The sequence below is a fragment of the Actinomadura sp. BRA 177 genome (genome assembly GCF_013372625.1).
In the GTDB taxonomy this organism is placed as follows: Bacteria; Actinomycetota; Actinomycetes; order Streptosporangiales; family Streptosporangiaceae; genus Spirillospora.
Genome location: NZ_JABXFD010000245.1, coordinates 1 through 41,049 on the forward strand (window position 1 = coordinate 1; position 41,049 = coordinate 41,049).

Annotated in this window: 31 protein-coding genes; 17 read left to right on the top strand and 14 right to left on the bottom strand. The window is 72.0% G+C overall.

Translation table 11 applies throughout. The features are described 5' to 3' along the window. The first annotated feature begins 326 nt into the window (after window positions 1–326). Window positions 327–578 carry a transposase gene (locus HUX53_RS09890; RefSeq protein ID WP_255205098.1) on the top strand — a complete coding sequence of 84 codons (252 nt, stop codon included), beginning with the start codon at window positions 327–329 and terminating at the stop codon, window positions 576–578. 135 nt (window positions 579–713) lie between these two features. Here the strand turns inward: HUX53_RS09890 and HUX53_RS09895 are convergent, their stop codons facing one another. Both HUX53_RS09895 and HUX53_RS09900 read right to left on the bottom strand, forming a co-directional pair. Continuing rightward, complete coding sequence (locus HUX53_RS09895) at window positions 714–1,562, bottom strand: hypothetical protein (protein ID WP_176402859.1); 849 nt, start codon at window positions 1,560–1,562, stop codon at window positions 714–716. 6 nt (window positions 1,563–1,568) lie between these two features. After that, a complete protein-coding gene (locus HUX53_RS09900) occupies window positions 1,569–3,143 on the bottom strand; it encodes a hypothetical protein (protein ID WP_176402860.1) in 1,575 nt (524 codons plus the stop codon). Between the two features lie 187 nt (window positions 3,144–3,330). Between HUX53_RS09900 and HUX53_RS09905 the strand changes: the two genes are divergently transcribed. From HUX53_RS09905 to HUX53_RS09945, 9 genes are all read left to right on the top strand, one after another. Beyond that, window positions 3,331–6,492, top strand: coding sequence for a CHAT domain-containing protein (locus HUX53_RS09905; protein ID WP_255205103.1), 3,162 nt, complete (start codon window positions 3,331–3,333; stop codon window positions 6,490–6,492). Between the two features lie 64 nt (window positions 6,493–6,556). Then, on the top strand, window positions 6,557–8,980 hold the full coding sequence (locus HUX53_RS09910; RefSeq protein ID WP_176402862.1) for a tetratricopeptide repeat protein: 2,424 nt from the start codon (window positions 6,557–6,559) through the stop codon (window positions 8,978–8,980). Window positions 8,981–9,098: 118 nt separating this feature from the next. After that, entirely contained in the window at window positions 9,099–9,686 is a 588-nt protein-coding gene (locus tag HUX53_RS09915) for a thioredoxin family protein (protein WP_176402863.1), read from the top strand. Window positions 9,687–9,740: 54 nt separating this feature from the next. Next, window positions 9,741–11,330, top strand: a complete 1,590-nt coding sequence (locus tag HUX53_RS09920) for a hypothetical protein (protein WP_176402864.1) — start codon at window positions 9,741–9,743, stop codon at window positions 11,328–11,330. Further along, window positions 11,327–14,533 carry a WD40 repeat domain-containing protein gene (locus HUX53_RS09925; protein ID WP_176402865.1) on the top strand — a complete coding sequence of 1,069 codons (3,207 nt, stop codon included), beginning with the start codon at window positions 11,327–11,329 and terminating at the stop codon, window positions 14,531–14,533. The genes HUX53_RS09920 and HUX53_RS09925 overlap by 4 nt, the downstream gene beginning before the upstream one ends. Window positions 14,534–14,544: 11 nt before the next feature. Then, complete coding sequence (locus tag HUX53_RS09930) at window positions 14,545–15,432, top strand: TIGR01459 family HAD-type hydrolase (RefSeq protein WP_176402866.1); 888 nt, start codon at window positions 14,545–14,547, stop codon at window positions 15,430–15,432. 13 nt (window positions 15,433–15,445) lie between these two features. Further along, window positions 15,446–16,588, top strand: a complete 1,143-nt coding sequence (locus HUX53_RS09935) for a hypothetical protein (protein WP_176402867.1) — start codon at window positions 15,446–15,448, stop codon at window positions 16,586–16,588. Beyond that, window positions 16,581–17,552, top strand: coding sequence for a phosphotransferase (locus tag HUX53_RS09940; protein WP_176402868.1), 972 nt, complete (start codon window positions 16,581–16,583; stop codon window positions 17,550–17,552). The genes HUX53_RS09935 and HUX53_RS09940 overlap by 8 nt, the downstream gene beginning before the upstream one ends. Further along, window positions 17,549–18,643, top strand: coding sequence for an aminotransferase class I/II-fold pyridoxal phosphate-dependent enzyme (locus HUX53_RS09945; RefSeq protein WP_176402869.1), 1,095 nt, complete (start codon window positions 17,549–17,551; stop codon window positions 18,641–18,643). The genes HUX53_RS09940 and HUX53_RS09945 overlap by 4 nt, the downstream gene beginning before the upstream one ends. A gap of 17 nt (window positions 18,644–18,660) precedes the next feature. Here HUX53_RS09945 and HUX53_RS09950 read toward each other — a convergent pair whose 3' ends face one another. Both HUX53_RS09950 and HUX53_RS09955 read right to left on the bottom strand, forming a co-directional pair. Further along, the gene (locus HUX53_RS09950) at window positions 18,661–18,804 is read right to left on the bottom strand and encodes a hypothetical protein (protein WP_176402870.1); all 144 of its coding nucleotides are present in this window, start codon (window positions 18,802–18,804) and stop codon (window positions 18,661–18,663) included. A 410-nt stretch (window positions 18,805–19,214) separates the two neighbouring features. Then, window positions 19,215–20,387, bottom strand: a complete 1,173-nt coding sequence (locus HUX53_RS09955) for a helicase-related protein (protein WP_255205100.1) — start codon at window positions 20,385–20,387, stop codon at window positions 19,215–19,217. A 287-nt stretch (window positions 20,388–20,674) separates the two neighbouring features. On the opposite strand from HUX53_RS09955, the gene HUX53_RS09960 reads away from it, so the two are divergent. Then, window positions 20,675–21,439, top strand: coding sequence for a nuclease-related domain-containing protein (locus HUX53_RS09960; protein ID WP_255205101.1), 765 nt, complete (start codon window positions 20,675–20,677; stop codon window positions 21,437–21,439). A 26-nt stretch (window positions 21,440–21,465) separates the two neighbouring features. Here the strand turns inward: HUX53_RS09960 and HUX53_RS09965 are convergent, their stop codons facing one another. Both HUX53_RS09965 and HUX53_RS09970 read right to left on the bottom strand, forming a co-directional pair. Then, window positions 21,466–21,873 (bottom strand): hypothetical protein, encoded by a 408-nt coding sequence (locus HUX53_RS09965; protein WP_176402884.1) that lies wholly within the window; start codon window positions 21,871–21,873, stop codon window positions 21,466–21,468. A 124-nt stretch (window positions 21,874–21,997) separates the two neighbouring features. Continuing rightward, window positions 21,998–22,363, bottom strand: a complete 366-nt coding sequence (locus tag HUX53_RS09970; RefSeq protein WP_176402871.1) for a hypothetical protein — start codon at window positions 22,361–22,363, stop codon at window positions 21,998–22,000. 80 nt (window positions 22,364–22,443) lie between these two features. Between HUX53_RS09970 and HUX53_RS09975 the strand changes: the two genes are divergently transcribed. Further along, window positions 22,444–23,175 carry a histidine phosphatase family protein gene (locus HUX53_RS09975; protein WP_176402872.1) on the top strand — a complete coding sequence of 244 codons (732 nt, stop codon included), beginning with the start codon at window positions 22,444–22,446 and terminating at the stop codon, window positions 23,173–23,175. 43 nt (window positions 23,176–23,218) lie between these two features. Here HUX53_RS09975 and HUX53_RS09980 read toward each other — a convergent pair whose 3' ends face one another. Then, window positions 23,219–24,637 carry a GAF domain-containing protein gene (locus tag HUX53_RS09980; protein WP_176402873.1) on the bottom strand — a complete coding sequence of 473 codons (1,419 nt, stop codon included), beginning with the start codon at window positions 24,635–24,637 and terminating at the stop codon, window positions 23,219–23,221. A gap of 548 nt (window positions 24,638–25,185) precedes the next feature. On the opposite strand from HUX53_RS09980, the gene HUX53_RS09985 reads away from it, so the two are divergent. The 3 genes from HUX53_RS09985 to HUX53_RS09995 all read left to right on the top strand — a co-directional run bounded on the left by HUX53_RS09985 (window position 25,186) and on the right by HUX53_RS09995 (window position 28,130). Beyond that, on the top strand, window positions 25,186–25,749 hold the full coding sequence (locus HUX53_RS09985) for a hypothetical protein (RefSeq protein ID WP_176402874.1): 564 nt from the start codon (window positions 25,186–25,188) through the stop codon (window positions 25,747–25,749). A gap of 29 nt (window positions 25,750–25,778) precedes the next feature. Beyond that, window positions 25,779–26,837: a low specificity L-threonine aldolase gene (locus tag HUX53_RS09990; RefSeq protein WP_176402875.1), complete on the top strand. Its 1,059-nt coding sequence runs from the start codon at window positions 25,779–25,781 to the stop codon at window positions 26,835–26,837. A 99-nt stretch (window positions 26,838–26,936) separates the two neighbouring features. After that, window positions 26,937–28,130, top strand: coding sequence for a beta-ketoacyl synthase N-terminal-like domain-containing protein (locus HUX53_RS09995; RefSeq protein WP_176402876.1), 1,194 nt, complete (start codon window positions 26,937–26,939; stop codon window positions 28,128–28,130). Window positions 28,131–28,294: 164 nt separating this feature from the next. Here the strand turns inward: HUX53_RS09995 and HUX53_RS10000 are convergent, their stop codons facing one another. Continuing rightward, on the bottom strand, window positions 28,295–29,140 hold the full coding sequence (locus tag HUX53_RS10000) for a DUF4190 domain-containing protein (protein WP_176402877.1): 846 nt from the start codon (window positions 29,138–29,140) through the stop codon (window positions 28,295–28,297). Window positions 29,141–29,257: 117 nt separating this feature from the next. Here HUX53_RS10000 and HUX53_RS10005 point away from each other — a divergent pair, with 117 nt between their 5' ends. Next, a complete protein-coding gene (locus HUX53_RS10005) occupies window positions 29,258–30,157 on the top strand; it encodes an oxygenase MpaB family protein (RefSeq protein WP_176402878.1) in 900 nt (299 codons plus the stop codon). A 3-nt stretch (window positions 30,158–30,160) separates the two neighbouring features. On the opposite strand, the gene cqsA is transcribed toward HUX53_RS10005, so the two are convergent. Beyond that, window positions 30,161–31,312, bottom strand: coding sequence for an alpha-hydroxyketone-type quorum-sensing autoinducer synthase (gene cqsA, locus HUX53_RS10010; RefSeq protein WP_176402879.1), 1,152 nt, complete (start codon window positions 31,310–31,312; stop codon window positions 30,161–30,163). A gap of 438 nt (window positions 31,313–31,750) precedes the next feature. Between cqsA and HUX53_RS10015 the strand changes: the two genes are divergently transcribed. Beyond that, on the top strand, window positions 31,751–32,779 hold the full coding sequence (locus HUX53_RS10015; RefSeq protein ID WP_176402880.1) for a lysylphosphatidylglycerol synthase domain-containing protein: 1,029 nt from the start codon (window positions 31,751–31,753) through the stop codon (window positions 32,777–32,779). On the opposite strand, the gene HUX53_RS10020 is transcribed toward HUX53_RS10015, so the two are convergent. From HUX53_RS10020 to HUX53_RS10040, 5 genes are all read right to left on the bottom strand, one after another. Further along, window positions 32,721–33,584 (bottom strand): amidohydrolase family protein, encoded by an 864-nt coding sequence (locus HUX53_RS10020; RefSeq protein ID WP_176402881.1) that lies wholly within the window; start codon window positions 33,582–33,584, stop codon window positions 32,721–32,723. The two genes, HUX53_RS10015 and HUX53_RS10020, sit on opposite strands and share 59 nt — an antisense overlap. Further along, window positions 33,574–34,146 (bottom strand): TetR/AcrR family transcriptional regulator, encoded by a 573-nt coding sequence (locus tag HUX53_RS10025; RefSeq protein ID WP_309237140.1) that lies wholly within the window; start codon window positions 34,144–34,146, stop codon window positions 33,574–33,576. The genes HUX53_RS10020 and HUX53_RS10025 overlap by 11 nt, the downstream gene beginning before the upstream one ends. Window positions 34,147–34,253: 107 nt before the next feature. Continuing rightward, a complete protein-coding gene (locus HUX53_RS10030; protein ID WP_309237141.1) occupies window positions 34,254–35,030 on the bottom strand; it encodes an SGNH/GDSL hydrolase family protein in 777 nt (258 codons plus the stop codon). Window positions 35,031–35,261: 231 nt separating this feature from the next. Next, window positions 35,262–37,517, bottom strand: a complete 2,256-nt coding sequence (locus HUX53_RS10035) for an MBL fold metallo-hydrolase (protein WP_176402882.1) — start codon at window positions 37,515–37,517, stop codon at window positions 35,262–35,264. Beyond that, window positions 37,514–41,049: hypothetical protein (locus HUX53_RS10040; RefSeq protein WP_217919291.1), on the bottom strand; the 3,536-nt coding region annotated here is incomplete at its 5' end. The genes HUX53_RS10040 and HUX53_RS10035, both read right to left, overlap by 4 nt.

A 41,049-nucleotide genomic window follows, 5' to 3' on the forward strand; every position in this document is an offset into this window, starting at 1 on the left:
TCGCCAACGACGACCTCGACCGTTACTGGGCCTACCACCTGCGCCGAGAGCACGAACGCACCCATGACCAGCATGAATACGCACTCACCGCCTGACCGGCACGCTCACTGAAAACGAGCTACACCCATCACGGCTTCACCCCGTGAATGGACACGCCAGATCGCCCAGCCGAACATCCGAAAAGTGCGGTCATGGACCTTCAGGACGCCGGCTGCCGGGCACGGTTCCTGATCCGGGACCGGGACGGCAAGTTCCCGACCTGTTGGCCGCGATCCTGGCCGGTACCGGCGTCCAGACGGTGCTGACCGGGGGTGCGGATGCCGAGGATGAACGCAGTGATGGAGCGATGGGTGCAGACATGCCGCCGTGAGTTCCTGAACCGCACGTTGATGTGGAACCAGCGGCACCTGCTCCACGCCCTCCGCCAGTTCGAGACCTTCTACAACGAGCATTGCCCGCATCAGGGCATCGCCAACGCCCGCCCGTTGAAGCCGCTGCCTTCACCGATCAACGAAACAGACCAGATCGCCCACCTGAGCATCCGAAGAAGGTCAACGTCTGTGCGGAATCCTCAATGAGTACGAGCATGCCGCTTGACCTGCGCGGACGAAATTTTCGGTAGGGACAGTGCTCGGCTCGCCGAGATGGTCGGGCTGTAAGCCTGGCTCCTCGGGTGGTGGGGTTCCGGTCGGCGCGAGACTCCCGGAATGTTCTCATGTCCCCTTGCGGAAGCGTGCGGTCGCGGCGCGGCCGGGATCCGTGCGGTCCAGGTTCAGCCGGGCGTACAAGTCGGGCAGGAAGACGTCCACGATCGACTCCGCCGTCGTGGCGACGGACGCGATGGCGCTGCGGCCGAGCAGCATCGCCGCCAGGGCGGTTCCGGCGGCGATGATCAGCGCGGGCCACCACCACAGGCCCACGACCGCGTAGAGGAATCCCCAGGCGCCCGTCGCGGTCGCCCGGTGCCAGGCCGCGGAGGCGGCCCGGTACTCGGCCTGCGCGGGGTCCGGGAGGAGTAGCCAGAGACGGGGCCAGGCCGAGAAGAGGTCCAGTCCGTACTGCTGCCCGACCCTGGTCTCCACGGCGGCGATGCGGTCACCCGCCTGCGTCGGCCGGCACGGCGGCGCCAGCGAGATCCGGTTGCGTTCGAGTGAGTAGCGGGCGTAGCCGTCCTCGTTCCCGACGCGCCGGGCCTCGGCCGCCTCGGTGTTCAGCGCCGACCACGCCCTTCTGCGCCGCGCTGTCAGCCGAGACGCGAGGCGGTCCGGCCAGTGGACCCCGAGCCAAAGCGACCCGAGCCGGTCGCCAAGGAGAGCGGCGCCGGCGTGCGCCGCGAAGACCGCGGACAGCGCCACCGCGACGGCGGTGACCGCCGCTAGGAAGCCCTTCGCCTGCACGCGTGCGTGCGCGTCTCCGATGATCTCCAGGACGTGCTCGGCGTCGAGCGCCCGGGCGTGCCCGGCGATGACGCCAAAAGCGGCGACGGCCAGCCACACGCAGGCAGGCCACAGCGCCGGAAGTGCCGCAGCCGAAGGCCGGTCCAGGCCGGGTTCCTGGAGCACGCGGGGTTACTCCGATCGCAGCGGCATGGGCGCGGAGCGCAGTGCGCACCGGGGGACGGGGCCGCTCGGCATGCGCGGTTCCCTTCGGGGGCAGTGGCCGCCGTCGCATCCGTGGAACTCACCGGACAGCGGCCGTCCCTGCCCCAGGCCAGGGACGTCGATCCGCAGGATGTCGCTCCCGCCGAGCTTGCGAACGAAATGGGCGAAACCGTCTTCGCGGTCCTCGCCGAGCTGAGCCGAGGTGACCAGCGCGTCGAGCTCCCCGGCCAGCCCCGCCTCGGCCGCGAGCCGGCGCAGTGTCGGGCGGTACTCGCAGAGCTGCGCGATCCAGATGCGGCTGGGCTCGCTGACGGCGGGGTCGTGCGCCGCGGGCGCCGTCCGCGCCGGGACCGCCGCCGGGGTGCGCGGCAGGCTCTCCCGCAGGGCGTGCCCGGCCAGGCGCAGGAACCAGCGTCGCGCGACGGCGTTCGTCGACCGGCGTCCGATGAAGACCAGCGCGTTGCCCGCGAGGGACAGGCGGGTCTGGTCGTCCCACGCGTCGGGCAGTGCGCGTTTCAGGAGCCAGTCGTGTCCGGCCGCGCGGATCTCGGTCAGGAAGACCCGGATCCATCCGGGCAGCTGGCCCGCACCGCGTCCGCTGTCCCCATCGACCAGGACGCGAATGAGGGCGGTGCGCTGGACGGGGGAGAGGCCGGTCAGCGTCCGCGCGATGACGTACAGCATGAGGTGGGTGGCGTCCCGGGCGAGCGGCGCCCGGGCGGAGTACTTGGCCAGGTCCACGAGCCAGTAGCCGTCAGGGGCTGGCGACGGCTCCAGGCGCAGCAGGATGTTCTCGGTGTGCAGATCCCCGTGTGTCTTGCCGCACAGGGCGTTGACCACGGAGTCCGCGCCGACGGGCTTGTCCGCGGCAGGATCCTCGGCCAGCAGGGCGAGCGGGTTCGGCAGCGACGCCTCGTCTTCGTCGAAGTAGAGGTAAGCGTCGACGGCCGTCGCCATGAGGTCGCGCAGCCTCCCGGGCCGGTGGAGCCGAGGGCCGACGTGCTGCCGGACGTACTCGGCCGCGGTCATGGGAGCCTGACGGGGAATGACCGCCCAGTCGCGCAAGGTCGAGTGGACGACCGTCCGGCATGCCCGCGCGAACGCCTCGGTGTCGGCGTCGGTGGCGTCGGTGCCGGTCGCGGCGTCGAGTAGCCGGGTCAGCACCCCGTAGGTGCGCATGCTGCCGCCGGCGACCTCCTGGAAGACGATCCAGCGGCCGTCCCCGACGGCGATCGGCTGGTGAACGGCGGTGGCCAGGTGCTCGCGGGCGAAGTCGGGCGAATCGGCCCGGGCCTTCTTTTGCTGGGTGTACTCCGGGCACTCGAAATCCCCCTCTTCGTCGATCTTGAGAACGAGTTGCCGGGCGCCCTCGAACTCGTTCTCCTCGTCCACGACGGCGACGACGGCCCCGGACTTTCCGTTGTTCATCCAGCGGTCCAGCCGGAAGGCCGATCCCTCCATCCTGGCCCAGCCCGACAACGCCGCCTTCGCGGCGCGGTCGAGCCCGGAGGCGAGCGCATCGTCCAGGAAACCGTGCGACACAGAGACCTCCCCCGTCACCCTCCCGGCCCGGAACCGGAGCTGCCATTGTCCCATCGCCGAGAACGGATCTGCGCACGATCGGAACATTTCGATTCCGGCCGGTGGGGACGAAACGGTCGGGTAATGTTCCGCGAGCACGAACCGGCGAGCGGCCGGTGAATCGGCATCGCGGTGGGCGATCGTGACAATGGACGACTTCGACGAAGTGGAACGGCTCACCGTGTCCGCCTACACCGATGCGGACCCGAGTCTCGCCGACGAGTTGCGCGTCCGGGTACGCGCCCGTCCGGCACCGGTCTCGGCCCGCGGGTGCTCCGTGCTGGGCAACGCGCTCATGGTCGTCTACCGGCTGCTCCACGACCCGGCGGCCCTATCGGAGGCCCTGCCGCTCCTGCGGCGGGCCCACCGGCTCGAACCGTCGGCTTCCCGCGCGGCCAACCTCTCCGCCGCGTTGCAGGAGCTCGCCGACTTCCCTGGCAACCGGGCCCGCTCGTCGCGCGGCTCGCTGCGTGCCGAGGCACGCGCTCTGCTCGTCGAGGCGCTGGCAGAGGTGACCCCGGACGATCCGCGCTGGTCCGGCCGGTCCCTCTCGCTGCTCTCCCTGATGATCGACGAGGCCGCTCACACTGACACCACCGACATCGGCGACTGCATCGACCTCGGTGAACGCGTCCTGGAGGCCGCGCGCGCCCACGGCGGGGAGACGGCGGAGGCGGCGAATCTGCTGGGGTCGGCCTACCGCGTCGCCGCGGACCAGGGCCACCCGCGCGGTGACCTCGACCGGGCCGTGGCGCTGCTGTACGACGCGCTTGAAGGCACGCCGGAGGGCCATCCCGACCGGCCGATCCGGGCCTCGAACCTCGGTACCGCCCTGATGGAGCGGTTCGACGCCACGGGACGCGATGTCATTGACCTGTCGGAGGCCGTCACACTGACCCGCCAGGCGCATAACGCCCTTCCGCCCACATACCCGGGTCGTTTCCAGGCGGCCAACAATCTGCTCAACGCGCTGCTGCTGCGGTGGGCGTACACCGGCGGAGAGGCCGACGCAGCCGAGGCGTTCCGGCTCGGCGACGAGGCGCGCCGCGACGTCGCGGAGGGGGATGAGCTGTATCCCGTCGTGATGTCCAACGCCGGCCTGGCGGCGCGCGCCCATTTCATCGCGACCGGACGGGACGAGTACCTCGGCGCCGCCGTCGAGTGGCACATGGCCGCGGTCCGCGACTCGAGCCCCGACGACCCGGGACGGGCCGGGCGGTTCGCCGGCCTCGCACTCGTCCTCGGCGACCTGTACCACCACACCGGGGACCCCGACGTCCTCACCGCGGCCCTGCGAACGGGGAGGGCGGCGATCCCCGACGCGCACGCCCCCGCCTACGAGGCCGCCGGGCTGCTGTCCAATCTGGCGAACCTCCACCATGACGGCTATCTGCGCAGCGGGCGGCTCGCCGACCTGGAGGAGGCCGCGCGCCTGCACAGGGCGGGCCTGCGCACGCTGCCGGACGCGCACCCGCTGGCCGCCTCGCTGCTCAACAACGCCGGAATCACGCTGACCGACCGGTACGAGCGGTTCGGCGACGCCGCCGACCTCCTCCAGGCGCTGGAGGCCTTCGACCGGTCGGTCGGCGCCTCGCGTCCCCGATCACCGGACCTGCCCGCGCGTAAGATCAACTTCGCCTCGGCGTGCCACCGGCTGTTCGAGATTTCCACCGACGGAGAACCGCTCGACCTCGCGCTCCGCCTCGCGAAGGAGGCGCGCGAGGAGGCGCGGGACGAGCGGACGCGGGCGGTCGCCGAGGGCACGTACGCGGACGTTCTGATCACCCGCCTGCTGCGGCTGAACGATCGCGAGGCCGCGGCGGCGCTGGCCGCACTGCCACCGCTCGCCGCATCGGGACCGCCCTCGGCCCGCCCCGGCCGACTGCTGCGCGAGGGCACCGTCCGGCGGATCCTCGGCGCACCCGGCTCGGAGGAGCGGCTGCTCCAGGCCTGCGAGGAGGGGCTGGAGCACCGGCCGGCGGTCACGCTGACCGCGGCGAGGCAACTGGCCATGCACGCGCTGGAAGCATCCGCCGAGGGCGACCGCACCGCGAGCGCCCAAACCGCGGGTGAGCTGGCCGAGACGGCTCTCGCGCACGGCTCGGCCGCGCTCGATCTGCTGGCCGAGCAGCCGACCGTGCGGCAGGAACTGGCCTGGCGACAGGAGGCGCGGGGACTGGCCGCCGCCGTGGCGCAGACCCGCCTCCTCGCGGGCGACGCGGCCGGAGCGCTGCGCGCCCACGAGACCGGCCACGGAGTGATTCTCGGGCGGCGCCTCGCCATGCCGGCGCCGCAGGGCACCGCGACGCAGGACACCGGTGCCGACGCAGACCCGGGGGCGACCGTCGTCGCGCTGTGGTCGACGCCGCACGGCGGCGGAGCCGCGGTCGCCAGGCCGGGCGAGTCTCCGGTCCCGCTTCTCCTGCCGGAGTTCACCGACGACCTGGTGACCTCCTGGACGTACAAGCTCAGGGCTGCGGCGCCGTTGGGCGGTGCGGCGCTGGCGTCCGTCCTGGAGGGCCTGCTGCCCCAGCTCGCCGCGCTGGTGACCGAACCGGTCAGCCGGCTCCTGGGCGAAGGGGAGCCGGTCGTGATCTCGGCGGCGGGACTCGCGGCCCTGCTTCCCTATGCGGCGGGGAACACCTGCGATGGGCTGCGGTTTGTCCAGCGGCATCCGGTGCGGTGCGCGACCACCCGGCAGGTGGCCCGCTGGGCGGAGGCGACCGCGGCGCGGCGTCGCCCCGACCGCGCCCGTGCGTGGTCGTTCGCGGCCCCGCTGCCGTCGAGCCGTCCCGAACTGCTGGCCGCGGCCGAGGAGGGGGAGCGGTTCGCCGATGCCCCGCGCCGGCTCGTCGGTGAGGCAGCGACGGTGGAGGCCGCGGCCGCCGCTCTGCCCGAGGCGACCCTGCTGCACTTCGCCTGCCACGCCGGGCTGGGGACGACCGATCCGCTGGCGAACCATCTGCTCCTCGCCGGGGACGCGCCGTGGTACGGCGACGCGATCGCCGATGCCCGGACGGAGTCGGTGCGGCTGGTCGTCCTGTCCGCCTGCGGCACCGCCGACGTCGGACACGAGCACGCGCTGGAGGGGCTCGGCCTCGCCGGCGCCTTCCACCTGGCCGGCGTGCCCGGGGTCGTCGCGTCCCTGTGGCCCACCGGAGACCGCGTCGGAGCCGAGCTGATGACACGACTCGCCGGTGAGCTGGATGACGGCCGGGAACCGGTGGACGCGCTGCGCGCCGCCATGCTCGCCGAGGCGGACGGAAGCTCGGTGGCGGCGTGGGCGCCGTACGTGCTGCTGGGCGCCTGACCGGCTGCGGACATGCGCCCGCGTCTCGGGCCGGAGCGTGCCGCGACCTCCTTACATTGGTCAGGTGTTAGAGGGAACGACGGGGCGGTTCTTCCTCACCAAGAACGACTTCGCGGCGGAACTGGCGCGCTTGAAACGCCGCGCCGGGCTCTCCGTCCGCGAACTGTCCGACGCGACCAGCATTCCCTCGGCGACCCTCGGCGGGTACCTCGCGGGCCGGCATCTCCCGCCGCTCAGATCGCCCAACCTCGACGCGTTCCTGGACGTGTGCGGAGCGTCCCGGGAGGAGCGGGACGCATTGACCGCGAGCCTGAACTTCCTGCGCCGGGGGAGTCTCCAGCCCGTCGGCGGCACGGGCACGGCCGAACCCGACCCGGGCCCCGTCCTGTCCCTTCGCCCGCCGCTCGGACGGCTGGCTGTGGGCCCGCGGATCCGCGGGCGCGAGGCTCTGCTGGCGTCGCTGGGCCGGCGGCTCGGGCAGCGGCTGGCCGGGGGCGGCGGGGTCCCGGTCCACGTCCTGTACGGGCTCGGCGGCTCGGGCAAGACCACGGTCGCGCTTCGTGTCGCGGCCGCGTTCGACCGCGGCCGGCGCGTCTGGTGGGTCAACGGGACCGACCCGGCGGCGCTCGGCCGGGGCATGGCCGAGATCGCCTACGAACTCGGTGGCAGCCGCCGCCTGCGCACCGGGCCCGACCAGGTGTGGCGGCTGCTGGAGGCGGCGCGCGGACCGTGGCTGCTCATCATCGACGGCGTCGAGGACCCGCAGGCGGTGCTGTGCCCGGACGGCGGCGCGATCACCGACGGCGTCGGCTGGCTGCGCCCGGTGACGCGGGCGGCCGGCGCCGTCCTAGTGACCACGAGCGACGGCAGCGCCGCGTCGTGGGCCGGCCCGGCGCCCTGGCTGCGGATGCGCCGGGTCGGGCCGCTCGGACGAGGCGACGGCGCGCTCGTCCTGACCGAACTCGGGGGACGCGCCGCGGGCTCCCGGGCCGCCGCGGAGGCGCTCTCCGAGCGGCTGGGCGGGCTGCCGCTGGCCCTGCGTCTGATCGGACGCCTCATCGCCCAGGCCCGCGCGTTGCCCGAGGCCTTCAGCGTCCCGTGCCGTACCTTCGACGCGTGCGGCGCCGAGTTCGACGTCGGCCGGCACGAGGACGTCTTCGCCGAGGCACGGGCCGCGGCGCCGGACGGCCGCCGAACCCCGGGGAAGATCGCCCGCTGGGCCTGGGAGCGCTCCGTGGACCTCCTTTCCGCCCACGGCGACCCCGAGACGTGCGCGCTCCTGTTCACCCTGACGTGCTTCACCTCCGCTCCGATCCCGCACGCCGTGCTGCGCTCCGATCTGCTGTCGGCCTCGCCGCTCTTCCCCGCCATGACCGAGCACCGCGTGTGGCGGGCGCTGACCACGCTGGCCGACTTCGGGCTGATCGAGCGGTTCGAAGAGCCGCACTTGCTCATCACTCTGCACCCGCTGGTGATCGACGCCTGCCGGCGCGACTCCCGGTTCCTGGACCGGCTCGATGACCACGTTCTGCTGGCCGCCGGCCTGCTCGCCGCCGCCGCGGCCGCGCAGGGCGCCCCCGGATCGGGCGACCCGCGCGACCCGGCGTCCTGGCCCACCTGGGCCCTCATCGTCGACCACTGCCTCGGGCCCGTGGAGGCCGCCGCCGGGCATCCCGTGCTGGCCAAGGTTCTGCACCCCGCCCGCAGGGCCGTCGAGTACCTGCGGGCATCCGGGGACCTGGCGCGCGCCGAGGTGACGGCCCGCACCGCCGTCTGCCTCGCCCTGACCGCGCTCGGCGACGACCACCCGGGCGTCCTCGGCCTCGCCCATGAGCACCACCGCATCCAGTACGGACTCGGCCGGCTCGCCGAGGCCGCCGAGGGATTCGACGCCGTGATCGAGATGCGCGGCCGCGTCCTCGGCCCGCGTCACCCGGACACGCTGATGAGCCGGCACTACCGAGCGAGGGTCGCCCGCGATATGGGCGACGGGGAACGCGCCGAGGAGGTGTTCGCCCAGGTGCTGGCCCTACGCGAGCAGGTGCTCGGCGAGGGCCACCGCGACACCCTGACGAGCCGGAACAACCTCGCCACCGTCCTCGCCGAGCGCGGCCGGCTGGACGAGGCTGAGGAGATGCTGCGCGACGTCCTGCACCGCAGGGAGCGCGCGCTCGGTGCGGAGCATCCCGCAACGCTTGTCACACTCCAGCACCTCGCCCGCCTCCGCCTGGACCGGGGCGAGGAGGCCGCGGCCGTCGCCGAGATCGACCGGCTGGCGGTGCTGACCCGGCGGGTGCTCGGCGCGGAGCACCCGCGCACACTCGCGGCCCGGCACCTGCACGCCGTCGCACTCCGGGCCGCAGGCCGGCCGCAGGAGGCGGACGATCTGCTGCGTGACGTCCTCGACGTGCGCAGCCGGGTGCTCGGCGACGACCACCCCGCCACGGGTGCGACCCGCAAAGAGTTGCGGCGGACGCCCGGCCGATGAGGCATGTACGGACCTTGTACGGGATCGCGGCATAGGACGCGTGAGATCCGCGCGTCTTGCTTTCCTGAGGAGCCGGACCAGCGCCGTACAGCCCCTGATATCGGAAACGGGTGCGATCATGCCGATCCCCTCGCGGAGGGTCCCCCTGGGAACCAGACTGCCCTGGTTCTCGGTCACCGACCTGCAAGAGCGTCCACTCGACACCAGCACGCTCCAGGTGGGCCGCCCTACCCTGGTGGCGTTCCTGTGCAACCACTCGCCCTACGTGCAGCACATCGAAAGGCATCTGGGCCCCGTGGTCAGCCAGTTGCACACGTCGGCCGCCGTGACGGTCGTGGGGATATCGCCCAATGACGTCACCGCCTATCCCACCGACGACCTGGCGATGATGCGCGCCCAGGCGAAGCGGGCCGGATTCGCCTTCCCGTACTGCCTCGACGCGACCCAGCAGGCGGCGAAGGCGTTCGGTGCAACGTGCACACCGGAGTTCTTCCTCTATGACATCGACTGGCGGCTGGTCTACCACGGCCAGTACGACGGAAGCAGGCCGGGGAACGACCTTCCGGTCACGGGTGACGACCTGCTGAGCGCGATCGCCGCGACCTGTGAGGACGACGTCGTCTCGGCCGAGCAGCGCGGGAGCTTCGGGTGCAGCGTCAAATGGCGTCCGGGCAACGAGCCCAGCTATGTGTTCGCCCTCTCCTGATCTGAGCGGCCCGGGAATGAGCCGCCGTGGACAGACCTCTGGGAAAGGCGGGGCGTGGAAAAGCACATTGACGTTCTCAGCTACCTGATGACCGCGATCGTCTTCTCCGCGGGATTCGTCACCACCCGCGCCCACTCGGCCTACCAGGCGATGCAGAGCGAGGTGCGGGCACAGTCGTGGCGAGTGCGGAGCGCGCTGCAGCAGGGCGCCCCCATCGGGCCGGCCGACCTGGCCGAGACGATCGCGGTGCTGCGACGCTCCGACGACCGGGTGCTCGACCTCTCCCGCTTGATCAACGCCGGTCTGTTCCTCGCGAGCGGGGTGATCTTCTGGTCCGGGCTGACCCTGCTCGAGCGGAGGGTGCCGAGCCCGCACAACTCGCTGCTGATGATCCTGGTGGTCTTCCTGGGCGTCGCCAGCGTGGTGGTCATCTCCGAGTTGGACCTGCGCAAGGTCGCACGCGGCCGGCGCGCGATGGCGACCGAGAGCCTCGCCGGCTGGTTCAGCGAACTCGCCGACGCGCTGGTCGGCGGACGCATGAACCAGTTCCTGGCACGCCTCGACGGACTCGCGCAGATCTTCCCCGACTGGACGCTGCTCGGCGAACTCCGCGCCTACAACGACCTGGAGGCCGGGCACCCGGAGATAGGCCTCCGCCGGATCGAGGGCATCCTCCGGTCCGGTGGTCATCTCTATCTCACGCCCGTGATCGGGACGGCTTGCGCGATCGCGGCGGGCGACCGGCCCGCCGCGCTCCACCTTCTGGAACGTCTTGCCGACCGGCGCGAAACCGGACGGGAACGAGCGTCCATGCACCAAGGGCTCGCCATCGCCTGGGCGCACCTCGACGCCCTCACCGACGGCCCGGTGGCGGGCGTAACACGTGCGTCGGCGACGGTTGCGCCCTCCGGCTGGAAAATGGCCAGGGCCAGAACCGGAATCCGCGCCAAGGCCCAGGCGGCCGGCAGGGCCGACAAGCCGAGGGACCCGGCGCGCGCTCTCGACATCAGGGCGTCCGATCTCCCGCAGACGGCCGCCCTGCTCGATATCGCGAATCGCTGGCATCGCTCCGAGGACCTGGCGAGCCTGCTGGCCTTGGCTTCGGGTCAGCCGATCGAGTTCGCCCTGCGCCTGGCCTTCACTCCGGGCGAGGTGTCTCCGGACGCCGTCCGCGGCCGACTTCGACTGCACGACAGTGCTTCCCTGGAGACCCTAGGCATCATCTGCCTCGCGCAGGGACGGAGGCGGGACGCCCTGAGATTCCTGGAGCGCTCGATCAGGATCATGCCGGGCAACCACCGCACCCACTGGGCGATGGCGCTGGTGTGCCAGCGGCTCGGCTGGCACACCGCGGCCGACTCCTCGCTGCAGAAGATGGACACGCTGCTCGGCCAGACCCCGCTGCTCCGCGTGACCAGGATGGCCTTCTCCGCGCCCGATCGGCTCCCTCAGCCCGGCCAGCTCCGGGAGTACTTCGCCGAGGGGATCGATACCCTCACCCGCCTGCAGCTGGCCTTGCTGGGGATCGAGCCGCCCGGTCCCGTCGACGGCGGGGGCGTCAAGAACCTGTTCCTGAACCGACTGATCGCCGACGCCCTTCGGACCGCCCGCCCGTCCGACCACTCCGAAGAGGCACTTCATTGACCACGCAGTTGCCCGGCAAGCTCGCGTCGCTGCTGCGCGAGCCCGAATTCGACGTGGCCGTGGTCTGCGGCTTGGGGGGCGCTGGCCCTGCCCTGGTCCGGACGCTCGCGGCCGCGTGCACCCCGGAGTGGCGCCCTGCGGACCCTGATCGGTCCGGCAACGCGGTCTTCGACACTTACACCTGGCCCGGTGGAGTGTTGATCGACATGGTCGGCCGGGCAGGCCACGGTCCTCGCCCGGACAGCGTCCCGCACCTCCCTGACCACGGCCGCCGGATCGTCCTGGTACGCGATCTGCGAACCGGGCAGTGCATCGGGACCCGGGAGCTGGTCGATCTCACCGCGGACGGAACCGATGCCCGCATCTTCAAGGAGCTGCTGACCGAGGAATGCGGCCTAGGCACCGCGGTGGTGGAGGCCGTGGCCGAGCGCTGGGGCAATGCGACCGCATTGATCCCCGACCTGGCGGCCGCACTCGAACGCGAGCGCGCCTGGAATACCGAGCCCGACGTCGTCGCCCTGTGCGCGGAGCTCCCGCTGGTGGTGGATTTCATGCACGACCTCCAGGAACTGGGCACCGGGCCGTTCGACCTCGGTCGCGTGCTCTGCATGTTCGATCCGCCAGTCATGGAGCTCGACGAGGTCTGGTCCACCCTGGCGAGCGAACTGTCTCCCCGGGGCTATACCGTTTCGGACCTGAGCAGGTTCCTGCTGCTCGCGCCCGGCCTGGTCGATCTCACGCGGTCGGGCTCCAGAACCCTGGTCAGCCCGGCTTCACCACTGGCCGCGACACTGCTGCAGAGCTTCGTGCCTCCGAGCGCCGCCGAGCATTTGCGCCTGTACCGCGCTTTGCGCGACCTGAGCACCCGACGGGTCGAGGACGGCCTGGAGCTCCAGCCGGGTCTGCGGCGGCAGATCCCGCGGCAGGCGCGGCGCGGCCAGGCCCTGCACGACCTGACCGAGGACATGCCGGCGCTCCTGTGCTGCGACCCGAAGTCGCTGATCACCGAACTGGAAGGCGGCCCCGCTCACCTGAGCGGCCCTGGAGCGCGGGCGGTGCTGCTCAGCGCCCACCGGCTCTTCGAGGCCGTCGAGCCCGCCGGCTATCTGGAGCTGGCGGGAAACCGGATGGGACCGGAGACCTTCGGCAGGCGCCCGCCCCCTGATCTGGTCCGGCGTCCCTGGCGGACTGAATGGGCCAAGAGCCAGATGGTCCACACCCATCGCGTCCTCATGGATCGGACCTCGCCGATCCTCGCCGTGTGCACGGCGGACGACGCGGCGGGCCGTACGGCGGACGGCGCGATCGGCCGACTGGAGGACACCTTCGGCGGATGCAGCGACGGCAGCCTGTGGAACTTCGACCCGATGGGCCGGCCGCGGCTGCTGTGGCGAGACCCGTTGAGAATGGCGGAGATCCGGGCGGTCGCTGCGGCCCGGGTAGGCGAGCGGACGCTCGTCGCCGCGGGAACCAGTGACCACGCCGTCATGGTCGTCGACAGGGCGAGCGGCGGCTTGGTGTGGCGCGACGAGGACGCCCATTCCGATCCGCTCAGTGTCCTGGCCATCGGCGGGCCCGCGGACTCGCCCGTCCTGTTCAGCGCCGGCGTGGGCGGCCAGATCTGGGCTCACTCCCTGGACGGGGCGACCGCGGACGGATCACCGCTGTACAGCCACGGCAGTGAGATCCGCGGTCTAGCGGTGGCCGAGACCCAGATCGGCGAACTGCTCGTCTTCGGGGCGGTCGACGGCACGGTGGGAGTCGTCGAGGCGGACGGCGGACGGCTGCTGGCGGTCATCTCCGAGTTCACCGAGGTCCTCAACGCCGTCGACCTCCTCGTCGACGGCGCAACGCTGACGATCTTCGGCGGGACGAGTTCGGGGCGGGTCGTCCGGCTGGGCTGGCGGACGGCCGGCACCGCCGGTGCCACCCTCACGAAGACCCCGGAGGGGGCACCGGCCCCGCTGCGCGTGCTGCCGGACCTGACGAGCCACGGCGCGGCGGTGAACGGGGTCAGGGTCGTTCCCGGGAAGGCCCGGGAGCAGGTAGCGCTGATCAGCTGCTCGAGTGACCACACCTGGCGGTGGACCCTCACCGGTAAGACCCGCTCGGTCGCCGTTTCCGGCCACACCGGGCCGATCTGGAGCGCCACCGCGGCCGCGTACGCCGACCGCCGCTACGTGGTGTCGAGCGGCGGCGACGGAGCCACCTGCCTGTGGCTGGTCGACCAGGTTCTGAACGAGGAGATCGAACTCAAGCAGCATTCCTGGCACGTCGGCGGCGTCTCGAGCATCGTCGCCGCGCGCGACGCGGGGGACCGCGTCGCGGTCGTGACCGGCGGCCGGGACGGCCACGTGCGCGCCTGGCGCGCGGACCTGGTCGGGGACGGAGCGAATCTGACCGCGCACGCGGGTGAGATCTCGGCGCTCGGCTGCGCCTTCGACGACGACCGGCTGCGGATCGTCTCGGGCTCGCTCGACGGGCCGCTCCGCCTCACCGAGGTCGTCGCGGGAAGCGCGCCCTCGTCCGTGATCCTCGGTATCGCGCATGAGGGGGTGACCGCGTTGTCGCTGGGCCAGCCGGACGCGAGGTGGATCCTGGTCTCGGGTGGGCTCGACGGGACGCTCACCGTCTGGGACCTGGATACCCGGCTGCCCCTGGCCACCGTCAGCGCGTGCCGCTACGGGGCGGTGTCGAGCCTGGCGTTCAGCGCCGACCGCTCCAGCAGCGGATTCATCGTCGGAGGCCAGGACGGCACCCTGGCCCTCTGGGACGCCGACTCGCTGGAGGAGAACCGTCGGTCGAACGTCAAGGCCTCGGTCCTCGGCATATGCGCGATCCCGGGTACCCGCCTCGGCTGGGTCGCCGGCCTGTCGGACGGCAAGGTCGCGGTCATCCGGGACCTCGGCAGCCACGCCGAGCAGATCTCCTACATTCCCGCTCACTCCGGCGAGGTCCGCACGGTGGTCTGCTTCGCCCTCGGCGGCCGGGTGATCGTCGGGTCCGCGGGAGTCGACCGGTCGCTGCGCGTCTTCGATCTGGAGACCCACACCCTGCTGCTGGAGATCTCCCTCGACGGCTATGCGACCTGCGCCGCCCAGGCCGCCCCGTTCCTGGCGGTGGGCAGCAGCGCGGGAGCAGCCCTGTTCGAGTTGTCGCCCAACCTCGTCAATCTTCGGCACACCCAGTCCGGCGCGTCATGAGGGGAGAAGTGATGGAACCGACGTACGTGGGCGGCTTGGTGGAACTCGCGGATGCCTACGACGCCTTCGTCATCGACCAGTGGGGAGTGATCCACGACGGGACACGGCTGTACCCGGGCGCCATTCGCGTATTCCGGCTTCTGCGCGAGATCGGCAAGCCCGTCGTCATCTTGACCAACTCGCGCAAACGGACCGACATCAACATCACGCGGCTGTCCTGCCTGGGCCTCACCCGCGACCTGTACGACGGTTTGATCAGTTCTGCCGAGTTGCTGCGGAACCTGCTGGTGGCACGCTCAGCGTCGCCCTGGAAGGCGCTCGGCGACCGGGTGTTCGTCGTCGGTCTGCCCGATGACCTCGCGCTGCTCGACGGCACCCGCTACCGTCCGGTGCCGAATGTCGAAAGCTGCGACTTCGTGCTGCTGCTCAGCACCGCGAACGGGGCGACGGCCGGCGCCCATGACGGCTGGCTCAGGAAGGCCGCGGCCCGCTGCCTCCCCCTCGTGACCTCCAGTGCCGAACTGCTGACGGTCAACGAAGTGGGGGTCTTCACCGGGTTGGCCGGCCTGGTCCGCCGGTACCGGCGGTACGGCGGGACCGTCATCACCGTCGGCAAACCGCATTCGGAGGTCTATCGGGAATGCGACATGCTCCTGGCCGGGCTGGACAACACCCGGATCCTGGCCATCGGCGACCAATTCGAGTCCGATGTGGTCGGCGCGAAACAGCACGGCTACCACGCGGCGATGGTTCTCACCGGCGCTGCGTCCGTCACCTTTCAGGGCGTCGCCGACCGCCGGTCGATCGCCGCGGCGATCGCCGGCCTCGGTGAGCCGGGGGTCTCCTGCGACTTCGTGCTCCCCTCGCTCCAATGGAGCCCCGCCCCGGGCAGCCGGTGAAAGGACCCCGCGAATGAGCATGGTGATTCTCGTCCTCAATTGCGACCGATCGACCGGGACCGGTTTCATCAGGGCGCTGCGGCGGGCGCAAGGCGGTGGATGGGGCACCGACGTCACGATCCTGGGCACGGCCGCGCACCCGCTGCGAACGGCCCTGTCGGACGCGGACCGGACGTTCCTGATCGATTCCAACAGACCGGATCGCGTCGTGGCGGAGATCTCCCGCCGGACGGGCCGGGACATCGACTTGGTATACGAGACCAGGAGCGCCGAGGCGATGCTTCGCCTGTCCCGGGCACGTCACCGTGTCCCCACCTTTCTCGCGCCGCACAAGATCCTGGCCGTCTTCGAGGACAAGTACCGGACGTTCCTCCATCTGAGCGCTCACGGCCTGCCCGTACCGCGGACCTTCCTGATCTCAAGGCCCGGCGACGTGCACCGGGCCTTCACCCGCCTCTCTGGCCGGTCCGCATGGGTCCGCCAGACGCACGGCCAAGGCGGACGGGGGGCCTTCGCCTCCGACTCCCCGGCGGAGGTCGTGGCGGCCCTGGAGCGCCACTGCGGCTGGAACCGCTACACCATCTCCGAGCGGCTCCCCACCGACCGTGCACACCCGTGGGCCGACCGGTTGTCGTCGCGCCTGCTGCCCGGCGAGATGATCACGTGGGGCGCGCTCTACGCGCACGGGAAACTGATCGCCGGCCAGACGCGCAAGCGGCTGTACTGGGAGCACGCCGACCTGACCAGGTCCGGGGTGACGGGATACACCGGCGCGGCGATGACGCTCACCCGGCCCGACGTCCACGCGCTGTCGGAGAAGATCGTCCGGTCCTTCGACTGGGCTCCGCACGGTCCGCTGGGAATCGACTACCTGGTCGACGAGGCGAGTGAGTTGAAAGTGACCGAAATCCAGGCGAGCCGGTTCTTCACCTCCACTTACCCGCTCGCGCTGTCCGGTCTCAATCTTCCCCGCCTGTTCGTGGACGCGGCGCGGGGCGTGACGGACACCGTGGACTCGGTGGATCCCTGCCCCGAGGGGCTCCTCTATGTACAGCGGTTTGGTTCACCCGGACGGATCGTGCACAGAGACGACGTCCTGGCCGCAATCGAGGCCGGGCAATTCTCGATGCGAAGTGAGGATGACAGCCATGTCTGACGTCATGGACCGGCACGAGCGATCCCACTATGTCGAACAGGCCAAAAAGGACTGCCTGGACCGGCTCGGAACGGAAATCGTCCTGGCGAGGATGCTGCACAGCGGACGGCAGAACACGATCGTCCACGTGCGGGACACCGGCGGCGTCGATTCCTGTGTGCGGTACCGGACCGCCAAGGAGTTCTGGTACGAGGACACCGTCAAAGAGCCTTTTATCGAGTCGCTCGGCATCGTCGACATCCCGCGTGTCCGATGCGCCGCCGACGACGTCCGCCCGCAGTTGCTCATCTGCGAGTTCGTGGCCGGTGACCTGCTGCATGACCTGGCGGTCGACGAGGGGCTCGCGCGGCGGGTCGGCCGGGTCATGGCCGCGGTCCACGTTCCGGCGCACGGCGCCGCCACCTATGCCGACTTTGCCGCGGGCATGGCGTCCGAGCGGTCATGGCGCGCGGAGTTCACCGGATCACTCCGCGATACGGCGCTGCGCTGCGGCTATCCGGCCGCCGGCATCGACGCACTGATCGCGGTGAGCGATTCGGCCATTGCGGCGGCGGAGGCCCGCGGCCTGGTGCTGGTGCACAATGATCTGCACTTCAAGAACATCATCAGGCGGCCTAACGGAACGCTCTGCCTCCTGGACTGGGACTCGGCCGCGATCGCTCCCGCCGAGAAGGACTTTGTCAAACTGCTCGACTGGTCTCATCACAACGGCGAGGCGGTGGAGCACATCATCGACGCCTATCAGGAATCCGCCGGCCGTCCGCTGGACTGCAACCTGATCGAACTCTTCAGGATCTACGCGATCCTGCGGCAGATCCTTTTCCAATCCCTGTCGGTGGCCGGCGGCGTCCAGACGAGCGTGCTGTCCCAGGGCGGGTTCTTCCCTGAGACGGCGGTGCAACGAGCCAAGCTCGAAGACCCGCTGCGGCGCCTGGGACTGCGACCCTGGGCAGTGGCGCAATGAGCGGGGCACCGGCGGGCAGGCCGAGCGCTCTCGCGGTGTCGGCGCCACGGGCCGGCGGTGACTTCGTCGACTGCTCGCGCAACGAGTTCCTCTTCCCTCACCCAGTGCTGGCGGCGGGCCTCAGTCCGCGCCTGCGGGCCGACCAGATCTGCGGCTACCGGACCGAGTCCGCGCTCCTGGGAGGGCTCGCCGGCCACCTGGGTCTGGATCCGGATCTCCTGCGCCTGTACAACGGAGCAGAGCACGCGCTGCACGATGCGTTCGCCGGTGTGGCGCGGATGCCGGACGCGACGCTCCTGATGCCCACCCCGAGTTGGGAGTACTACGGGGTGCTCGCAGCACAGGCCGGCGTGCGCACCAGGACCTACCGGTATCGCGTCATGGGGAACGAATACGCGCTGGACCTGGACGCCCTGATGGGCGACATCGTGCGTACGCCCCGTCCGGTCGTCCTGCTCGCCTCGCCGTCCAATCCGCTGGGCAGCGAGGTGGCGAACCCGGTCCACCGGCAGATCGCCGAGGAGCTCGCGCGCAGGGGCGGTTACCTGATCACCGACCAGACCTATGACGGGTATTCCGCCGGCCGGCCCCGGCCGCTGGCCACCAGGCTCGGTGACCTGCCGAACTGCCTGGTCGTCCGCTCGCTGTCGAAGTACTACGGCATTCCGGCGCTGCGCGTCGGCTTCACCGCCGCCGACCCGGCCGTGCACCGCGCCTTCCGCATGCACGGACGCTATCTGGGCTTCAACGCATTCGCCGAGTCCTTCGCGTTGGAGTGCCTCGGCCTCCACCCGGCGTTCGCCGACACGGCCGCCGAGATCGTCGAGCTGCGCGAGACGCTCTCCCGGCGCCTCGCGGCGTTCGACGGGCTCACGGTCTACGCATCCGAGGCGAATTTCATCCTGGTCCGGGTCCGCGAAAGGGGATACGCACAGTGGCTCCTGCAGCGGGGGATCATGGTGCGGGCCTTCCCCTCAGGGCCGCTGGACGACTGCGTCCGGATCACCATCCCGCCCGAGCCGGTGGTGGCGCGGATCCTGGAGGCGACCGAGGAGTTCTTCGCCACCGGGCCTGGATCGGGGGGACAGTGACCGCGCGCTGGACCCGTTCAGCCGATGTGGTAGTCGTCGGTCTCGGCATGTCGGCGGGACCGGTCCTGGACGCGGTCCTGAACGGCGGGCACGGCACGGTGGAGGTCATCGACCGGGGCGAGCTTGGCCCTCGGTGGCCCGACCACCACCTCGGCGAACACCTGGCCGGAAAATCCGGCCTGAGCGTCCCCGCCGACGAGGACTGGGTCGAGATGCGCGGTGGCTCTGGGCAGGTGACGCGAATCAGCAAGTGGTGGGCGGCGCGCTGGGCGGGTGGCGGCGCCTGGCTCTGGTATGGGCAGCTGTCTCGTTTCCGTGAAAGTGATCTGGCCATGCCGGGCAGGCTGACCGGGGTACCCGGACACCAAGCCAGGGAATGGCCCATTTGCTTCACGGAGCTGACCGAGCACTACCGCGCGGTGGAGAGCGTGCTGCTTCCTTACGGCCATCCCTACGGGATGAGCGACGATCTGTACTCCCGTGTGGAATGCGCTGCCTATGCCAGGCGACCGCGCGCCAGCGCCTTCGAACAACAGGTCATCGACCGGCTCGCCGCCGACGGTTTGCGTCCCTACGTGGGCCAGACCGCGCTCGGGGGGCGAGCGTGGGACAAGCGGCCTACTTCACCCACCGCGGCCGCTCCCGACGACGACGGCCTCCGGCCGCCTCTGCGCACAAGGCGGACCTGGTCGGCCTGCGTCCAGCAGCGGTAGACGGTGCCGGGGGCCTCGCGTCCGGCGCGGCCGGCGCGCTGCTCTGCGGTGGCGCGGGACGCGCGGACGGTGGTGAGCGACCCGAGGCCGCGGGCGTGGTCAGTGCGGGGTTCGCGGGCGAGGCCGGAGTCGACGACCGCGCGGACGCCGGGCACGGTCAGGCTCGACTCGGCGACCGACGTGGCGAGGACGACCCGGCGGTGCGGGGAGGGCGCGAGCACCTCGTCCTGCACGGCGCGGGGCGCTTGGCCGTGGATCTGCAGGACGTCGGCGTGCAGGTCGCCGAGGAGGCCGGCGACGCGGGCGATCTCGCCGACGCCCGGCAGGAAGCAGAGGACGTCGCCGTCGCGTTCGGCCACGGCGCGGCGGACGGTCGCGGCGACGTGCGCGAGGAACGCCGGGTCGACGCGCAGGCCGTGCGGCGGCGGGACGGGACGGTCCGGCGGCGCCCAGATCGTCTCGACCGGGTGCAGCGCCGCCTCGGTCTCCACGACGGGCGCGTCGCCGAGGAGGCGCGCCCAGGGGCCGGTGTCGGCGGTGGCGGACGCGGCGACCAGGCGCAGGTCGGGGCGGAGCGCGGCGCGGACGTCCAGCAGGAACGCCAGCGCGGTGTCGGCGTCCAGGTGCCGCTCGTGGCATTCGTCCAGGATCACCGTGCCGACGTCGGCCAGTTCGGGGTCGGATTGCAGCCGCTGCAGGACGACTCCGGTGGTGACGACGTCCACGCGGGTGCCGGGACGGTTCTCTCCCCGGACGGTGACGCCGATCCGGCCGCCGACGCGTTCGTCGAGGAGCCACGCCATCCGGCGGGCGGCGGCGCGGGCGGCGAGCCGGCGGGGCTCCAGGACGAGGATCTTCCCGGCGGCGGGCCGGCCGCCGAGGGCGAGCCCGGCGAGGGCGAGCGGGACGAGGGTGGTCTTGCCGGTGCCCGGCGGCGCCGCCAGCACCGCCGCGCCGGCACCGTCCAGGGCCGCGCGCAGCGCGGGGACGGCATGGCGGACGGGCAGGTTCTCGGCGGCGCTGAGGTGCATCGCCCCAGTCTGCCGCGCCGTCCCGCCGCATCGAAATCCATTGCAATGAAAAAGGCTCTGTTTGTTGCGATGGAAGTTGCATCGAGTCTTTCATGCATTCACCCGGGAACTTTCCTGATTCTTCCCCCGAACCGGCGCCGCCAACCATGGTGAAAGAGCAGGTGAGCAATGATTCCATGCCCAGAAGTGACTTGGAAGTTTGATTTAAGTCACCCTTGAAACTGTAGCGGCAATCCCTTGCCTGTCCCCATAATGATGGCGTCATCGCAGGTGCTGGGAGGTTCGGCATGTTCGGCAGCTCCATCTACCTCAGGGACAGGGCCGCGTTCACCGGCGGCTCGCCTCAGGCGGTGTACGAGGAGCTATGGCAGCGTGGCCGAAAAGGGAGATTGCGGACCCGCGCTTTTATCGCCACGGCGACGCTCATACTGTGCGGGCTGCTCGTCAACGCCGTTTTCGGAATCATGATGGGCGTTGCGGTGGCGGCCGCCGACGTTTTCGTCCATTGGCGCGTCTACCACTCGTCGCGGGTCTGGCGGCTCGGGCTGCGCGGCGAGGACCGCACGAGCCGGGTGCTGCGCCACACGCTGGAGCGGCGCGGGCACCGGGTGCTGCACGCGCGGACGGTCCCCGGCCACGGCTCCGCCGACGAGATCGTGATCGGGCCGGGCGGGGTGTGGCTGGTCCACAACGAGGCGTGGCATCCCGACGCGGAGATCTCCCACCACGGCGGCAAGCTGTTCATCGACGGCCGCACGCAGTCCAAGCTGGTGGGGGCGCTGACCGCGCGGGCCGAGGCCGCGGCGCTGGAGATCTCCCGCGTCGCCGAGGTGCCGGTGCGGGTCACGCCGGTGCTGGCCGTGCACGGCGGGCAACTCGTCCGGACGCCGTTCGCCGCGGACGGCATCGTCTTCGCGCCGCCGCTCAAGCTCGTCCGCTGGATGCGCCGCAACCCGACCGCCGACCTGTCGCCGGACGAGGTGGAGGCCGTCACGCGGGCCGCCGTGCACGCCCTCCCGATCGGCGGCCGGTCACTGTCCGCGGCGGCATGACCATGAGACACCTGTGGCCGGAGGGCTCACTCGCCGCCGCTCACAGGGCGCCCACCGCCCGCGAGGGTCCCGCCGGCCGCGCGGGCGGTGCGGCGCAGCCACAGCAGCCCCACGACCGGCAGCACCAGCGGGATGAAGCCGTAGCCCCGCCCGTACATGGACCAGACGGTCTCGTCGGGGAACGCCGCGGAGTCGGCGACGCTGAGCGTGCCCACGATCAGCACCCCCGCCAGCTCGATGGAACAGGCCGCGACGGCGACCCGGAACGACGTCCGGCCGCCGCGGGCCAGCGCGACCGTCGCCAGGACGTAGACGGCCGCGGCGAACGCCGACAGGACGTAGGCCAGCGGCGCCTCGGAGTACTTGGTGGCGATCTGCACCGCCGCCCGCGCACCGGCCGCGAGCGCGAAGATCGCATAGACGGCGACCAGCAGCCGTCCCGGACCCGTCGCGGTGCTGGGGCGGGTCCCGCCGCCCGTGCGGGCGACGCCGCCAGCGCGGGCGTCGTCGCCCGCGCGGGCCTCGGCCCCGACGTTCTCGGACGGGACGCTCTCGGGCTCAGACACCGGTGCCGCTCCACAACTGGTTCATCCGGACGACCATGACGGCGACGGCCACCCCCGCGATGACGATCACGCCGGACCCCCACCGGGTGCGCTCCAGCAGCCCCCAGCCGGCGCCCGCGGCCGGGACGAGCAGCGAGCCGAGCAGGTAGCCGGCGAAGGTCGCGGTCGAGTCCGGCCCCCCGCCGCCCGACAGCTTGACGAACCCGACGACGACCTGCGCGACCAGCAGCGCCTCCAGGACGCCGAGCGCGATCAGCTGCCCGAGGTCCATCGCCCGGTTGCGCAGCGTCGCCACCAGCGCGTAGGCGGCGGTCAGCAGCGCCGCCACGATGATCACGGTGCCCAGCACGTCCGTCACGGCACCGAGAGTACTACCGCCTGTAGAGCACGGCGTCACCGCGGCGCACCGGGGACCGGGTGCCGCGCGGGCATGGCAGCATGGCGGGCGTGAGATCGCTGCAGTGGCTGAACCTGACCCGGCACGGTGAGAGCACCGGCAACCTCGCCTACCAGGCGGTGCACGGCACCGACGCCGAGGAGGCCGGCATCCCCGAGCGCGACGCCGACGTCCCGCTGTCGGACGCCGGCCGCGACCAGGCGGCGACGCTCGGCCTGTGGCTCGCCGCGCTGCCCAAGGAGGAGCGCCCGACGCACGTCATCGCCTCCCCCTACCTGCGCACCGTCGACACCGCGAGGATCGCGCTCGCGCAGACGTCCTACGCCGCCCCCGGCGACCCCGCCGGCCTGACGCTGCGGGTGGACGAGCGGCTCCGCGACCGCGAGCAGGGCGTCCTGCAGGGCCTCACCTGGGTCGGCGTCAAGCGCCGCTTCCCCGACGAGGCGGCCCGGCTGCACCAGCTCGGCAAGTTCTACTACCGTCCGCCCGGCGGGGAGTCGTGGGCCGACCTGGCGCTGCGGCTGCGCAGCTTCTACCGCGACCTGGAGGACGACGCCCCCGGCGGCCGCGTCCTCGTCGTCACCCACGACGCCATCGTCGTCATGACCCGCTACCTGGTCGAGGACCTCACCGAGAAGGACGTCATGGAGATCGAGCGCGAGCCGGTCGCCAACGCCTCCCTCACCCGCTGGCGCAGCGACGGCTCCGGCCTCCAGTCCGTCTGCTACAACGACTGCTCCCACCTCACCGACATCGGCGCCCCCGCCCCCTAACACCTCGCCAGGCAGTACACCGGGTCGCGCGGTGGCGGTGCGTCTAAGGGTCGCCGCTGAGGAGGCGGTCGCTGCGGGAGGCGACGGTGGCGCGGCGCGGGTCGCCGGCCGGGAGGACGGTGCGGAGGCGTTCGAGGGCCTCCAGGTCGGTGCGGCCCGGCTCGGTCTGCGCGTAGGTCCACAGCGCGTCGGCGCCGCCCCGGTCGAGGGCCTGCCGCCGCACCCGCACCGCCAGCTCGTCGCGTTCGGCGCGGATCGCGGGCGCGTCCGAGCGGGGCAGCAGCTCGCCCCCGTACAGCCGCACGGCACCGGCGACGTCGCCCTCGTCCAGCAGCCGCCGGACGGTGAGGAAGTCGGCCTCGACCGCGCGGCCGAGCCGGTAGGGGCGGGCGCGGACGATGTCGCCGAGCTGCTGGCGGAGCCGGTGGATCTCGGGGCGGACGGTCGCGGGGCTGCCGTCGTCGCCGTACAGGTACAGCGCGAGGCGGTCGCCGCTCAGCCCGCGCGGGTGCAGCGCGAGCAGCGCGAGGATCTCGGCGTGCCGCAGCGTCAGGTCGGACCGCCGGCCGTCCAGCAGCGCGTGCGGCGGCCCGTCGCCGAGCAGCGACAGCGTCAGCAGCGGCCCGTCCGCCTCGCCGGCCCGCGGCGGCGCACTCGCCCGGCCGGTGGCCCGCAGCAGGAACGCCTCACCGAGCGGCTCGGCGACGGCGACGCGGCCGTCCGGCAGCGTGAGCGTCCCGCCGGGCTCGGGGACGGCGACCCGGCGGCCGCGCAGCCCCGCCGTGCCCGCCGCGAGGATCCGGCCGGGGGCGGTGACGAGCAGCCCCGCCCCGCCGAGCCCGCGCAGGTGCGGCAGGAGCCGCTCGCGCAGCCGCTCGTCCCGCGCCAGCATCTCGTTCTCCAGCCGCGCCTCGGCCAGCCGCGCGGCGGCGGCGACGAGCGCCACGGTCGCCGGATGCAGCGCCCGCACGGTCGCGCTGACGTCGATGCACCCGACGACCCGCGCCGAGTCGGGGTCGATGATCGGCGCGCCGGCGCACGACCAGCGGTGCAGGACGTGCGCGACGTGCTCGGCGGCGTAGACGTACTCGGGCCGGCCGGTGGCGAGGGCGGTGCCGATCCCGTTGGTGCCGACGGCGTCCTCCGACCAGCGGAACCCCTCGGTCAGCCCGATCGCGTCGGCGGCGCGGCGGGCGGCGGGCGGGCCCTGCGTCCACAGCACGTGCCCGGCCGCGTCGGTGATCACCATCAGGTGCTCGGTCTCGTCCGCGACCCGGCGCAGCAGCGCCTCCAGCATCGGCAGGTGCGGGCGCAGCGGATGGGCGCCGCGGGCGTCGGCGAGCGAGTCGCGGTCGAACGCCAGCGGGGCCGCCGCGACGGCCGCGTCGACGCCGGCGTCGCGGGAGCGCCGCCAGGATTCGGAGATGGGCGGACGGACGGCCACCGGATCGTGCACCACCATCAGTCCTTCCCCCGGAGAGAACCTCGGCCCGTCTGAGGATCAGCCCATCGGCGGGTTCCGCGCAACCGATTCCACGGATCCCGCACGGCCGGATCAGGACACGGTCCGTGATCGTCTGGTCGCAACGTGCATGCAACGTGCGGACGCATACCGTGACGGCGGCTGGGAGACGAAGGGCCATCCTGTGGGTCCCGCCGTCCCGTTGCGCGTCCGGGGGGAATGCGCGCGGGGCGGCGGGCCGGCCCCCGATCGGGCGCAGGCGCTCCCGGCCTCATGGGGAGGACGAAACACCGCATGCTCTGCCTGACCTGCCACCGTGTCCGCCCGGCGCTCAGCCAGGCCGACTACACCGCCGAACGCGCCTGGCTCATCGTGAGCCGCGGGCTCTGCACGTGCAGCCCGCCGCCGGCGGCGCGGACGCGGCGCCCGCCGGCCGTCCGAAAACACGCGCGATCGTCGAAATAAACATCTGGGTTCACAAAATGTTCATGGCCGGTTCGCCTACAGTTTAAGGAGGATCCCCACGACCGGCCCCTGGAGGGAGCGCCATGACCGTGATCCCGGGTCTCGTCCGCCGCGCCGCCGCCGAGGCGGAGCGCCATCTGCGCGAGGGCATCGGCCTTCTCGTCAAGGTGGGACGAGATCTGGAACGGTCTGCGGAGCTGGGGCGGCTGCTCCCCGCCTACATCGAGCGCATGGCGATCCTGGAGCAGGCCGTCGAGGCGCAGGACGCCGAGCTGCGCACGATCCGCACCGAGCTCGACTCGCTCGTCGGGCAGCTCAACGACCGGCTGCTGCCGCGCATCGACGAGCGGATGGACGACACCGAGCGCGACCTGGCCGCCGTCGCGACCAGCCTGATCTGCACCGGCCGCGACACGGCCGGCAACCGCACCCGGCTGGAGGCCGCCGAGCGGCGCATCGGCGACCTGCGCACCAAGGTCGCCCAGCTGGAGCAGCGGACCGGGCTCTGGCGCGACCTGCAGTCGACCGTGGCGCGGTTCGGCGACGACCTCGACGCCATGCGCGCCCGGATGGCGCTGCGCGCCGCCGAGCCCCCGGCCGACGCCTCGCCCGCCCCGGTGCAGAACATCACCGACCGCCCGGCCTAGAGGCGGCGTGCGTCCCCGAGAATGGACGCATGACTCAGCCGCCCGAAACTTCTCCCGCCGCCGCGCGCGGATTCGCCAGTGACAATCAGGCGAGCGTCCATCCGGACGTCCTCGCCGCCCTGGCCGAGGTCAACGGCGGGCACCAGCCCGCCTACGGCGACGATGCCGTCACCGGGCGGCTCCGCGACGTCGTGCGGCGGCACTTCGGCGACCGGGCCGAGGTGTTCCCGGTGTTCAACGGGACGGGCGCGAACGTGGTGTCGCTGCAGGCGATGTCGGAGCGGTGGAGTTCGGTCGTGTGCCCGGAGTCCGCGCACATCAACACCGACGAGTGCGGCGCCGCAGAGAAGATCGCCGGGCTCAAGCTGAGCACCGTCCCGACCCCGGACGGCAAGCTGACGCCCGACCTCGTCGCCGCGTACGCGACGGGGTTCGGCAACATCCAGCGGCGGCAGCCCGCCGTCGTGTCGATCACCCAGAGCACCGAGCTGGGCACCGTCTACACGGCCGAGGAGACGGCGGCGGTCGCGGCCGCGGCGCACGAGCGCGGCCTGACCGTGCACATGGACGGCGCGCGCATCGCCAACGCGGCCGCGTCCCTCGGCGTCCCGCTGCGCGCCCTCACCACCGACGCGGGCGTGGACGTCCTGTCGTTCGGCGGCACCAAGAACGGCCTGCTGCTCGGTGAGGCGATCGTCGTCCTGAACCCGGACGCGGTGCGCGGCGTGAGCTTCCTGCGCAAGTCGAGCATGCAGCTGGCGTCCAAGATGCGGTACGTGTCGGCCCAGCTCAACGCCCTCCTGGACGGCGACCTGTGGCTGCGCAACGCGTCCCACGCCAACGCGATGGCCGCCCGCTTGGAGGCCGCCGCCCGCACCGTGCCCGGCGTGGAGATCACGCAGGCCGTGCAGGCGAACACCGTCTTCGCGCTCGTCCCGAAGGACGTGGCCGACCGGCTGCGCAAGCGGTTCCCCTTCTACACCTGGGACGAGGCGACCGGCGAGGTCCGCTGGGTGTGCTCGTTCGACACGACCGCGGACGACGTGGACGCGTTCGCCGCCGCGCTCGCGTCCGAGATGTCCGGCTGACCTGCGGTTGATCCCGGCCAGCGGGAGGGGCCCTGCCCGCAGCCCGGCGCGCGCGTTATCGTGTCACCGAACAGGATTCGGTTACAGGAGGCGACCCCGATGGCCAACCGCACCTTCGTCGTGGGCGTGGGCATGACCAAGTTCGAGAAGCCCGGCTCCCGCGACTGGGAGTACCCGGACATGGCCAAGGAGGCCGTCGGCAAGGCCCTGGCGGACGCCGGCGTCAGCTACGACAAGATCGAGATGGCCTACGCCGGCTCGATGTACGGGTCGATGGGCCAGCGCGCCCTCTACGAGACCGGCATGACCGGCATTCCCGTCATGACCGTCATGAACGCGTGCGCGACGGGCTCCAGCGCGCTGTTCCTCGCCCGCCAGGCCGTCCGCGGCGGCCTCGCCGACTGCGCGCTCGCGCTCGGCATGGAGAAGATGAAGAAGGGCTCCCTCGGCGCCGGCGTCGGCGAGTCCAAGGTCACCATCATCGACCACCACCTGCGCTCCATGACCGCGGGCCGCGAATGGGAGCTGGACAAGGCGCCCATGCCGCAGATGTTCGGCAACGCCGGCCGCGAGCACATGGAGAAGTACGGCTCCACCCCCGACCACTACGCCTGGATCGGCTGGAAGAACCACAAGCACTCGGTCAACAACCCCTACGCGCAGTTCCAGACCGAGTACTCGCTCGACGACGTCAAGAACGCCACGATGATCTTCGACCCGCTGACCAAGCTGCAGTGCTCCCCCACCTCCGACGGGGCCGGCGCCGCGCTCGTCGTCAGCGAGCGTTTCCTGGACGAGAACGACCTGTGGGACCAGGCCATCGAGATCGCCGGCCACCACATCGCCACCGACACCCCGCAGAGCTTCGAGGACCACTCCTCCATCCAGGTCGTCGGCTTCGGCGTCTCCCAGCTCGCCGCCCGCAAGGCCATGGACGAGGCCCAGGTCTCCATCGACGACGTCGACGTCATCGAACTGCACGACTGCTTCAGCGCCAACGAGCTCATCACCTACGAGGCCCTCGGCATGGCCGAGGTCGGCGAAGGCCACAAGCTCATCGACGACCAGGCCACCACCTACGGCGGCAAGTGGGTCGTCAACCCGTCCGGCGGCCTCATCTCCAAGGGCCACCCCCTCGGCGCCACCGGCCTCGCCCAGTGCGCCGAACTCACCTGGCAGCTCCGCGGCCAGGCCGACAACCGCCAGGTCGACGGCGCCCGCGTAGCCCTCCAGCACAACATCGGCCTAGGCAGCGCCTGCGCCGTAGCCGTCTACAAGCCCGCGAGCGCCTGATCTCGAACCCCCGGCGGGGTTCGGCGGCGCGAGACCCCCGCACCCCGCCGTCGGTCACTTGGGGATCACCGAGTGGGTGAGCGAACCCTTCTCCTTGAGGACGAGGCAGGCGATGTACCGTTCGCCGCGCGCCCACTCCAGTTCGTCCGGACCTGCATAGCGCATCAGGAGATGCTTCGGCGGGTTAGGGCCGAAGACCCGTCGCGCCTGGTCGGCGCATAGGGCGTAGGACTTTGCCTCACCCGGGTACTTCTCACCTTTCGGGTGACCCTCGCGAACACCTGAACCTCGTGCTTCTTCGCGCAGTCGACGAGGTACACGTAGCCCGATTCGCTCCAGGTCCCGACACAATCGCCGGCAACCAGTTGGGACTGGGACTTCGGCAACTCCTCCAGCCGAACGTTCTCCGGGCCGTCGCTGTAGCGGATGAGACAGGTCACCGCATGCTCACCGTGGTCCCACGCCCTCTTGTCCGGACGGTCGATGGACAGGACGAACTCGTCCCCGCGACGGGCCGCGTACAGCGACGACGCCTGAACCCGGCACGCCTTCTCGCCCTCGGCGGCCAGCCGCGCATCACCGGGATACTCCAGAATGGGCAGGTCCGGCTTGCCGATGACCTCTCCCTCGTGAGCAGTCGCGCATGGCGCGGCCCGCGCGAAGATCTTCGCTCCCGCCTGCCGGAAACCCGCGAAGCAATCCCCCACTGCCAGCACCGAGGCCCGCGGCCCGTCAGCCTCGCGGGCGGGCGCGTGCTCGTCTCTCCCGGTGGCGATCAGCAGAGCCGCCCCTGCGGCAAGCCAGGCAATGGACAGGGCCAAGGCCGTGACCGCCAGGCCGCGGCCCTTTTCGCTGCGTCTGCCTGTTTGGACGAGGGCGGTGACGGCGAAGGCGATCGCGAATAACACCAGGCCGAGGAGGCCGGTGATCAGCGCGGTGATCGCGAAGCGGTTCGTCCGGGCGGGAGGCGGGGTGGCCGGGACGTCGTCAGTGTCGGGTGGGAGCGTCACGGGAGGAGCGTAAGGCTGCAAGATCACGGTTCGGGTGCCGGATGTGCGACAAATGTTGACCTTTGTCTCACGGTGAATCTATGCTCGTGCGTAAGTGGTCACTGGTCTGGAGGTGCGATGGCCGCCTCGTCCCCGCTCCGAGTCCGCTCGTCCCGGACGGTGGCGCATGCGCCGCTGGTGCCCGGGACGCTGCTGTGGCGGTATGCCGGTGACCTGCGGTCGCTGCTGCCCGGGGCCGCGGCCGGGCTCATGCAGCTCATGCATCCCGGTATCGGCGCCGGGGTGGGCGAGCACTCGGCGTTCTTCGCCGCGCCGTTCGACCGGATCCACCGGTCCGTCCCGCAGATCTGGGCGACGATCCTCGCGCCGGACGGTGTGACGCGCGCTCGCGGCATCCGCGACCTGCATCGCGGCATCGGCGGTGTGGACGAGCACAACAGGCGGTACCACGCGCTCGAACCGGAGACGTTCTGGTGGGCGCACGCCACCTTCACCTGGGAGATCTTCAAAGCCGCCGAGACGTTCCACCCCGGTACCCTCACCGCCGAAGACCACGAGCAGATGTACGCGGAAACCGTCACCTGGTACGCCCGGTACGGCGTCAGCATGCGGCCCGTGCCCGCCGACTACGCGGCGTTCCAGTCCAAGTTCTGGCACGTCTGCGCCAGGACGCTCGAACTCACGCCCGCCGCGGCGCGGGCCCTGGAGATCGCCAAGCACGGGTCCGACACCGTCACGATCCTGCCGGTCGGCGGGCCCCGGCTCGACCGTGCCGGGCGCATGGTCGTCGAGCGTCCGCTGCGGCTGATCACCTTCGGCTGCCTGCCGCCGCTCATCCGGGAACGGTTCGACATCCCCTGGTCACCGCTCGATCAGGCCCGGTTCTCCGCGCTCGCGATGGCCAACCGGCAGGGCTACCGCATGATGCCCAGCGGCATCAACCACTGGGCATTGCGCAGCATGCTCCGCTACATCGGCGCCCAGACCCGCCAGGACCGGTACCAGCCGGCGGCCTGAGGATCACACGGCTGCCGCCATCCGGGGACGCAACTCCTCGCACGCGGTGAGGATCCGGCGGACGTCGCCGTCGGTCAGCCCGGCGTGCGCGGAGAGGCGGACCAGGGTGCGGCCCACCGACGCCGCCGGCGGGAACAGCGCCGCGCTGAAGATGTCGCGGCCGACCAGCGCGTCCCGCATGAGGGTCGCCTCGGACTCCGAGCCCGCCTCCAGCGCGATGATCTGCGTGTCCGACTCGACGAGGCGGTAGCCGAGGCCGGTCAGGCCGTCCCGCAGCCGGGCCGTGACCGCGCGGAGCCGGCCGCGCCGCCAGCCCTCTCGGCGGACGACCTTCAGCGCCGCGGCCAGGCCCGCGATGTCGTGCGGCAGCAGCGTCGAGCTGAACACCGCCGGCAGCGCGGTGTGGGTGAAGTAGTCCGCGAAGCCGGGACGGTCGCAGGCGATCAGGCCGGCGCGCCCCGGCAGCGCCTTCGCCAGGCTCGCCGTGCGGAAGTCGACGCGGCCGGTCAGGCCCAGCTCGGCGACCAGGCCCGCGCCGCGCTCGCCGTGCGTGCCGAGCGAGTGCGACTCGTCCACGAGCAGGAGGCAGCCGTGCTCCTCGGCCACCGCCACCAGGTCGCGCAGCGGGGCCACCGAGCCGTCGGTGCTGTAGACGCCGTCCACGGCGATCACGCCGGAGCCGCCCACCTCGATCCGGCGGCGCAGGTGGTCGAGGTCGTTGTGGCGGAAGTAGGCCAGCTCCGCGCCCGCCGCCCGCGCCCCCTCCCACAGCGACATGTGCGCGAGGACGTCCAGGTAGACGGGCACGTCCGGGCCGGCGACCACCTGCAGGAGCCCGGTGTTGGCGGCCCAGCCCGACGAGCACAGCACCCCGGCCCGCGCGCCCAGGTGCCGGGCGAACCCCGCACCGAGGACGAGCTGCGGGTGGTCGTCGGGGAGGCAGAGGCCGGGCGCGGGCGCGGCCGGGTCCGCCTTGCGCAGGCTGGCGATCATGGCCTCGGTGACCGCCGGATGCTCGGCGAGCGCGAGATAGTCGCTACAGGTCAGCACGATCGCCCGGTCGCCGGGGGCCTTCGCGGGCGCGGCCCGGCGGCCCCCCCGCGTGCCCCGGAACACCCTGATGCGTTCCCCCAGCCGCTGGTGAGCGCTGGTCATGGTCGTCACACTCCCCGGTCAAACGATCGTCACGTCCTGTAGCGAACCCTAATCATAGTGTGAAACCAATTCCGGGCGAGGACCAAACCCGCGAGCCGCCGGAGAAAAATCCGGCGCGCCCCGCCCGCCGCCTACTCCGGCCACTACGCCGTGACGGCATTTTTGCGCCACCTCGGCCACGGCCCCGGCCGGACAGCGCGACCACCGCGCCCGGCGAGATCTTCCGGGCTGTCCGGCTACTGCCCTGAGGGCTGCCGCTCACCGCTGACGGGTCTGTTCTCCCTTGCCTGCGGGGGAATTGAGCCCGCGCGGGGCGGCGGAATGTCGGTGCCCGGCGTCACGGTTTCCCGGCTCGTCGGGCAAAACGTCCCATATCGTTCGCTTCAGCGGGTATCAGCCGGTCACACGCTCTTCATTCCCATCACCGAACTGTGGGGTGTGAACACGATCGCCGCCGGCGCTGAACGCGTGGTGCCCGCCGAACTTCCCGAGGTCGGCGCGGGCACCGCACCGCTTCCCGCCGTCCGGCGGATTGACCGGGTCCGCTGGACGATCCTCGGGGTACTCCTCGCCGGCCTCACCGCGGTCCTGCTGGTGGTCCTCGGCCCGCTGCGTCCGGCGGTGTCCGCGTTCGGCGACATGCGCTGGGAGTTCCTGCCGGCGCTGGTGCTGCTGTCCCTGCTGCACTACGTGTTCTCGGCGGTCGCGCTGCGCGGCGCCGCGGGCCGTCCGCTGCCGCTGGTCACCACGACGCTCGCGCAGTTCGCCGCGTCCGCCGCCAACCGGATCACCCCGGGCGGCCTCGGCGCCGTCGCCGTGAACACCCGCTACCTGGTGTGCCGGGGCCTGCCGCTGTCGCGCGCGGCGGTCGCCGTCGCGGTCCTGCAGGTGGCGGGCGTCCCCGCCGACCTGCTGCTGCTCGGCGCCGTCCTCGGCCTCGGCGGCGGGAACGGGCGGATGCTGGACGCCCTCGGCGACCACGCCGCGCACGCCGCCGGGCTCGTCCCGCCCGTCCCGCTGCTCATCGCGGGCGGGGTGCTGCTGCCGGCCGCGGTGCTGTGGGGCCGCCGCGCGGCCCGTTCCGCCGTCGTCGGACGGGCCGTCGCCGGGTTCGCCGACCTGTGCCGCCGGCCACGCGACCTGCTGCTCACGCTGGCCGCGTCCGCGGGGACCACGTTCGCGCTCGCCGTGGCGTTCGCGCTCAGCGTCCTCGCCGTTCCCGGGACGGCGGTGGGCCCCGCCGACGTCCTCACCCTCCTCGCCGCCTACCTGGTGGGCGCCGCCGCCGGCTCCGCCATCCCGCTGCCCGGCGGCGTCGGCTCCACCGAGACCGCCCTCGTCGCCGCGCTCGCCGCGCTCGGCACCGACACCGGCGCGGCCCTGCACGCCGTCCTGCTGTTCCGCGCGGTCACGTTCTGGGCACCGGTCCCCCTTGGTCTGCTGTCTTACCGGACGCTCCGCCGGTGATTTTGAAGACCTTCGCGGCGTTGCCGGACAGGAACGTCGCCCTGGCCTCGTCGCTCAGGCCGAGGTCGTCCAGGCCCTTGAGCGCCCGGTCCGCGGTCAGCATCGGGTAGTTGGTGCCGAACATGACCTTGTGGTGCCTGTCCTGAGCCATGTACCGGACGAGTTCCGGCGGATACCTGCGCACCGTGTACGCGGACGTGTCGATGTAGACGTTCGGGTGCTTGCGGCAGACCGCGACCATCTCCTCTGTCCACGGGTAGCCGATGTGCCCGCCGACGATGACGAGTTCGGGGAAGTCGAGCGCGACCTGGTCGATGTACGGGATCGGCCGTCCCGTCTCGCTGGGACGCAGCGGACCGGTGTGCCCGACCTGCGTGCAGAAGGGGATGCCCAGTTCCACGCATTCGGCGAACAGCGGGTAGTACCGGCGGTCGGTGGGCGGCAGCTCCCACAGCCACGGCACCACGCGCAGCCCCTTGAAGCCCAGGTCGCGCACGCAGCGCCGCAGCTCCCGCACGGCCTCCATGGGCTTGCGCAGGTCGACCGAGGCAATGCCTACAAGCCGGTCTGGGAACTGCTCTACGAACGAAGCGACCTCGTCGTTGCTGACCAGGTCGCCCTCCGGCCCGTGCCAGGCGCTGATGAGGCCGACGTCCACTCCCCCGGCGTCCATGGCGTCGACGGTCGTCTGGACGGGCAGTTCCTCGGCCGGAGGCTTCTGCCCGAGCCACCGCCACAGCGAATCCAGCATCTCGTGTTGCAGGAACCGGACCGTCCCGTGCTGCATCCACGCGTCAATCACCATGGGCACCTCCCACCGACCGCCATGCGGCCTCGCTCAGCAACTCGACCTGCCTGCCGTCCGGCTCGGGGCTCTGGCCGTTCAACCACATCCGGCACAGCTCCTGTGCGGGACCGAGCCAGAGGACGAACGCGGTCACCCCGTCGACACCGATCAGCGCACCGTGCCGCACCTGGACGCGCCACCAGCTGCGGACCTCGCGGTAGAACGCCTTGTTGCGCTCAGCCAGCGCCTCGCTCGCGGCCGGACGTTCGGTGAACATGAACCGGGCCCTGTCGGGATGCTCCTTGCACCAGCGCACATGGAACGCCACGACACCGGACACTGCCCCGCGCGCGCTTTCATACGCCTTCAATTCGGCGAGGAACGCGTCCTGATACAGGGCGATGCACTCCACGAACAGCGCCTCGGCCACCTGCTCCTTGCCGGCGAAGTGGTGGTAGAAGCTGCCGACGCTCACACCGCTCGCCGTCCGGAGCGCGCTCAGCGTCGTCCCGGCGACGCCGTCCCGCCCGAACAGCTCCAGCGCCGCCCGCAGCACCCTCTCCCGCCCGATCTCACTCACAGAACAATATTCTGGCGCCCTAGAACATAGTTCTGTCAAGCCCGTGCCGCACAGGCAACGGCCCCGGCCGACCGGAGGCGGTCGGCCGGGGCCGGAGGCGGATCGGATCAGGTCTGCTTCTGCAGGGCGAGGCTGGCGGAGCCGGTCAGGGCCGGCAGGTAGCCGAGGCGGTGGCCGCGCGCGGTCGGGTGGTAGGAGGAGTCGATCGGGATCGTCACCGCGTTGAGCCAGTCGTCGCCCGAGCACAGCTCGTGGCCGGCGAACTCGTCCCGGACGTCCGACCAGGTGAACCCGGCGCGTCCCGCCGCCTTGGCGATGACGCCGTCGAGGGTGTCGGCGGCTCCGTTCAGCGCGGTGCGCTTGGCGTTGCTGAGCCCCACGCACGCGTTGACGATCTTGTAGAGGCGCGGGTAGCCGAGCACGACCACGCGTGCGGACGGCGACTTCGCGCGGATCTTGCCGTAGAGGGAGTCGAGGCGGCCGGGCAGAGTGTTCTTCATGTAGCTCTCGGCCTCCGCCACCCTGCTCTGGCAGGTCGAGGTCGAGTGCAGGACGCAGGTCTCCATCACGTCGGCGAACCCGGCGTCGTTGCCGCCGGCCGTGAGGCTGACGAGCGTGGTGGACGAGCCGAGCGCGCCGAGCTGCCCGCTCGCGATGGTCGCGGTGGTCGCCCCCGAGCAGGCCACGAACTTGTAGGACGACGTCGAGTGCGCCGCCGCCCACAGGTTCGGGTAGGCGTTGGCGCTGCGCTTGCACGACCCGCTGCCGGAGTCGTAGCTTCCGGCCCCCGTGCCGGAGGAGTAGGAGTCCCCGAGTGCGACGTAGTTGGTCCCGGCCGCCGAGGCGGAACCGGACCACAGCAGTGATGTGGCGGCGAAGGTCACCGCACCGAGAGCGGCCAGACAGGGGCGGGTAAGACGCATCTGCACTCCGGAGCGTCGTATCGAATTGTGCCGTGCGGCTTATACCCGTCCCGCCATTCTCTCAAGCCCCAGAGCTGATCAACGACATTCGTCAGAATTCGCCATTGCAATCCGAAATATCCGGAAATTCTCAGCTGCCGGGGACGTGCATGGTAACAACCATTTACCCGGCAATCCCGGCAGCCCCACTGATCACAGGAATCCCTTTGGCCAGCCGTCGCCGCCCAGGTTCCAGGGGCCGGTCGCCACCGGCCGCCGGCCATGCACGCGGAGGGTTTCGGCGAACGTGCGCTGCCGTCCCGGAATCCCGTGCACGAGCATGACCTCCCGCGCCGCGACCTCGTCGGCGATGCCGAGAAGGCCGCGGCGGTCGGCGTGCGCGGAAAGGCGGATCCTGTCCACGCGGGCGCGCACCGGAACGGTGATCTCGCGGCCGTGGTCGAGAAGGGGGAATTCTCCGCCCTTTTCCGCGAGGTCGCGCAGTGCGCGGCCGGGCGACTCCTCGTCCTGGTAGCCGGAGATGAACAGGGCGCTGCCCGGTTCGGGGAGGATCCGGCTCGCCCACCGGACGGCCGGGCCGCCGGTCAGCATGCCGGACGTGGAGATGACGACCCCGGTCCGGAAGGCGTCCAGTTCGGCGGGACGGTTCGCGACCGCGGTGGCTCCCCCGAACACGCGCAGCGCCGGGTCCAGGGACTCGAACACGGTGGCCAACTCGGCGGCCATGCCGTCCAGCCGCACCGGTACCTCGGGCAAGTGCCGCCGCATGATCATCGCGATCTCCTGGGCGCGGCCGAGCGCGAACGCGGGGATCAGCACCCGGCCGCCGCTCCCGGTGACGTCGGCGACCGCGCGCACCAGCTCGTCCACCCGCAGATCACGGTCGTCGTGCTCCTCGGTGCAGCAGGTCGACTCCAGGACGAGAAGGTCGGCGGCACGGGCGGACTCCGGAACGACATAGCCACCGACCGTTTCCTGCCGGAATCCCGAAATATCGCCCGTGATGACAACGCGGCGGTCGCCGGCGCGCACCACCACCCCGGCGGCGCCCAGGATGTGCCCGGCCGGGAACAGCTCGACGGTCAGCGCCCCGATCCGCCGCGGCACCCCGAACGGCAACTCCTCCCGCCGCCGGCTCGCGGCCTCGACGTCCGCCGCCCCGTAAAGGACGTCGCCCGAGTCGCCCCAGCGCGCTCGCCCGCGTTCCCGCGCCGCGAGCACCTTGGCGGTGTCGGCCCACATCACCGGCATGAGCGCCGCAGTCTCCGGCGACGCGAGCACCCGCACTCCGGGACGGCGCGCGACCATCGCGGGAACGTACCCGCAGTGGTCGTTGTGCGCATGGGTCACGACCACCGCGTCCAGCGAGCCGTCAAGGGCACGCCCGATGTCACGAGGCGGCTCGGCCCGATCACCGGGCCGAAGCCCGGCGTCCACGAGGATCCGTGTGCCACCCGCCTCCACGAGCACGCACGAGCCGCCGATATGCGTATCCCCGCCGAGCGGCACGACCCGCAGGTTCAACTCAGTGGTGACCACAACCGGCGGCGGCGCCGGATCCACGAGCGCCCGCAGAACCCCGAGCACCTCCTCCGGCCCCTTCCCCACGGCACGAGCGGCAGCAGCCAAATGCGTGCTCTCACCAGCGACGGCCGACTCACCCACCACACCCCCTCGGAGCACACCAAAGGCAGCGGCCGGGGGCGCGGCACGGCGAACGGCGGCCGCCTCGTCCCCTTCGGAAGCTCCGGGGACAGCGGCCTGGGGCGCGGCGCGGCGAACGGCCGGAGCGTCCCCCAGCGTGCCTCCGGGAGCAGCGGCCTGGGGCGCGGCGTGGCGGGCGGCTGGGGTGTTCTCCGTTGTTGCTCTGGGGTCGGCGGACGGCCGTTCGAGGGTGGTGAGGAGGGCGGCGGCCAGGGCTCGTGGGTCTGTCCAGCGGTGGTGTTCGGTTGCCAGGCGCCGGGTCAGGGTGTCTGCTCGCTCCTCCTGTTCGGCCAGGGCCTCTTGGGTCGCGGTGAGTTGCTGGGAGGCTTCTTGTGCGTCGCGGCGGGCGTACTCCAGGCGGCCCTGCTCGGTCTTTACGCGTTTGCGCAGGTGGGAGATGCGGCGGGCGGTGCGGTCGGCGTCACGGGCGGCGCGCTCGGCGGCCCGTTCGCGGCGGCCGATCCAGGCCAGCGCCGTGCGGACGACGCCGTCGTCGGGGTGCAGCAGGACGGCGGCCAGCGCGCGGGCCTCGTCGCCGGCGTCGGTGAGGCGGGCGGCGGCCTGGGCGCGCAGCGCCGGGAAGCGTTCGGCCGCCTCCAGCAGCAGCGGCGTGTGCCCCCTGACCAGCGCGTCGGGGTCGGACGGGAGCCGGGCGGCGGACTGGCGCTCCAGCACGGCCAGCGCCACCGCGCGCAGCACCGGCCCGAGCGCGTCCGAGCTGATGGCGGGCTCGGTGACGGTCATCCGGACCGCCGGGTGGCGTCGGCGAGGACGGGTTCGCAGGCCAGCTCGCCGTCCACGGGCTCCAGCGCGCCGAGTACCCGCAACGCCTCCACCAGGTCGTGCAGCCCGTCGTAGCCGTGTTCGCGCAGGTCAGGAGGAGTTAGGCCGGCCGTTCCGTCCTCGCCGTAGAGGGTGAGGAGGGTGGTGAGGTCTTCGATGGTGCCGCGGTCGTCCTCCTTGACCAGGACGTGCCACGCGGCGGCGAGGCATGGGTCGGCGCGGACGCCGGTGTCGTCCAGGAACGTCGAGGGTTTGGCGCGCACCTGCCGCAGCACGGCGTCGAGGGCCTGGTCGCGGTCACGTCCGGCGAGGCCGGTGACGACCCGGCCGACCAGGGTCGGCCAGCCGCCGGTGCGCCGGAGGAGTTCGCGCTGCCCGGCGTCGTCGGGGAAGCCGAGCGAGTCCTCCAGCATCCACTGCCGGATCGCGGGCGCGTCGAAGCGCCGCAGCGGCACCAGTTCGACGTCGTCGTCGGCCGCGTACCGGAGCCACCCGGCGGCCGCGGCGGGGCCGGCGACGAGCACGATGGACAGGGTGCCGTCCCCGGACCGGTCGGCGACCGCGTGCCGCGCCTCGGTGAACCGCCGTTCGAACTGCTCGCCGTCCCGCGCCGCGTGCAGGTCGACCACGATCACGTCGTGCCCGGGGTGCCGGCGGGCGCGCAGCACCGCGCTGTCGAACGTCGCCTCCCCCGGCCGGACGACCCGGATCTCCAGGTCGGAGCGGTCGGACGGCATCGCCTGCAGCGCCGCCGCGACCCGTTCGGCGTGCAGCGCCGCCGACCCGGCCACCACGTGCACGAGGCGGCCCGGCCGCAGCAGCCCGGTGAGCTGCCCGATGCTGAGCGGCGCCCGGTCCGGGCCGGTCAGGTGCGGCATCCGGTAGGAGTGCGCGTCGAACTCGTCGGGGTCGTCGAAGTCGGCGGCACTTTCGAGGACGTTCTCGATCTCGCGGACGCCGCCGAGGAGCCGCAGCACGTGCGGGGTGCGCAGCCGGTACCGGCCGTCGTCCACGCCGAGGACGCCCAGGTTGACGCACTCGTCGAGGAGGCTGCGGAAGTCGTCGCCGCTGCAGTTCTCGAACCCGCGCGCCCACCAGTACCGGCATTCCTCGCGCAGCTGCCGGACGGTGAGGGCCTCGTCGGCGCCGTCGTCCAGCGCGTGGAGGGCGACCGTGTAGGCGATCACCTTGTAGCGCTTGTCGAGGGTGAGGGTGTAGTCGAACCGCTTCTGGAAGCCGTCCACGAGCTTCTGGTCGCGCCAGACCTCCGCCACGTCCTCCCGGGTGATCTCGTACGGAAGGGTGCGCGGGGTCTCCCGCAGCCGGGCGAGCAGCTTCCCGGCGAACAGCTGGACGAGCGCGGGGGCGTTGTTCGCCTCGGCGATCACCCGGGCGGCGAGCGTCTCGGGGAACACCAGGCCGAGCGTGGCGAGCGGCCGGACGAGCAGGTCGAACGCGTCCTGCGGGTCGAGCGGGCCGATCGCGATTGGCTCGCCGAGCTGGGCGAGGGGCTGGTTCGGCAGGCCGTGGAAGCGCGCGGTCTGGTGCAGGCCCGCCCACACGACCTTGACGCGGCGGCCGGTGTCCTCCATGAGGGTGCGCAGCGCGGTGACGTCCTCGAAGCGGCCGCGTTCGGCGTCCCGGTTGAGGAAGCCGTCGGCCTCGTCCAGCAGGATGAGCAGCTGCCGGTTCCCGTCGGCGTCCGCCCAGCCGCGCACCGCGTCGATCACCTGGTCGCGGCCGGTCAGCCCGGACCGGACGACGCCGGCCTTCGCGAGCCGGTCGCCGAGGATCGGCCACAGCGACATCGACCGGACCAGCCCGACCGTCTGGATGGTCTCCAGGATCACCGTCCGGTTCGGGTCGGCGGCCAGGTCGCGCTCAGCCTTGCGCAGCAGCGCCGACTTGCCGAGCTGCCGCCCGCCGAACACGAACGACGGGCCCCGCCGGTCGGTGACCTTGCGGAGCTGCTCGGACCGCCCGTAGAACATCTCCTCCGGGACGCCGCCGGTCGGCGTGTAGGGGTCAGTGGAGGTGAACGGCGCCATCAGCGCCACGGCGACCGACCAGTCCTGCGGCCGGCACGCCAGGTAGGCGATCGCGGCGTCGTCGAGCACCCCGGCGACCGGCGCGCGGCGCTTGCGGGCGGCCTCGCCGAGCTGCGCGCGGTCGTCCGCCGACAGGACGCCGAAGTAGAGAGCGAGCACGGTCTCGCCCTCCGGCTGCCCGTTCAGGAGGTCGACGAGCTGCTGCGGGCCGGGGCGTCCCCAGTGCAGCAGCAGCCGGAGCCGCCCGCCGGACGGGCTCTTCTGCGACCCGAACGCGGGCAGCAGCGCCCCGCCGACCGAGCCGACGTGCCGGACGCCGTCGAGGACGATCCACATCCGGTCGGGGCCCTGGTCGGCGTCGCCCTGCGTCCCCTCCAGCCCGATCATCTTGAGCGTCGCGTCGATCAGCGAGCGCAGGTTCCCCGGCGTCTTGCTGCGGCCGTCGCGGAGGTTCAGCCACTTGCGCAGCCCCTCCCCCGCGACCCGGCGGGACGCCTCGCGCGTCTGCGGGATGTCGATGCCGGCGGTGGCGAGCAGGTCGTACAGCTCCGGCTCGGCGACGTCGCGGCCGGCGATCAGGGCGTCCTTCAGCGCGTCGATGTACCCGCTGGTCTCCTGCTTGCGAGCGCGTTTCCCGGTCTGCCTTGAGTGCCGGTGGAAGACGTCCGGGAACGCGGGGTAGAAGTGGGCGAAGTCGAGGCTTTCGGCCTTCTCCGGGAGCTGCTTGCCCGCCTTCAGCTGCGCGATGAACTCGCGGGCGGTGGTGAGGTCTCGGCCCTTGATGTGGTCTTCGATGCGCTTTGTGTCCGCTGTGCGGAGGTCGCCGGTCTGCCGCGCCTCGTCGAGCGCCTCGCGCGCCGCCTGGATGCTCGTTTTGCACCATTCGTCCAGCCGGGCGCGGAGCGCGTCGAGTTCGCGGCCGATCCGGTCGAAGTCGCGGCGGTCGCCGGCGGTGAGGAGCCGCACCGCCTCCTCGGCCTCGCGTTCCTCGCCTTCGGTGAGCAGCCCGTCCCGCCGCGACATGGCGATCAGGTCGCGCAACTGCTCGACATGCTCTTCCCGTTTGTCGCGGGCGGCGCGGACCAGGTCGTCCCGCCGGGCCCGCAGCCGCGCGGCGGCCTCCGGGTCGAGCGCCCGCAGGACGGAGACGACCGCCTGCGTGCCCTCGTGGTCGAGCCGCGCGGCCCGCGCCTCGAACACCGTCCCCCAGTCGGGGCGGCCGGCGTGCGCGACCGGCACGAGATCCGCCAGGACGATCTCACCGGCGGGCTGGAGCGTGCGCGGGTCCAAGGGGAGGTCGCCGGCCGGCAGCAGGTCCCGGTTGAGGACGTGCGCGGCGGGCGGCTCGGTCTCCGCCGGCTTGGCCCCGTCCAGCAGGGCGAACGTGCCGTCGAGCAGGTACCGGCGGGCGGCGGCGGCCGGCCAGCCCTGCCGGCCGCCTCTTA

Coding starts and splice junctions, on each gene's coding strand:
- HUX53_RS09890 (WP_255205098.1), top strand. CDS start 327: ATGAACGCAGTGATGGAGCGATGGGTGCAGACATGCCGCCGTGAGTTC.
- HUX53_RS09905 (WP_255205103.1), top strand. CDS start 3,331: ATGGACGACTTCGACGAAGTGGAACGGCTCACCGTGTCCGCCTACACC.
- HUX53_RS09915 (WP_176402863.1), top strand. CDS start 9,099: ATGCCGATCCCCTCGCGGAGGGTCCCCCTGGGAACCAGACTGCCCTGG.
- HUX53_RS09930 (WP_176402866.1), top strand. CDS start 14,545: ATGGAACCGACGTACGTGGGCGGCTTGGTGGAACTCGCGGATGCCTAC.
- HUX53_RS09935 (WP_176402867.1), top strand. CDS start 15,446: ATGAGCATGGTGATTCTCGTCCTCAATTGCGACCGATCGACCGGGACC.
- HUX53_RS09940 (WP_176402868.1), top strand. CDS start 16,581: ATGTCTGACGTCATGGACCGGCACGAGCGATCCCACTATGTCGAACAG.
- HUX53_RS09945 (WP_176402869.1), top strand. CDS start 17,549: ATGAGCGGGGCACCGGCGGGCAGGCCGAGCGCTCTCGCGGTGTCGGCG.
- HUX53_RS09955 (WP_255205100.1), bottom strand. CDS start 20,387: ATGCACCTCAGCGCCGCCGAGAACCTGCCCGTCCGCCATGCCGTCCCC.
- HUX53_RS09960 (WP_255205101.1), top strand. CDS start 20,675: ATGTTCGGCAGCTCCATCTACCTCAGGGACAGGGCCGCGTTCACCGGC.
- HUX53_RS09975 (WP_176402872.1), top strand. CDS start 22,444: ATGGCGGGCGTGAGATCGCTGCAGTGGCTGAACCTGACCCGGCACGGT.
- HUX53_RS09980 (WP_176402873.1), bottom strand. CDS start 24,637: ATGGTGGTGCACGATCCGGTGGCCGTCCGTCCGCCCATCTCCGAATCC.
- HUX53_RS09985 (WP_176402874.1), top strand. CDS start 25,186: ATGACCGTGATCCCGGGTCTCGTCCGCCGCGCCGCCGCCGAGGCGGAG.
- HUX53_RS09990 (WP_176402875.1), top strand. CDS start 25,779: ATGACTCAGCCGCCCGAAACTTCTCCCGCCGCCGCGCGCGGATTCGCC.
- HUX53_RS09995 (WP_176402876.1), top strand. CDS start 26,937: ATGGCCAACCGCACCTTCGTCGTGGGCGTGGGCATGACCAAGTTCGAG.
- HUX53_RS10005 (WP_176402878.1), top strand. CDS start 29,258: ATGGCCGCCTCGTCCCCGCTCCGAGTCCGCTCGTCCCGGACGGTGGCG.
- cqsA (WP_176402879.1), bottom strand. CDS start 31,312: ATGACCAGCGCTCACCAGCGGCTGGGGGAACGCATCAGGGTGTTCCGG.
- HUX53_RS10020 (WP_176402881.1), bottom strand. CDS start 33,584: ATGGTGATTGACGCGTGGATGCAGCACGGGACGGTCCGGTTCCTGCAA.
- HUX53_RS10035 (WP_176402882.1), bottom strand. CDS start 37,517: ATGACCGTCACCGAGCCCGCCATCAGCTCGGACGCGCTCGGGCCGGTG.